54 protein-coding genes and 1 riboswitch (1 of these 55 running past the window's edge) are annotated in these 56,138 nt (G+C 62.8%); of the genes, 31 read left to right on the top strand and 23 right to left on the bottom strand.

All coding sequences use genetic code 11. From position 1 onward, the window contains the following. Nucleotides 1-663 (bottom strand): YihY/virulence factor BrkB family protein (locus tag AC0L2A_RS22240; protein ID WP_473610675.1); only part of this gene is annotated, 663 nt, incomplete at its 3' end. 57 nt (nt 664-720) lie between these two features. Here AC0L2A_RS22240 and AC0L2A_RS22245 point away from each other — a divergent pair. From AC0L2A_RS22245 to AC0L2A_RS22300, 12 genes are all read left to right on the top strand, one after another. Continuing rightward, a complete protein-coding gene (locus AC0L2A_RS22245; RefSeq protein ID WP_473610676.1) occupies nt 721-1,587 on the top strand; it encodes an SDR family oxidoreductase in 867 nt (288 codons plus the stop codon). A 24-nt stretch (nt 1,588-1,611) separates the two neighbouring features. Then, the gene (locus AC0L2A_RS22250; RefSeq protein ID WP_023797244.1) at nt 1,612-1,803 is read left to right on the top strand and encodes a twin transmembrane helix small protein; all 192 of its coding nucleotides are present in this window, start codon (nt 1,612-1,614) and stop codon (nt 1,801-1,803) included. A gap of 28 nt (nt 1,804-1,831) precedes the next feature. Beyond that, the gene (locus AC0L2A_RS22255; protein WP_091600130.1) at nt 1,832-2,413 is read left to right on the top strand and encodes a cob(I)yrinic acid a,c-diamide adenosyltransferase; all 582 of its coding nucleotides are present in this window, start codon (nt 1,832-1,834) and stop codon (nt 2,411-2,413) included. A 23-nt stretch (nt 2,414-2,436) separates the two neighbouring features. Further along, entirely contained in the window at nt 2,437-3,240 is an 804-nt protein-coding gene (locus AC0L2A_RS22260; protein WP_473610678.1) for a rhomboid family intramembrane serine protease, read from the top strand. A 334-nt stretch (nt 3,241-3,574) separates the two neighbouring features. Continuing rightward, the gene (locus AC0L2A_RS22265; protein WP_473610679.1) at nt 3,575-4,324 is read left to right on the top strand and encodes an electron transfer flavoprotein subunit beta/FixA family protein; all 750 of its coding nucleotides are present in this window, start codon (nt 3,575-3,577) and stop codon (nt 4,322-4,324) included. A gap of 20 nt (nt 4,325-4,344) precedes the next feature. After that, nucleotides 4,345-5,274 (top strand): electron transfer flavoprotein subunit alpha/FixB family protein, encoded by a 930-nt coding sequence (locus tag AC0L2A_RS22270; RefSeq protein ID WP_473610680.1) that lies wholly within the window; start codon nt 4,345-4,347, stop codon nt 5,272-5,274. Nucleotides 5,275-5,391: 117 nt separating this feature from the next. Beyond that, nucleotides 5,392-6,270 carry a 3-hydroxybutyryl-CoA dehydrogenase gene (locus tag AC0L2A_RS22275; protein WP_023797239.1) on the top strand — a complete coding sequence of 293 codons (879 nt, stop codon included), beginning with the start codon at nt 5,392-5,394 and terminating at the stop codon, nt 6,268-6,270. Nucleotides 6,271-7,080: 810 nt separating this feature from the next. Continuing rightward, entirely contained in the window at nt 7,081-10,242 is a 3,162-nt protein-coding gene (locus AC0L2A_RS22280) for an ATP-binding protein (RefSeq protein WP_473610682.1), read from the top strand. 30 nt (nt 10,243-10,272) lie between these two features. Further along, a complete protein-coding gene (locus AC0L2A_RS22285) occupies nt 10,273-11,430 on the top strand; it encodes a YcaO-like family protein (protein WP_473610683.1) in 1,158 nt (385 codons plus the stop codon). Between the two features lie 4 nt (nt 11,431-11,434). Then, nucleotides 11,435-12,163 (top strand): TfuA-like protein, encoded by a 729-nt coding sequence (locus AC0L2A_RS22290; RefSeq protein WP_473610684.1) that lies wholly within the window; start codon nt 11,435-11,437, stop codon nt 12,161-12,163. A 64-nt stretch (nt 12,164-12,227) separates the two neighbouring features. Next, on the top strand, nt 12,228-13,427 hold the full coding sequence (locus AC0L2A_RS22295; RefSeq protein ID WP_473610686.1) for a gluzincin family metallopeptidase: 1,200 nt from the start codon (nt 12,228-12,230) through the stop codon (nt 13,425-13,427). 29 nt (nt 13,428-13,456) lie between these two features. Continuing rightward, on the top strand, nt 13,457-14,152 hold the full coding sequence (locus AC0L2A_RS22300) for a hypothetical protein (RefSeq protein ID WP_473610687.1): 696 nt from the start codon (nt 13,457-13,459) through the stop codon (nt 14,150-14,152). Between the two features lie 549 nt (nt 14,153-14,701). Here the strand turns inward: AC0L2A_RS22300 and AC0L2A_RS22305 are convergent. Both AC0L2A_RS22305 and AC0L2A_RS22310 read right to left on the bottom strand, forming a co-directional pair. Further along, nucleotides 14,702-15,340 carry an NrsF family protein gene (locus tag AC0L2A_RS22305; RefSeq protein WP_473610689.1) on the bottom strand — a complete coding sequence of 213 codons (639 nt, stop codon included), beginning with the start codon at nt 15,338-15,340 and terminating at the stop codon, nt 14,702-14,704. A 1-nt stretch (nt 15,341) separates the two neighbouring features. Continuing rightward, a complete protein-coding gene (locus AC0L2A_RS22310) occupies nt 15,342-15,893 on the bottom strand; it encodes a sigma-70 family RNA polymerase sigma factor (protein ID WP_091593047.1) in 552 nt (183 codons plus the stop codon). A 205-nt stretch (nt 15,894-16,098) separates the two neighbouring features. On the opposite strand from AC0L2A_RS22310, the gene AC0L2A_RS22315 reads away from it, so the two are divergent. The 3 genes from AC0L2A_RS22315 (at nt 16,099) to AC0L2A_RS22325 (ending at nt 19,947) form a co-directional block, all read left to right on the top strand. After that, complete coding sequence (locus AC0L2A_RS22315; RefSeq protein ID WP_473610690.1) at nt 16,099-17,106, top strand: iron ABC transporter substrate-binding protein; 1,008 nt, start codon at nt 16,099-16,101, stop codon at nt 17,104-17,106. Nucleotides 17,107-17,281: 175 nt separating this feature from the next. Then, nucleotides 17,282-18,868, top strand: coding sequence for an ABC transporter permease (locus AC0L2A_RS22320; protein ID WP_473610692.1), 1,587 nt, complete (start codon nt 17,282-17,284; stop codon nt 18,866-18,868). Continuing rightward, nucleotides 18,865-19,947, top strand: coding sequence for an ABC transporter ATP-binding protein (locus AC0L2A_RS22325; RefSeq protein WP_473610693.1), 1,083 nt, complete (start codon nt 18,865-18,867; stop codon nt 19,945-19,947). Before AC0L2A_RS22320 ends, AC0L2A_RS22325 begins: the two co-directional genes overlap by 4 nt. 39 nt (nt 19,948-19,986) lie before the next feature. Here AC0L2A_RS22325 and AC0L2A_RS22330 read toward each other — a convergent pair whose 3' ends face one another. The 5 genes from AC0L2A_RS22330 to tlpA all read right to left on the bottom strand — a co-directional run bounded on the left by AC0L2A_RS22330 (nt 19,987) and on the right by tlpA (nt 25,115). Next, nucleotides 19,987-21,054, bottom strand: coding sequence for a sn-glycerol-3-phosphate import ATP-binding protein UgpC (locus AC0L2A_RS22330; protein WP_473610694.1), 1,068 nt, complete (start codon nt 21,052-21,054; stop codon nt 19,987-19,989). Between the two features lie 7 nt (nt 21,055-21,061). Next, nucleotides 21,062-21,910, bottom strand: coding sequence for a sn-glycerol-3-phosphate ABC transporter permease UgpE (gene ugpE / locus AC0L2A_RS22335; protein ID WP_023797226.1), 849 nt, complete (start codon nt 21,908-21,910; stop codon nt 21,062-21,064). Between the two features lie 8 nt (nt 21,911-21,918). Then, nucleotides 21,919-22,803 carry a sn-glycerol-3-phosphate ABC transporter permease UgpA gene (gene ugpA / locus AC0L2A_RS22340; RefSeq protein WP_473610739.1) on the bottom strand — a complete coding sequence of 295 codons (885 nt, stop codon included), beginning with the start codon at nt 22,801-22,803 and terminating at the stop codon, nt 21,919-21,921. 83 nt (nt 22,804-22,886) lie between these two features. Next, on the bottom strand, nt 22,887-24,197 hold the full coding sequence (ugpB, locus tag AC0L2A_RS22345; protein WP_027153376.1) for a sn-glycerol-3-phosphate ABC transporter substrate-binding protein UgpB: 1,311 nt from the start codon (nt 24,195-24,197) through the stop codon (nt 22,887-22,889). A 231-nt stretch (nt 24,198-24,428) separates the two neighbouring features. Beyond that, complete coding sequence (tlpA, locus tag AC0L2A_RS22350; RefSeq protein ID WP_287212883.1) at nt 24,429-25,115, bottom strand: thiol:disulfide interchange protein TlpA; 687 nt, start codon at nt 25,113-25,115, stop codon at nt 24,429-24,431. A 34-nt stretch (nt 25,116-25,149) separates the two neighbouring features. On the opposite strand from tlpA, the gene argH reads away from it, so the two are divergent. The 3 genes from argH (at nt 25,150) to lysA (ending at nt 28,306) form a co-directional block, all read left to right on the top strand. Continuing rightward, nucleotides 25,150-26,550, top strand: a complete 1,401-nt coding sequence (gene argH, locus AC0L2A_RS22355; RefSeq protein WP_473610695.1) for an argininosuccinate lyase — start codon at nt 25,150-25,152, stop codon at nt 26,548-26,550. A 229-nt stretch (nt 26,551-26,779) separates the two neighbouring features. Next, nucleotides 26,780-26,986, top strand: a complete 207-nt coding sequence (locus AC0L2A_RS22360) for a hypothetical protein (protein ID WP_023797221.1) — start codon at nt 26,780-26,782, stop codon at nt 26,984-26,986. Between the two features lie 51 nt (nt 26,987-27,037). Then, on the top strand, nt 27,038-28,306 hold the full coding sequence (gene lysA / locus AC0L2A_RS22365; RefSeq protein ID WP_473610697.1) for a diaminopimelate decarboxylase: 1,269 nt from the start codon (nt 27,038-27,040) through the stop codon (nt 28,304-28,306). Between the two features lie 68 nt (nt 28,307-28,374). Here lysA and AC0L2A_RS22370 read toward each other — a convergent pair whose 3' ends face one another. Next, entirely contained in the window at nt 28,375-28,677 is a 303-nt protein-coding gene (locus AC0L2A_RS22370) for an ArsR/SmtB family transcription factor (RefSeq protein WP_287054036.1), read from the bottom strand. A gap of 50 nt (nt 28,678-28,727) precedes the next feature. Here AC0L2A_RS22370 and AC0L2A_RS22375 point away from each other — a divergent pair, with 50 nt between their 5' ends. Together AC0L2A_RS22375 and AC0L2A_RS22380 are read left to right on the top strand one after the other, a co-directional pair. Then, a complete protein-coding gene (locus AC0L2A_RS22375; protein WP_473610698.1) occupies nt 28,728-29,669 on the top strand; it encodes a threonine/serine dehydratase in 942 nt (313 codons plus the stop codon). A 192-nt stretch (nt 29,670-29,861) separates the two neighbouring features. Continuing rightward, the gene (locus tag AC0L2A_RS22380; RefSeq protein ID WP_473610700.1) at nt 29,862-32,510 is read left to right on the top strand and encodes a TIGR02302 family protein; all 2,649 of its coding nucleotides are present in this window, start codon (nt 29,862-29,864) and stop codon (nt 32,508-32,510) included. 12 nt (nt 32,511-32,522) lie between these two features. Here the strand turns inward: AC0L2A_RS22380 and AC0L2A_RS22385 are convergent, their stop codons facing one another. After that, nucleotides 32,523-33,380 (bottom strand): LysR family transcriptional regulator, encoded by an 858-nt coding sequence (locus AC0L2A_RS22385; protein ID WP_287296395.1) that lies wholly within the window; start codon nt 33,378-33,380, stop codon nt 32,523-32,525. 313 nt (nt 33,381-33,693) lie between these two features. Between AC0L2A_RS22385 and AC0L2A_RS22390 the strand changes: the two genes are divergently transcribed. Beyond that, nucleotides 33,694-34,644 carry a DMT family transporter gene (locus AC0L2A_RS22390; protein WP_473610701.1) on the top strand — a complete coding sequence of 317 codons (951 nt, stop codon included), beginning with the start codon at nt 33,694-33,696 and terminating at the stop codon, nt 34,642-34,644. Between the two features lie 12 nt (nt 34,645-34,656). Here AC0L2A_RS22390 and AC0L2A_RS22395 read toward each other — a convergent pair whose 3' ends face one another. From AC0L2A_RS22395 to AC0L2A_RS22405, 3 genes are all read right to left on the bottom strand, one after another. Next, nucleotides 34,657-35,028: a response regulator gene (locus tag AC0L2A_RS22395; RefSeq protein ID WP_027153386.1), complete on the bottom strand. Its 372-nt coding sequence runs from the start codon at nt 35,026-35,028 to the stop codon at nt 34,657-34,659. A 61-nt stretch (nt 35,029-35,089) separates the two neighbouring features. Further along, on the bottom strand, nt 35,090-35,632 hold the full coding sequence (hpt, locus tag AC0L2A_RS22400; RefSeq protein ID WP_473610702.1) for a hypoxanthine phosphoribosyltransferase: 543 nt from the start codon (nt 35,630-35,632) through the stop codon (nt 35,090-35,092). Nucleotides 35,633-35,659: 27 nt separating this feature from the next. Continuing rightward, a complete protein-coding gene (locus tag AC0L2A_RS22405) occupies nt 35,660-36,307 on the bottom strand; it encodes a hypothetical protein (protein ID WP_473610704.1) in 648 nt (215 codons plus the stop codon). A 194-nt stretch (nt 36,308-36,501) separates the two neighbouring features. Here AC0L2A_RS22405 and ftsE point away from each other — a divergent pair, with 194 nt between their 5' ends. The 3 genes from ftsE (at nt 36,502) to AC0L2A_RS22420 (ending at nt 38,941) form a co-directional block, all read left to right on the top strand. Next, the gene (gene ftsE, locus AC0L2A_RS22410) at nt 36,502-37,161 is read left to right on the top strand and encodes a cell division ATP-binding protein FtsE (RefSeq protein WP_023797212.1); all 660 of its coding nucleotides are present in this window, start codon (nt 36,502-36,504) and stop codon (nt 37,159-37,161) included. Then, complete coding sequence (locus AC0L2A_RS22415) at nt 37,154-38,140, top strand: cell division protein FtsX (RefSeq protein WP_473610705.1); 987 nt, start codon at nt 37,154-37,156, stop codon at nt 38,138-38,140. The genes ftsE and AC0L2A_RS22415 overlap by 8 nt, the downstream gene beginning before the upstream one ends. Nucleotides 38,141-38,221: 81 nt before the next feature. Further along, the gene (locus AC0L2A_RS22420) at nt 38,222-38,941 is read left to right on the top strand and encodes a YdcF family protein (protein ID WP_473610707.1); all 720 of its coding nucleotides are present in this window, start codon (nt 38,222-38,224) and stop codon (nt 38,939-38,941) included. A gap of 24 nt (nt 38,942-38,965) precedes the next feature. Here the strand turns inward: AC0L2A_RS22420 and AC0L2A_RS22425 are convergent, their stop codons facing one another. Next, the gene (locus tag AC0L2A_RS22425) at nt 38,966-39,598 is read right to left on the bottom strand and encodes a pyridoxamine 5'-phosphate oxidase family protein (RefSeq protein WP_473610708.1); all 633 of its coding nucleotides are present in this window, start codon (nt 39,596-39,598) and stop codon (nt 38,966-38,968) included. A gap of 116 nt (nt 39,599-39,714) precedes the next feature. Between AC0L2A_RS22425 and AC0L2A_RS22430 the strand changes: the two genes are divergently transcribed. Continuing rightward, nucleotides 39,715-40,626 (top strand): LysR family transcriptional regulator, encoded by a 912-nt coding sequence (locus AC0L2A_RS22430; protein WP_473610709.1) that lies wholly within the window; start codon nt 39,715-39,717, stop codon nt 40,624-40,626. Nucleotides 40,627-40,705: 79 nt separating this feature from the next. After that, the gene (locus tag AC0L2A_RS22435; protein WP_473585308.1) at nt 40,706-41,500 is read left to right on the top strand and encodes a lysophospholipid acyltransferase family protein; all 795 of its coding nucleotides are present in this window, start codon (nt 40,706-40,708) and stop codon (nt 41,498-41,500) included. Nucleotides 41,501-41,526: 26 nt separating this feature from the next. Here the strand turns inward: AC0L2A_RS22435 and AC0L2A_RS22440 are convergent, their stop codons facing one another. The 3 genes from AC0L2A_RS22440 to AC0L2A_RS22450 all read right to left on the bottom strand — a co-directional run bounded on the left by AC0L2A_RS22440 (nt 41,527) and on the right by AC0L2A_RS22450 (nt 44,373). Next, nucleotides 41,527-42,144, bottom strand: coding sequence for a LysE family translocator (locus AC0L2A_RS22440; protein WP_473610711.1), 618 nt, complete (start codon nt 42,142-42,144; stop codon nt 41,527-41,529). A 146-nt stretch (nt 42,145-42,290) separates the two neighbouring features. Continuing rightward, nucleotides 42,291-43,238 carry an aldo/keto reductase gene (locus AC0L2A_RS22445; RefSeq protein WP_473610712.1) on the bottom strand — a complete coding sequence of 316 codons (948 nt, stop codon included), beginning with the start codon at nt 43,236-43,238 and terminating at the stop codon, nt 42,291-42,293. Between the two features lie 166 nt (nt 43,239-43,404). Beyond that, nucleotides 43,405-44,373: a GlxA family transcriptional regulator gene (locus AC0L2A_RS22450; RefSeq protein WP_473515398.1), complete on the bottom strand. Its 969-nt coding sequence runs from the start codon at nt 44,371-44,373 to the stop codon at nt 43,405-43,407. A gap of 170 nt (nt 44,374-44,543) precedes the next feature. On the opposite strand from AC0L2A_RS22450, the gene AC0L2A_RS22455 reads away from it, so the two are divergent. Further along, entirely contained in the window at nt 44,544-45,524 is a 981-nt protein-coding gene (locus AC0L2A_RS22455; protein WP_473610713.1) for a quinone oxidoreductase family protein, read from the top strand. An 85-nt stretch (nt 45,525-45,609) separates the two neighbouring features. Here AC0L2A_RS22455 and AC0L2A_RS22460 read toward each other — a convergent pair whose 3' ends face one another. Continuing rightward, complete coding sequence (locus tag AC0L2A_RS22460; RefSeq protein ID WP_473610715.1) at nt 45,610-46,185, bottom strand: gamma-glutamylcyclotransferase; 576 nt, start codon at nt 46,183-46,185, stop codon at nt 45,610-45,612. A 117-nt stretch (nt 46,186-46,302) separates the two neighbouring features. On the opposite strand from AC0L2A_RS22460, the gene AC0L2A_RS22465 reads away from it, so the two are divergent. Continuing rightward, nucleotides 46,303-47,301 (top strand): DUF2125 domain-containing protein, encoded by a 999-nt coding sequence (locus AC0L2A_RS22465; RefSeq protein ID WP_473610716.1) that lies wholly within the window; start codon nt 46,303-46,305, stop codon nt 47,299-47,301. 53 nt (nt 47,302-47,354) lie between these two features. Then, the gene (locus AC0L2A_RS22470) at nt 47,355-48,278 is read left to right on the top strand and encodes a sugar kinase (RefSeq protein WP_473610718.1); all 924 of its coding nucleotides are present in this window, start codon (nt 47,355-47,357) and stop codon (nt 48,276-48,278) included. Between the two features lie 91 nt (nt 48,279-48,369). Here the strand turns inward: AC0L2A_RS22470 and AC0L2A_RS22475 are convergent, their stop codons facing one another. Together AC0L2A_RS22475 and hisC are read right to left on the bottom strand one after the other, a co-directional pair. Beyond that, a complete protein-coding gene (locus tag AC0L2A_RS22475; RefSeq protein WP_473610719.1) occupies nt 48,370-49,305 on the bottom strand; it encodes a prephenate/arogenate dehydrogenase family protein in 936 nt (311 codons plus the stop codon). A gap of 6 nt (nt 49,306-49,311) precedes the next feature. Beyond that, nucleotides 49,312-50,421, bottom strand: coding sequence for a histidinol-phosphate transaminase (gene hisC, locus AC0L2A_RS22480; RefSeq protein ID WP_473610720.1), 1,110 nt, complete (start codon nt 50,419-50,421; stop codon nt 49,312-49,314). Between the two features lie 172 nt (nt 50,422-50,593). Next, nucleotides 50,594-50,671, top strand: a riboswitch (SAM riboswitch). A gap of 120 nt (nt 50,672-50,791) precedes the next feature. On the opposite strand from hisC, the gene metX reads away from it, so the two are divergent. Continuing rightward, complete coding sequence (metX, locus tag AC0L2A_RS22485) at nt 50,792-51,961, top strand: homoserine O-acetyltransferase MetX (protein ID WP_473610722.1); 1,170 nt, start codon at nt 50,792-50,794, stop codon at nt 51,959-51,961. 115 nt (nt 51,962-52,076) lie between these two features. Beyond that, complete coding sequence (gene metW, locus AC0L2A_RS22490; RefSeq protein ID WP_023797197.1) at nt 52,077-52,691, top strand: methionine biosynthesis protein MetW; 615 nt, start codon at nt 52,077-52,079, stop codon at nt 52,689-52,691. A gap of 71 nt (nt 52,692-52,762) precedes the next feature. Here the strand turns inward: metW and AC0L2A_RS22495 are convergent, their stop codons facing one another. The 3 genes from AC0L2A_RS22495 to AC0L2A_RS22505 form a co-directional block, all read right to left on the bottom strand. After that, nucleotides 52,763-53,533 carry a DUF1194 domain-containing protein gene (locus AC0L2A_RS22495; protein WP_245277581.1) on the bottom strand — a complete coding sequence of 257 codons (771 nt, stop codon included), beginning with the start codon at nt 53,531-53,533 and terminating at the stop codon, nt 52,763-52,765. Nucleotides 53,534-53,727: 194 nt separating this feature from the next. After that, complete coding sequence (locus tag AC0L2A_RS22500) at nt 53,728-55,554, bottom strand: ABC transporter ATP-binding protein/permease (protein WP_473610723.1); 1,827 nt, start codon at nt 55,552-55,554, stop codon at nt 53,728-53,730. A 118-nt stretch (nt 55,555-55,672) separates the two neighbouring features. Next, nucleotides 55,673-56,138: the 3' portion of a class I SAM-dependent methyltransferase gene (locus AC0L2A_RS22505; protein WP_036262328.1), read on the bottom strand. The gene runs 308 nt beyond the window's last position; only the last 466 of its 774 coding nucleotides appear in the window; its start codon lies off the right edge, out of view; its stop codon occupies nt 55,673-55,675.

Genomic DNA, 56,138 nt, shown 5'->3' on the forward strand with positions numbered 1-56,138 from the left:
CCAGGCAATCAGCGTGAAGATGATGCCCGGTATGATCGAGACGAAGCGGCGCTTGCCCGCAGGCAGCCAGTAATGCACCGCGAACAGCCCGCCGACGATGACGACCGAGGCGATGATGTAACGCCACAGCGTGATCGTTCCCATATAGGGTTTTACCCATTCGAAATTGGCCTCGGCCAGCCGCGCCAGCAACGGCGCAAACACCAGAAGCACGCTGATCGCCAGAAAACCTGCCGTGGCGATCAGCACGAAGGCGATGCTCTGTACCCGGCGGTATATGATGCCGCGCGTTTCGGAAACGCGGTAGGCGCGGTTGAGCGAGGTGCGCAGCGCCTCGATGCCGTTCGAGGCGAAGAAGGCGGCAAGCAGCACACCATAGGTCAACAGGTCGGTGCGCTGCACGGTGAGCACGTTGAGCACCTCGCGCGCGATCGGCTCGGCGATCTGCTCGGGCCAGGTGTCGAAGACGATATGCACGGCGGTGTCGGCAAAAGCCTGTGCGCCGAGGAAGCTGGCCAGCGTCGTGGCGAAAATCAGAAAAGGGAACAGCGCCATCAGCGCCGTGATCGCCAGATGACTGGCCATCGCCCAGCCATCGTCTGCATCGAAATGGCCGAACGCGTCATAGAGCACGCGCTTGAGGGCTACGATCTTCCGCAACAAGAACCGCGTTCCCTTCGATTGTCTCGACGCCGCGAATATGGGAAGGGATTGCGGCAAATGGCAAGCCTAGGTCAAAGCACGCTTCCTCCTGGAGAAGAGTTGCGCACCATCATCGTCACCGGAGCTTCTTCCGGGATAGGCGCCTATTGCACCCGGGCGCTGAAGGCGGAAGGCTGGCGGGTGTTCGCGACGGCACGCAAGCCGGAGGACATCGCCGCCCTCGAGGCCGACGGCATCGAGGCTTTCTATCTGGATTATTGCGAACCGGAATCCATCGAGACGCTGGTGGCGTCGGTGCTGGAGCGGACCGGCGGACGGCTCGATGCCCTGTTCAACAACGGCGCCTACGCCCAGCCCGGCGCCGTCGAGGACCTGCCGGTCGCAGCGCTCAGGGAGCAATTCGAGGCGAATGTCTTCGGCTGGCATGACCTCACCCGCCGTGTCGTGCCGGTGATGCGGCGCCAGGGCCATGGCCGCCTTGTCCACTGCTCCTCGATCCTCGGCCTGGCGCCGCTGCCCTTTCGCGGCGCCTATTCGGCGTCGAAGCACGCGATCGAAGGGCTGATGCTGTGCATGCATCAGGAACTCCAGGGCAGCGGCATCCATGTCTCGCTGATCGAGCCGGGGCCGGTGACATCGAAGATCGCCAGCAACGGCCTTGTGTGGTTTCTCAGGAATATCGACCGTGAGAATTCCGTGCACCGCCTCGCTTACGAGGCGCAGCTGCAACGGCTGCAGGCCGGCGGCAGCACGTCACGGCTGAAGCCCGGGCCGGAGGTGGTTCATGCGGCCTTGCGCCATGCGCTTCTGTCGCGGCGCCCGCGTCCGCATTATGTGGTAACGGTGCCGGCCAGGATCGGCGTTGTCCTCAAACGCATCCTGCCGGCACCAATGCTCTACCGCCTGCTTGCCAAACGCGCCTGAACGCAATCGACTGGAAAACACACTATGGCAACCGTCTTCAACATCCTCGCTGTTCTCGTCATGGTCGCCGTGGTGATCGTGCTGATCCGCGGCCTCATCAACATGATGCGCGGCGGCTCCGGCATGACCTCCAACAAGCTGATGCAGACGCGCGTGCTGCTGCAGTTCGTGGCATTGGTGCTGATCATGCTGGCGGTGTATTTCACCCGCAAGTGACGCGGATGGCGATTTCGGGAGGCAGAGCGTGGTCAAGCTCAACAAGATCTACACGCGTACCGGCGACGACGGCACCACCGGCCTCGGCACCGGTGAGCGGCGGCTGAAATCCGATCTGCGCATCGACGCCTATGGCACGATCGACGAAGCCAATGCCTGCATCGGCATGGCCCGCATCCACACCGCGGCAACATATCCGGCGATCGACGCTATGCTCGGCCGCATCCAGAACGACCTTTTCGACCTCGGCGCCGATCTGGCGGTGCCGGATGACGGCAAGCCGCTCGGCTATGAGCCGCTGCGCATCACCGCTGTGCAGACCGACCGTGTCGAAAAGGATATCGACCTGCTCAACAAGGATCTGCAGCCGCTCAAATCCTTCGTGCTCAACGGCGGCACGCCGGCGGCGGCGGCCCTTCACCTTGCCCGCACCGTGGCGCGGCGGGCCGAGCGCATCATGGTGGCTTTGACGCAAAACCCAGGCGAGCATCTCAACCGCGAGGCGATAAGATACATCAACCGCGTATCGGACTTTCTGTTCGTCGCCGCACGCGCGGTCAATGACAATGGAAACGCCGACGTGCTATGGATTCCCGGCAAGAACCGCTGAATCTGCCGAGGCGGAGGGGTCCGATGTTCATCCCGCTTTATGACACCAACCGGCTGCGCCACATCAAGCAGCAATATGTCACGATCGGCCTGATCGCGTTCAACACGCTCATCTACTTCGCCACCGCGCTTGGCGGCGAGCAGTTCACCAACGCGGCTGTGCTGGGGCTCGGCTTCATCCCGTCGGTCGTCCACGACAGCGTCGAACTGGCTCCGCAGTTTGTCGTGATCCCGGAGAGCCTGAGCTACGTCACCTATTCCTTCCTGCATGCCGATATTTTCCATCTCGGCGGCAACATGCTGTTCCTGTGGGTGTTCGGCGACAATGTCGAGGACGCGCTCGGTCATATCCGCTTTCTCGCCTTCTACCTGCTGTGCGCCATCGCCGGCGCCTTCTTCCAGGGCCTGATCGCGTGGGACTCGCAAGTTCCGCTGATCGGCGCCTCAGGCGCCATTGCCGGCGTGGTCGCCGCCTATCTGATCCTCTATCCCAGGGTGAAGGTATGGGTGCTGGCCTTCGCCCGCATTCCGCTGCGCATCCCGGCCTTCATCCCGCTCATCCTGTGGATCCTGTTCCAGATCGTGATGTTCGCCGCCGGTGGCGAGGATCAGATTTCCTGGGCCTGCCATGTCGGCGGCATCATCGCCGGGGCCGTGCTGGTGCTCGTCTTGCGCAATCGCGCCGTACCGCTGCTTGCCGGTGCGGACGAAGAGGCAGTGGTGGTCGCCGGCCAAATGCCTGTTGCCGCAGAGCCGGCGCCAGGCGAGCCGCTGCCGGCGCAGCCGGCGCCGCGCTGGGGACGGGCAAGCGCCTCCAGTCCGGACTGACCCGATTTTCCGGACTGAACCGATTTGAGTGCGGCGCGGATGATTTGGGCGCGCCCCGGATATTGACGTGCGGGGTCGCCGCAACTACGGAAGCGTTCCCACACCAATGCATGTCGCGCAAAACTGTGCAGCGGTTTTGCGATAACGGCATGCATGGAACACACAACCTGAAGCGCGTCGCGTGAGGTCGGCCAAATGCGACGCGCTTTAGACGGTCGGAGACCAGAATTCCGTCCGGAATGTCGGCTTTCGACAACTCTGAAGAGGCGCACACTGCTATAGCGCGCCCGACAATCTTGAAAGAGGTGGCTATCGTGAAAGAGGTGACAGGCAAATGAAGATCCTTGTGCCCGTGAAGCGGGTTGTGGATGCGAATGTGAAGGTTCGTGTGAAGGCTGACGGTTCGGCGGTGGAACTCGCCAGCGTCAAGATGGCGATGAACCCGTTCGACGAGATCGCGGTCGAAGAGGCGATCCGGCTGAAGGAGGCCGGCAAGGCGGAGGAGATCATCGTTGTCTCGATCGGGCCGCAGCAGGCGCAGGAGACCTTGCGCACCGCGCTCGCCATGGGCGCCGACCGCGCCATCCTGGTCAAGACCGACGAGCAGACGGAGCCGCTGGGTGTCGCCAAGGTGCTGAAGGGCGTGGTCGAGGCGGAAAAGCCCGGTCTCGTCATTCTCGGCAAGCAGGCGATCGACGACGATTCGAACCAGACCGGCCAGATGCTGGCCGCACTTCTGGGCTGGGCGCAAGGCACTTTTGCCTCCAAGGTCGTTATCGATGGCGACAAGGCCAAAGTGACGCGCGAGGTCGATGGCGGCCTGCAGACGGTGGAGCTGAAGATGCCGGCGATTGTCACCGCGGATCTTCGCCTCAACCAGCCGCGCTATGCCTCGCTGCCCAACATCATGAAGGCCAAGAAGAAGCCGCTCGACGAGAAATCTCCCGCCGATTACGGCGCCGACGTCAAGCCGCGGCTGAAGGTGATCAAGACCGAGGAGCCGGGCGGCCGCAAGGCGGGCGTCAAGGTCAAGAGCGTCGCCGAACTGGTCGACAAGCTCAAGAACGAAGCCGGCGTCCTGTAGGGCTGGGAAGGGACAAAAAGATGACAATTCTTCTGATTGCCGAACACGACAATGCGACGCTTTCCGACCAGACCGCCAAGGCGCTTTCGGCGGCACTGCAGATCGGCTCCGACGTGCATGTGCTGGTCGCCGGCAACGGCGCCAAGCCGGCAGCGGACGCCGCCGCCAAGCTCAAGGGCGTGAGCAAGGTGCTGCTTGCCGAAGCCGACGAGCTCACCGAGCGTCTCGCCGAACCGCTGGCGGCGCTCGTCGTCGGCATCGCCGATGCCTATGACACGATCGTCGCGCCAGCGACCTCCTCGGGCAAGAATGTCGCGCCGCGCGTGGCAGCCCTGCTCGATGTCGCGCAGGTGTCGGAGATCATCGAGATTGTCTCGCCCGACACCTTCAAGCGGCCGATCTATGCCGGCAACGCCATCCAGACGGTGCAGTCGAGCGACGCCAAGAAGGTGATCACCGTGCGCACCGCCTCCTTCCAGGCTGCACCCGAGGGCGGTTCAGCCCCGGTCGAGACGGTTCAGGCAGCAGTCAATCCCGGCCTGTCGAGCTTCGTCGAGAACAGGCTTTCCGAGACCGATCGTCCGGAGCTGACTTCGGCCAGGATCATCATCTCGGGCGGCCGCGCGCTGGGCTCCTCGGAGAAGTTCCAGGAAGTCATCCTGCCGATCGCCGACAAGCTCGGCGCCGCCGTCGGCGCCTCTCGTGCCGCAGTCGATGCCGGCTATGCGCCGAACGACTGGCAGGTCGGCCAGACCGGCAAGGTGGTCGCACCCGATCTCTACATCGCCGTCGGCATCTCCGGCGCCATCCAGCATCTTGCCGGCATGAAGGATTCGAAGGTCATCGTCGCCATCAACAAGGACGAGGAGGCGCCGATCTTCCAGGTCGCCGACTACGGCCTCGTCGGCGACCTTTTCGTCATTCTGCCGGAACTGCAAAAGGCGCTTTGACGCCTTCTGCCAAAGCGTATTAAATTGTGAAGGGCGGGGTAGACGAAGTCGCCCCGCCCTTTTAGTTTGCACCGCACAAAAAGCAGGCCGCAAAGGCCATTTGACGGGATCGGTGTAATGAACAAGATCGAGACGATCGGCATCATCGGGGCGGGCCAGATGGGCGGCGGCATCGCCCATGTGTCCGCGCTGGCGGGCTACAAGGTGCTGGTTTACGACATCTCGCCCGAGCGCATCGAAAAGGGCATCGCCACGATCAGCGGCAACATGGCCCGCCAGGTCGGCTCCGGCAAACTCGAGGAAAAGCTGCGCAACGAGGCGATGGCGCGCATTTCGTCAGCACCGACCATGGCCGACCTTGCCGGTGCCGATCTGGTGATCGAGGCAGCGACCGAGGACGAGACGGTCAAGCGCAAGATCTACGCCCAGCTCTGCCCGCAGCTCAATCCGGAAGCCATCCTGGCGACGAACACCTCATCGATCTCGATCACGCGTCTCGCCGCGCAGACCGACAGGCCGGAGCGTTTCATCGGCATCCATTTCATGAATCCGGTTCCAGTCATGAAGCTGGTCGAACTGGTGCGCGGCATTGCCACCGAGGACCAGACCTTCGAAGCGGCAAAGGCCTATGTGAACCATCTCGAGAAGACGATCACCGTCTCGGAGGATTTTCCAGCCTTCATCGTCAACCGCATCCTGCTGCCGATGATCAACGAGGCGATCTACACGCTCTATGAAGGGGTCGGCTCGGTCGACGCGATCGACACCGCCATGCGGCTCGGCGCCAACCATCCGATGGGACCGCTGCAGCTTGCCGATTTCATCGGCCTCGACACCTGCCTGTCGATCATGCAGGTGCTGCATGACGGCCTGTCGGATTCGAAATACCGGCCCTGCCCGCTGCTGGTGAAATATGTCGAGGCCGGCTGGCTCGGCCGCAAGACCGGACGCGGCTTCTACGACTATCGCGGCGAGCATCCGGTTCCGACGCGCTGACCGGCGATACGAGGCGACGGACGTCGCGCGCGGCCGCGCTGAGTGAAGACCATGCGGCTGTTCCGTCGACAGCTTCGTGGCCGCGGATCTAACTAACTAACTAAGACCGCATCAGGCCGATCCTTGCCCGTTTGCTCGCCGACCGCCGAAGCCTGATAGATTTGGCTCAAACCAGCCCGGCAGGGCGTTTCACGTCGAGCATTCTGCAGCCTCGGAACCCACTTGGCTGCGCACAAATGCGGGCTAAAACAAAGAGATAAAGCCCGGTTCAATCCAAACGCATTGCGCTTTAGGGTCAAGACTCAATCAGCGGATGCCGCCAATGGCCGAGATGGGTGGTTCTCTACCGTCCGTCTCGCCGATCGGAACGAACAGTTAGCGCCACGAGCAGTCATTGGTCAGCTACCGGCCGACGGTCTCGGTCCGCCTCCTTAGTGGACAGTCGAGTCTACTTTTTCGTCGCCGAGCGCCACTTCGAACAGCCTCGCTTCCTGCAAATCGGTTCAAAATCACCAATGTGTCGTCCACTTCCGAGATAGCGAATAGCGCTCGCGTCAAGCCGCTAACTATCGGCTAGAATCGCGCGCTGCTCGGCAATTTAGGATTCGGACAGGCAGCACGTGGCTGAGCTGGCCGAACTGCGAGAGATTCATCCTCCTTTCGGCAATCTCATGAGATTAGGAGGCAGGGAGCGTGACGCACATCGTCGGAACTATCGCTTATGATGAGATGAGGGTCGTCCGAGCGCTCTGGTGAATATTAGCGCATTTGATAGTATCGCTCCCACTCCGCCAGCCAAGGCACTGTAGCATGTCGGAAAAGCGTCGAGTAGAGCCTCCAATCGTGGCCTTTGCCAAGGGCGTTCTGAGCAAGGACGACAATAGTGTGTCCGACGTTCGCAGCGAGCGGCGCGTCATGACAGCTCTCTGTTATGATCTGGTCGGATCAACCGACCTGCTCGCAGTTCTGGATATCGAGGACTATGAAGAACTGATGTCGGCCTTTCGGCGTGCGGCAAGACAGGCAATCTCATCGTACTCGGGCGTTGTCGTGAGCGAGGCCGGCGACGGCGGTGTCGCACTTTTTCCAGCAGGGATGGAGGCGAAGGACGCGGCTTCGCAAGCGATCCGGGCAGGACTCGAAATCATTGAAGCGTGCAAGCGGGTCGGGCTGGAGAAAGACCATACGGACCTACATGTTCGGGTCGGGATTGCTACATCCATGACCCTCGTTCACGGGGACGGCGGTGACCCGGCGCATGCCAGCGTCACGGGCCCTGCTTTGGCCATGGCTACGCGGCTCCAGGCTATGGCTCAGCCGGATGCAATATTGGTGTCCGATGAGACCCGAAATCTGGCGCGGCGGTCTCACGTTTTCAGCTTTCGTGGCATTCACGTAATTAAGGGTTTCGCGGAGCCGGAGCGGACTTGGTGTGCCATCAGCCACAAGCGGGACGTTGGCCGCTTCTTCGCCTTCGGGCGCTTGAACAATACGTTTATAGGCCGTGGGGACGAACTGGCCACCATCGCCGCATGTTGGCATGATGCGGTCGCCGGCAAGGGCGGCGTCATTCTAGTTCAGGGTGAGGCCGGTATCGGCAAGTCTCGACTGCTTTATGAAGTCCGCAAGAGGACACGCTTTCAGCAGGCAAAATTGCTGCTTTTTCAATGTCAGCCCGGCGGCTCCCACTCGGCCCTTTATCCTCTGCTGCAAAATGTTCGGAGTGACCTGGCGGGCAAAGAGGGTCGGCTGGAGACTTCAGACGTAGCGGAGGTCTTCGCAAATCAGAGCGTTCACGATGACGAAGTGGTCGACATTTTCTCGTTTCTACTTGGGGCTGAAGGATCGAATCCCGCTCTGAAGGAGGCTGATCTCAAGGTCATTCGGGAGAAAGCCGCCTGGGCAGTTCGCAGAAGCATTGAAGCCATTTGCGAACGCGGACCACTCATCCTGGTGGTCGAAGACATACATTGGATCGACCTCACGTCGAGGCAATTGCTGGCGGAACTTGTACTCTTCATTCATCGGGTGCCCGTGCTTCTCATAATGACTGCGCGACCTGGATCTGAGACTTATTCAGGGTTCCGGGACTTGCCGCATATTACTCTAAAGCCGCTCGATCGCGAGGAAACGCGACAGGCAATCATGGCCATGCGGCCGGAAATCGGGTCAGCCGCGCATTCGGAACTCATTAGCATGGTGGAGGAGGTAACCGGGGGCGTGCCTCTTTTCATCGAGGAAATCTGCCAATGGATCGCCGAGAATGCAGCCTCCATAACGGATCGCCTTGCGCCAGCCGGATCATCAAGCCAAATATCGGTGTTTGAAGGCATCCTTCAAGCCAGGCTGGAAGCCTTGGGCCCAGCAAAGGATGTGGCACGAGCGGCCGCTGTCGCCGGCAATCGTTTCAATCTGGAATTGCTCCAGAAGCTGTTGCCGGAATACGGTGACGAGACAATCGGGAATGCACTGGACACCCTCATCGAGGCGGGATTCCTGATCCGGGTCAGGCCTTCGGGCGAGCCCGACTATGGATTTCGTCATGCCCTGATCCGGGAGACAATCTACAATGCATTGCTGCGGAGGAGACGGCAGGCGCTCCATCAGTCGCTTTTCTCCGCTGTCGGCCGCGACCGAAATCTAGCCCCGTGGCTGGGTACGGCTGAACTGGCAGAACATGCTGAACGCGCTGGCCTCATCGAGGAAGCGATCGATCAGTTTATCGCAGCCGGCCGGGAAAGTTACGTCCGCTCTGCAATGGCCGAGGCGAGACAGATTCTCGACCATGCCATGACCCTTTGCCAGCGAGTGAGAAGGCCGGACAAGCAGGATGTTTTGCGCCTCGCCGCGATGATGCCGCTCGGGCCGATACTTACAGCCACGGAAGGTCCAAACTCGCTGCCGGCCCGCAAACTTTACGAGGACGGGGTAGAGATCGCCAGGCGGCGGCCACTCGCCGAGCGTGCGAAGTGGTTTCCGATCTACTGGGGTTGGTGGTTCACCGGCCCCACCATCGACGGGGAACGCGCACGGACCGTCCTCACCGACCTGAGGGATGTCGACGACCCCGAAGTGCAGTTTCAGGCCAGACACTGCGTTTGGGCAATCGAATTCAATCTTGGGCATCACAAGGACTGCATCGCGGCGGTCGACGAAGGACTTGCGCTCTATGGGACGGGCCAAAGGGCAGGGAATACCACTCTGTTCGGCGGCCACGACGCCAGGGTCTGCGGCCTGTCGCATAGGGGCCTCTCTCAATGGTTTACCGGCAGGGCCGCAAGCGCAGTTCGGTCGTTGGCTGAAGCTAGGCGCTGGGCAATGCAAACAGCGCATGTTGGTAGTATCGCCCATGTCTACATCAACGAAGCGATGCTTGATTGCTATCGCCGCGATTTCTCGGCGCTGCGAGGCGTCATCGCCGATATCCGCGAATTGACGAAGCGCCACCATCTGCCCTCCCTTGTCGCCCTGGCGCAAATTCTCGAAGGCTGGTGCGAAGGAAATGCTGCTCGGGTAGAGCAAGGCAGGGACCAGATCAAGGAGGGTCTCGCGATCCACGGCGAACTCCAAACGCCGGAAGACTATCCTGTCTACTACGGCATGCTGGCGGAGCTTCTGGCCCGGACAGGCGAGACTGACGAGGCCCTTGCGCTTGTTTCTTCCGCGGCTGCGGAAGCCGAAGCAGGTGGCAGTCTTTCTTGGCTCGCCGAACTCTATCGGCGAAAGGCCCATCTCCTTCTACTTAGAGGTTCCTCAGGCATGGATGTTGTTGCCGCGCTCTCCAAAAGCCTAGCTACCGCCGATGAGCAAAACGCTGTGCCGATCCTGCTCAATGCATACGAGATGCTCAGGACATGGGGCGTATCAGAGGAACTATCCCGGCAGTACCGCAGTCGCGTCGACCTGGCGAAATCAGGCATCGAGCAAGGCGCGGCGTTGTTCGTCAATCTAGAACCGAGCCTACGCCACTAGCCCGCGCGGCTGCGAGATCAGGAAGCCTCCATGCTGGAACGATACGAGCGCTCGGGTCCTCCGCCGCGCGAAGTACTCATGCGGCTAATGACGATGCGCGAGCTTTTGGGCATCACACGGATTGCAGACATCACAGGTCTCGACGTGCTCAATATACCCGTGGTTCAGGCGGTCAGGCCTTTCTCCCTTTTGAATTCCGTTTCGCAAGGCAAGGGGCCGACCAGAACCGAAGCTGCGGTATCGGCTATTCTCGAGGCCGCAGAGTCCTACTTTGCCGAGCGCTTGGCGCACTACGACCCCATCGAGGCATCCGCAGACTCCCTGAATATTCCTCCTGAAAGATTCGAAGCCCATCTCCAGCCTGGTGTCGACCCGGGCTGGCGCAGCAGGGAGATAGCTTGGATTCATGCCGAGAATATCCTCAAGGGTGGTCTGCAGGATTGGGTCCCATTCGAGCTTGTACACACTGCCTACGTGTTCCCGCCGCGGCCCCACGAGGAAATCTTCGCTTCATCGACGTCCGGCCTGGCGGCCTCCTTCGAGGAAACGGACTCTATCCTGCATGGGATAATGGAATGCATCGAGCGCGACGCACTCACGCGGGCGGAGCGAATCCATGGCTTTTTCCAGCGCCGTCGAATTGACCCAAGAACGATCGACGATCCGACAGTTGCGAGCCTTCTCGAAAGCCTGGAAGCCAAAGGCCTGCTGGTGGGGCTTTGGCACGCCCCCTCACCGCTGGGACTGCCGGTGATCTGGTGCCATCTCATGGAGGATCGGCCGCCGGAAACTGCAATTCTTCACCATCCGGCAGAGGGCTCGGCTGCAGGTTTCGACGCCGCGTCCGCGATCGTTCACGCAATCTACGAGGCGGCGCAGTCGCGACTGACGGCGATCTCCGGCGCCCGTGATGACCTGACGCGCGCGTCCTATCCAACATATCCCGATTGGCAAAAAATTGCGGCGCACCGACGCCTCCTGTCCGACGGCCCTCGCGACGTACATTTCCATGCGATTGCCGGGCAGAATTACACCAGAGGGGGAAATAGGATGTCCGCTCTTCTCGCACAGATAGAGGGCGCAGGAATCGATACCGTGTACATGATTCAGCTCGACACGAAACCGCTCTGCGAGTTGTCGGTCGTCAGGATCGTCATACCGGCCTTAGCGCCGCTGTTGCATGGCTAGGCAAATGCGTCCAAAGCTGGTCTTTGCCGGTCCCACGCTGTCACAGGGCGAAGTGCTGGAAGTGGTGGAGGCGATCTGCCTTCCGCCGGCTGTGCAGGGTTCGATCATTGCGGCTGTGCAACATTTTGATCCGAGTGCGATAGTCATCATCGACGGCGGCTTTCAGTCGGAGCCGGCGGTCAGGCACAAGGAAATCCTTTGGGCAATAGCGAAAGGTGTTCCGGTAATAGGTGCGGCGAGCATGGGGGCTCTTCGCGCTGCGGAACTCTTTCCATACATGCAGGGAGTGGGGCTCATCTACCGGTGGTATCGTCGTTTTGCGTTTGCGCCTGACGATGCAGTGGCCGTGCTGCACGGACTATGGGAGGTAAACTCCGCGCCCATAACCCACGCGCTGATCGATCTTCGCATGACGGTTCGCAGGGCCTGCCGTCGAGGCTTCATTTCGGCTGAATACAGAACCAGCCTGGAGCGCGCCGCGCAAGCTCTCAATTTTCGCGAGCGCACGCTCGCCCGCATGGTCGGTGACGCCTTGTCATGCGAAGGTGATCTCGTTGTCGAGAAATATCAGGAGATCCTCGCCGCAGCTTTCGTTCAGCAAAAGAAGCAGGATGCACGTGATGCACTCCGGCTATTGGATCACGGTTTGTTCAAGGAGCCCGCACCCCTGCCAGATTTCCAATTGACGGCGGCTTTCTTTAAGGATGTCGACGAAGCCGGGTTAGAGATTTGAAAGCATCAGGGCGAGAATTCTCAATCTCAATTTACAATAAGTGACATTTTGCTAATGTACTAAAATGAGAGGGGCTGAGCTACTAGGAACGCTCGATCGATCCAACGACCAGAGTCGCTCCGTCGGTACGCGCTTCCTGCTATTTCCGCAGGTGCCTCACCTTGCCGATTACGGCATACCCGAGACCGTCTGGATATCGACCCCGCCGGGCCGGTTACGCCCCGGTCCGGAGGACCATCGCATCTATGTCCGCGATCCGCTCCTCGACAAGGAACCTTACGAGTATCCCTATCTGCCGCCCTTCGTTGGCGAGGTCTTCCCGTCGGCGGAAGCCGCCTACGACGGTCACTTCGACCAGATTTCATTGAATTCACGACAGTTCCTGGCGGCACACGCCTTCGGGGCAGTCAGCCGGGTCCTGGACATCTGGGAAAGCTACCTTGGGCGGCCGATTACCTGGTACTTCGCCGAAACCTATGAGCGGCTGGAGATCATTCCGTGGGTCGACTGGAACAACGCCCAGTCTGGCTACGGTTATCTGGAACTCGGCGTGGACAGGGCGCCCGACGGTCGAAATTATCCCTATGCCCTCAACTTCGATACGATTGCGCATGAGGTTGGCCATGCGATTCTGTTTTCCCTTTTTGGGGTGCCGGTAAATGGCTTGAAGACCGGCGACTTCGCGTCGTTCCATGAGGCGAGCGCCGACATAACGTCGCTTCTGTCCTTCCTCCATTTCGACAGCGGTCTCGACCGGCTGCTGCGCCACTGCAACGGCAACCTCCTCGTCCTGAACGAGCTCAACCGCATTGCCGAACTGATCGGCGACCGGCAGATTCGCCTCGCCAGCAATTCGCGCCGCATGTCTGAAGTCTCCGACGAAATCCATGACAGGTCTCGGCCTTTCACGGGGGCGGTATTCGATACGATCGTAGACACCTACCACGCGAATCTCGTGGGTGATGGACTAGCCGACGAGCGGCTTCTCGATATCGACATCAGGGATATCGACGAGGCCGCCATGCACCGCATCTCGGATTTCACGGCGCTGGCCTTCCGTGCCAGGCCGTTCCTGTTCAAGAGCGCGCTTACCCGGGCGCGTGACGATGTGGCGCTGACCCTCGCCCGGACCTGGTCCAGCCTCGAAGCCGACGATCTGACATTTGAAAATGCCGCGATTGCCGTAACCGAAGCTGGCGGTCGCATCGCGCCGGCGCTGGGCGCTAAGTTCGAGGAAAACTTCAGGTGGCGGGAAATTTCATGAACTGAATTATCAAAGCGAGGAGGAGCATCATGAGCGACGACTATCACCGTCCGACACTGACCTTTCCCGAGGGGGCATACAATGCAACACAGGTCAGGCTCTATGGTATCGAGGCAGAAATCGGCATTTCTATTCCTGGACAGGCCAGCGAGATCTCCGGCACCAACATTTATGTTGAGACAGAAGATGGTTTTCACGCTGACGCGGAAGACATCAAGAAAGCGAAGGCTATACTTAAGACAGCCAAGTTGAACAAGGATCGCCGCGCCATAATTCTCAATGATGGCCTCATTCCCTTTCCCATTCCAATCAGAGTTAGTTTTACCATCAAATTAGATATAAAGGACTTTGGAACAGCCGTTGTTACAGCAAGTACTGATACGTACCTTCTGGGGAGCAAGCCAGCGAAGGAGCTTTCCTGCGGACTAATCGTTGGATACGCATATGAAGGTCATACATATGACCTTCCAAAGCCTAAGATAATGCTAGTCCCAAAATTTCCAGAGCGGGAAATTCCAAAAGATGATTCTGACTATAAATTGAAAGAAGATCTTGGATACGTGGTTTGGATTGTCGACAAACTTGACCAATGCGTTGAGTTCGAGACGAACCAGGGCTTTGTCGAACAGCTTGTTCTGGAGGCTAACCTTCCCGGCAAACGCTCGCCGACCATGTATGCGGCCAGGCAGGCGCTTGGGCACCGCAGTGGCAGGCTGACTGAGTAGTGATAGATTCCTGCTACTCCGTCGAGGGGTTGTGTCAGCCGGCCCGAGTTTGGTGCAGTCGGAAACGATAACCTCATGGAGCTTGGGGCGTCGAGTTGGCTGCGGCGCTGCCCAATCGGTCCGGGTCGCTTCGCTGCAATTGTAGGAGGCGACGGGTCCGTTTTCGGCAGATGAAACCGGCAAAATACGTCGGAGGCGAGATTCCAAAGCCCGTGCCGAAAGCCGCCCGGCAGTGTGCGCACAACCATCGGAAGATCGCCAGCACCGTCGCTGGAGCACTACACGTCACGGACATTATCGCGCCTCGGTGCCCATGACGGTTCCACGACCGCCATCGTGTTCCTCCTTTGCCGCGAGCCGTCGGTTCCAACCCGGAGAGCGACGTGCTTTGCGGGTCAACCGGACGTTCATTCCGGCGGCAAGCAAAGTCCGCAACGGGTCAAGGGCGTGAATTCCGCACGGGCGAACGAACTTCCGTAACGGGTCGAACCAGATCGTTCAGAAATGTTTTGACGCTAGAACCTCACGCTCTCCCATCGCGGGCAGTCGCTACCAGCGCACGAAAAGCCGCCCGCCGAGCGCTCCGAGCGCGGCGAGGATGGCAATGGCGATCGTATACCAGGTGGCAACGAAGAGCGGCGAGTCGTCGAAGCAATGTGCGGCATAGAAAGTTGCCGCCAGCCCGCCGGCGAGCAGGCCCGCCACGGCTCCGGCAAGCACCGGCTGCGTCGGCGCGCCATAGCGCAGCACCGCCAGGAAGACGGCAAGCGGACCGATGCCGATCAGCGGAATGAAGCTCAGGCAAATAACCATGTTGCTGCCGACCAGCCGCCTGCCCCAGTCGGCCGCAGGCACCGAAAGGAGTTCCAAACCCACCGCTACGGCCACCAGCAGCGGTGCGGCAATCATCCAGGCCGCCACCCTGCCCGTCGCTGCACCGGGTGTCGACAGGGCGCGGATCAAGGCGAAGGCGCTGACCGCCAGAGCCATCGTGAACACAAACTTGGCAACGAAACGCGTCGTATACATGGCGGTGGCGATGTCGGTGCGTGGGCCGATCGCCAGCCAGAAAACCACCGCCGCGATCAGCGTAGCAGCACCTGCGCCTATCCACCAGGCCGAGCCAAGCGGCATCGCCGTGCTGCGGACATCGGCGTCGAGCGCCTTGATGAGATCGTCGGTCCTCATGTTATTCCCGCTTGAATTGTTTGGCCCCGAACCGTTTGGCAATGGCGGCGAGACCGCGATGCAGCGACACGCGCACCGCCGTCTCGCTGATACCGAATTTCGCTGCCGTTTCACCAATGGAACGGCCTTCGACCGACACCGACGAAACCACCGAACGCTGCGCCGGCGGCAGGCCGTCCAACGCCCGGTTGATGTCACGCCCGCTGACCGTTTCGGCCTCCGGTTCGGCGAAGGTCTCGGCGATCTCGTCGATCTCGATCTCGATGCGCCGCCCGCGCCGTCGAAAGGCATCTATCAGCTTGAAGCGCGCGATGGCGTAGACCCAGGGCAGCACAGGCAAATCCTGGCGCCAGGTATGCCGCTTCACATGAATGGCCAGCAAGGTTTCCTGCACGACATCCTCGGGATCGACCCCGCCCTGAACGATCTTGCGCCTGATGAAGCCGCGAACCAGAGCAGCCGTCCGGCGCAGAAAGTCGGCGTAAGCCCTTTCATCTCCCGCGATCGCGGCCCGCATCAGCCGGGAAAGCTCGGCCTCGTCCTTGCCGGTCACAAGAGTTCACTCCCCGATAATTCGCGCCTCGGCGCTGTTTTGTTACGTGGCCGGCGAAATAATGTCCAAGCCAAAGTAAGGAATATCACGAAGGTTTCACCTCCGGCGCCGATTACGCAGCTCACCAATGTTGACTACACAGATCAGGAATTGATAGTGCAGCCATGCTAAGCCAAAACCATCGCGATCGAGCGGGATGACGTCCATGAAACATGCTCTTTCCGTCCTTGCCGGAGCCACAGCACTTGCAATCAGCCTGGTCGCCAGCCCGGTTATGGCCCAGGACAGCGGCATCGTCGTCTACAATGCCCAGCATGAGAGCCTGACCAATGCCTGGGTGGAAGGTTTCACCAAGGAAACCGGCATCGAGGTCACCGTTCGCCACGGCGGCGACAGCGATTTTTCCAACCAGATCGTTGCCGAAGGCGCCGCCTCGCCGGCCGACGTGTTCCTGACGGAAAACTCGCCCGCGATGGTGCTGGTAGAATCAGCCGGCCTGTTCGCGCCAGTCGACGCCGACACGCTGGCGCAGATTCCCAAGGAGTACCAGCCGGCCAGCGGCAAGTGGGTGGGCATCGCCGCGCGCAGCACCGTCTTTGCTTACAACAAGACCAGGCTGACCGCCGAGCAGTTGCCCAAGTCGCTGCTTGAACTCGCCGATCCGAGCTGGAAGGGACGCTGGGCCGCTTCGCCGTCCGGCGCCGATTTCCAGGCGATCGTCAGCGCGCTTTTGCAGCTTAGGGGTGAGACCGCAACGGCCGACTGGCTGAAGGCGATGAAGGAGAATTTTACCGCCTACAAAGGCAACAGCACGGTGATGAAGGCGGTCAATGCCGGCGAGGTCGATGGCGGCGTGATCTATCACTATTATTACTACGGCGACCAGGCCAAGACCGGCGAGAACAGCAGCAATGTCGGGCTGCACTATTTCAAGAACCAGGACCCGGGCGCCTTCGTCTCGGTTTCCGGAGGGGGCGTGCTGGCCTCCAGCAAGCACCCGAAGGAAGCCCAGGCCTTCCTGAAATGGGTGACCGGCAAGGGTGGTCAGGACGTGCTGAAGACCGGCAATTCCTTTGAATACGCGGTTGGCAAGGGTGCGGAGTCCAATCCGGCGCTGGTGCCGCTGGCCGATCTGCAGGCGCCGAAGGTCGACGCGACGACGCTGAACTCCAAAGAGGTGACCGACCTGATGACGGCAGCCGGCTTGCTTTAGTTCGCGTTCGTCCTAAAACGGCAGCCGACTGCGCTCCTGCGGGAATTCGCTTCCGCAGGAGCGCTCTGTTTTTCGAGGTGGCATTCGTCCATGACGACAAGCTGCATTTTTGGCCGTGTTTGCGGCTCTGCGATCGTTTCCGCCACCGGGCGGCAACGGCTCGGCGTCTGAGCTGATGCTGCCTGCGGCCGACCTTGCACGTTCAGGCTTGCCGACCGGCATGGTGGCTGTGCATTGGAGGCGCCGGCGGCCGATATCCTGGATTTCGCTCGCCGCCATCCTGGTCTCACTGTTCTCGCTGCTGCCGCTCGCCTTCATCATCTGGATTGCCGTGCAGACTGGCTGGGACACCGTATCGGCACTGGTCTTCCGGCCACGTGTCGGCGAGCTGCTGGTCAACACCCTGCTTTTGGTGGTGCTGGCGGTGCCGATCTGCATCCTGCTCTCGGTGGCGCTGGCCTGGCTGACCGAACGCAGCAGCCTTCCCGGTGCCCGGCTGTGGGCCTGGCTGTCGGTGGCGCCGCTCGCCATCCCCGCCTTCGTCCACAGCTACGCCTGGATTGCCCTGGTGCCGGGACTGCACGGGCTGTGGGCCGGCGTACTGGTTTCCGTCGTCGCCTATTTCCCGTTCCTCTATCTGCCGGTGGCGGCAGCCTTGCGCCGGCTCGATCCTGCTCTCGAAGATGCCGCGGCAGCCGTCGGCCTCGGGCCATGGCGCGTGTTCCGGCGGGTCGTGCTGCCGCAGCTCAGGCTCGCCATCTGCGGCGGCTCACTGCTGGTCGGCCTGCATCTCCTGGCCGAATACGGCCTCTACGTGTTCATCCGCTTCGATACCTTTACCACGGCGATCGTCGACCAGTTCCAGTCGACCTTCAACGGCCCCGCCGCCAACATGCTGGCTGCGGTGCTGGTGACATGCTGTTTCGTGCTGCTCGGGATCGAAGTGCTGATGCGCGGCGAAGAGCGCTATGCCCGCGTCGGCTCGGGCGCCGCGCGGCAGCAGCAACGCACAAGGCTCGGCCGCGCCACCATCCCGTGCTTGGCTCTGCCCGTCGTCACCACGCTGCTGGCGCTCGGCGTGCCGTTCGTCACCATCGGCCGCTGGCTTGTGGCCGGCGGCGCCGATGTCTGGCGCCTCGATGAGATCGGCCTGGCGCTCGGCCAGACCCTGTTCCTGGCGCTCGCCGGCGCCCTGCTCGCCACGGTTGCCGCCATGCCGATGGCGTGGATCTCGATCCGCGCGCCCGGACCGCTGCAGCGGCTTCTGGAGGGCTGCAACTACATCGTCGGCTCGCTGCCCGGCGTCGTCGTGGCGCTGGCGCTGGTCACCATCACGGTGCGCATCGCCCTGCCGCTCTATCAGACCCTGTTCACGATCCTCGTAGCCTATGCGCTGATGTTTCTGCCGCGCGCCCTGATCAGCCTGCGAGCGTCGATCGCGCAGGCGCCGGTCGAGCTCGAGCGCGCCGCCGCCAGTCTCGGCCGGTCACCGCTCAGGGCGCTGTGGTCGACGACGATCCGCCTGTCGGCGCCGGGGGCCGCGGCGGGCATGGCGCTGGTGGCGCTCGGCATCATGAACGAATTGACCGCCACCCAGATGCTGGCGCCCAACGGCACCCGCACGCTGGCGATGGCCTTCTGGGCCCACAGCGGCGAGATCGACTATGCGTCCGCCGCACCCTACGCGCTCATCATGGTGGCGATGTCGCTGCCGCTGACCTGGCTGCTCTACATTCAGTCGAAGCGGATGGCCGGACGATGAGCTTCCTCGAACTCACCGATGTGCACAAGCACTACGGCCCGGTGGCCGCACTGGCCGGCGTCGACCTCAGCGTGGCCAGCGGCAGCCGCACGGCGATCGTCGGGCCGTCCGGCTGCGGCAAGACGACCTTGCTGCGGTTGATCGCCGGCTTCGAAGCGCCGGACCAGGGTCGCATCGTGCTCGACGGCGAGGTGCTGGCCAATGGCGGCGCTGCCGTGCCGGCATATCGGCGCGGCATCGGCGTGGTGGCGCAGGACGGCGCCCTGTTCCCGCATCTGAGCATCGCCGCCAATATCGGTTTCGGCATGCGGCATCACCAGGACAAGCGCAGCGAGCGTATCGCCGAGCTCGCCTATATCGTCGGGCTCGACAAGGCGATCCTGAAACGGCGGCCGCACGAGCTCTCAGGCGGCCAGCAGCAGCGTGTGGCGCTGGCCCGCGCCATGGCCATGAAGCCGCGGCTGATGCTGCTCGACGAACCGTTCTCGGCGCTCGACACCGGCCTGCGCGCCTCGATGCGCAAGGCTGTGGCCGAGCTTCTGGAGGCCGCCGGCATCACCACGATCCTGGTCACGCACGACCAGGCCGAGGCGCTGTCCTTTGCCAGCCAGGTCGCGGTGATGCGCGAAGGCAAATTCTCGCAGGTCGGCACGCCGCGCGAGCTTTATCTCAAGCCGAAGGACCGGATGGTCGCCGAATTCCTCGGCGACGCCATCATCCTGCCGGCCAAGATCGCGGACGGCTTCGCCAGCTCGCCGCTCGGCCGCATCGCCGTCGACAGCACCGAGCGGCGCGATCTCGCCCGCATCATGCTGCGGCCGGAACAGGTGCTGTTGAAACGAACATCGCGCGAAGGCATGTCGGGCACGCCGGACATGCTGTTCGGCGAGGTGACGGAATCCGAATTCGCCGGCTCGATGTGCACCATCGCGGTGCGGCTCTTGAACAGTCCCGATCCGCCGGACGCAGCCGCGATCGGCAACACGCCACTGGTCCTGCGCAAGCCAGGCATGGACACACCGGTGGTTGGCGAGATCGTCCGACTGACGGTGTCGGGCAAGGCGCATGTGTTTGCCTGAACGCTCGGGTAGCGCGCCGATCAGGCCGACAGGCCGGCTTCAATCGACCCGCTTGCCGGCCTGATCGAACCAGTGCAGCTTTTCGGCAATGGCCACGACACGCAACTGGTCGCCGGGCTTTGCGGTGGCGCGCCCTGAGACGCGCACGATGATACGGCTGCCGGCTGCGGCGCAGTGAAGAAAGCTTTCGGCCCCGACCGGCTCGACGGCTTCGACTGTCGCCGGCAGGACGAGCGCACCGGGCAGCGCCTCCGCATTGAAGGTGACGTCGGCATCTTCAGGGCGAAACCCCAGCGTCACGGCTTGTGTTCCGGGAGCCGCAAAGCCGATTGCGGTTCCGTCAGCCAGCATCGGGCCTGAGGAACTTCCGGTCAGCGCCAGAAGATTCATCGGCGGCGCGCCGATGAAGGAAGCGACGAAGATCGACGCCGGCTTTTCGTAGATGTCGAGCGGCGCGCCCGTTTGCTCGACCAGCCCGGCGTTCATGACAACAAGGATGTCGGCCAGCGTCATCGCCTCGAGCTGGTCGTGAGTAACATAGACCGAGGTGACGCCGAGCGTGCGCTGCAGGTTCTTGATCTCGACCCGCATCTGCCCGCGCAATTTGGCATCGAGATTGCTGAGCGGCTCGTCGAACAGGAAGACTTTCGGATTGCGCACGATGGCGCGGCCCATGGCGACACGCTGGCGCTGGCCGCCGGAAAGTTCGCGCGGCCGCCGGTCGAGCAGCGCCGAAAGCTCCAGCACCTTGGCGGTCGAACGCACCCTGCTGTCGATCTCGTCCTTCGGCGTGCCGCGATTGCGCAGGCCATAGGCCATGTTGTCATAGACTTTCATATGCGGGTAAAGCGCGTAGTTCTGGAACACCATGGCGATGTCGCGCTCGGTCGGGCCGATGGCGTTGACCACCTTGCCGTCGATGGCGACTGTGCCGGCGGAAATGGTCTCCAAACCGGCGATCATCCTCAGCAGCGTGGACTTGCCGCAGCCGGATGGGCCGACCAGCACGCAAAGCTCCTTGTCGGGAATGGCGATGGAGACGCCCTTCACGGCTTCGACGCCGCTCGGATAGACCTTCTTCACGTCCTTCAGATCGACGGTCGCCATCAGCTTCTCACTTTTCGGATTCGACCAGGCCGCGCACGAACCAGCGTTGCATCAGCACCACCACCAGGATCGGCGGCACGATGGCCAGCATCGCGGTGACCATGACCAGGTGCCATTCGGTATCGGCATCGGCAAAGGAAACCATCTTTCTCAACGCGATGACGATGGTGTTCATGTCGTTGCTGTTGGTGACCAGCAGCGGCCAAAGATACTGCGTCCAGCCATAGATGAAGAGGATCACGAACAGCGCCGCAATATTGGTGCGCGACAATGGCAACAGGATATCGAAGAAGAAGCGCCATGGCCCGGCGCCGTCGACGCGCGCCGCCTCGACCAATTCGCCCGGTATGGTCATGAAGAACTGGCGGAACAGCAGCGTCGCGGTGGCCGAGGCGATCAGCGGGATGATCAGGCCGGCATAAGTGTCGATCATGCCGAGATCGACCATCACCTTGTAGGTCGGCAGGATGCGCACTTCCACCGGAAGCATCAAGGTGATGAAGATCAGCCAGAAGAAGGTCATGCGCAGGGGAAAGCGGAAGAACACGATCGCATAGGCCGACAGGATCGAGATGCAGATCTTTCCCACCGCAACGCCGAGCGCCATGATCGTGGTGTTGAGGAGCAGTTGGCCGACGCTGACACCGCCGATGCGGCCAATGCCGCCGAACAGCGCCTCGCTGTAGTTGTTCCAGAGCTGGCCGCCGGGCAAGAGCGGCAGCGGCGGCCTGAGGATGGTTTGCAGCGTGTGCGTCGAGGCAACGAACGTGTAGTAGATCGGGAAAGCCACGATCAATATGCCGAGGATAAGCACGGCATGGGCGATGAAAGTGCGGAGCGGGGACTGGCCGATCATCGCTGCCCTCAGCCGTAGTGGACTTTGCGTTCCACGTAGCGGAACTGGATGGCGGTGAGCGCAATGACGATCGCCATCAGGATGACCGACTGCGCCGCCGAGTCGCCCAGGATCAGATTGACGAAGCCGTCATTGTAGACCTTGTAGACCAGCGTCTCGGTCGCCTTGCCCGGCCCGCCGCCGGTGACGGCATGAACGATGCCGAACGTGTCGAACAGGGCATAGACGGTGTTGACGACCAGCAGGAAAAAGGTGGTCGGCGCGAGCAGCGGGAAGACGATGGTCCAGAAGCGCTTGGTCTCGCCGGCGCCGTCCATGGCCGCCGCCTCGATCAGCGTTTTCGGCACTGCCTGCAGACCGGCGACGAAGAACAGGAAATTGTAGCTGATCTGCTTCCAGGCAGCCGCCGACACCAGCAGGATCATGGCGTGGGCGCCGTTGAGCAGCGGATCCCATGCGATGCCGAGGCTTCTCAGCAAATAGGCCAACGAGCCGATCGAAGGATTGAACAGAAACAGCCACAGCATGCCGGCAATCGCCGGCGCCACGGCATAAGGCCATATCAACAGCGTGCGGTAGAGGCCTTTGCCGCGCACCGCCTTCTCGGCCATGACCGCAAGCAAAAGGGCCACGCACATCGCGACGATCGCGGTCGCAAGCGAGAACACCACGGTGACCTTGATCGAATTGAGGTAGGCCGGATCGGCCAGCACCTTGCGGAAATTGGCAAACCAGACAAACCTGGTCCTCAGCCCGAACGGATCCTGTCTGAGCATCGACTGGTAAAGCGCCTGACCGGCCGGCCAGTAGAAGAAAACCAGTGTTATGGCGAGTTGTGGCGCCACCAGCAGGTAGGGCAGGATCTTGTTGGGAAAGACGACGCGGGGAGACAGGCTGATTTCCTTCGCTATCTCGGGGACGCCCACGCGAACTCGCGTGGGCGATATTCAAACAGACACCAACCGAGATAAACTCGTCAGTTCTCCAGCGCTTCCTTGATTGCGGCGTTGCCGCGCGTAACCGCGTTGTCAAGCGCCTGCTGAGCGGTTTGCTGGCCGGCCAGCATCTTCTCGAACTCCTCGTTCTGGATATCGCGCACCTGCGGCAGGTTCGGCAGGCGCACGCCCTTCGAGTTGTCGGTCGGCGCCTTGCCAGTCATTTGCAGGATGGGTGTCTCACGGCCGGGGTTCTTGTCATAGAAGCCCGATTTCTTGGTCGCCTCGTAGGCAGCAAGCGTCACCGGCAGGTATCCTGACTTCTGGTGCAGATATTCCTGCACATCGGTCTTGGACAAATAGGCGAAGAACGCCGCAACGCCCTTGTATTGCTCGTCCGACTTGGCGCCGAACACCCACAGGCTGGCGCCGCCCGGCGTGGTGTTCTGCGGTGCGCCCTTGGCGTCGCTGTCGTAGGGAAGCTGGCCGATGCCGTAGTTCATGCCGGACTTGACGATGTCGCCGAGGCCGCCCGACGATTCGGTGAAGATGCCGCATTCGCCGGCGAGGAAGATCTGCTTGGCTTCGGAGGTGCGCCCGCCATATTTGAAGGTGCCGTCCTTGGCGAGATCCGCGAGCGCCTGGAAGTGGTTGACAAAAATCGGCGCGTTGATCTTGAGTTCGACATCGCCGCCGGCCAGGCCGTTCTGCTGGGTCGCCCACGACACATCGTTCCACGCCGCGAAATTCTCCAGATGGATCCAGGTCAGCCAGGTCGAGGTATAGCCACAAGGGGCGGCGCCGCTCGTCTTGATCTTCTTGGCGGCTTCCCACACCTCGTTCCAGGTCTTCGGCGGGTTGTTCACGTCGAGGCCGGCCTTCTGGAAGATATCCTTGTTGTAGTAAAGGATCGGCGAGGAGGAGTTGTAGGGGAAGGACAGCATGGTGCCGTCCGGCTTCGAATAATAGCCGACGATACCGGGCAGATACTGGCTCTTGTCGAAGGTCATCCCGGCACCGGTCATCACCTCGGCAACCGGCTTGATCGCACCCTCGGCCGCCATCATCACGCCGGTGCCGACGTCGAACACCTGGAGGATGTCGGGCGCCTGGCCAGCGCGGAAAGCGGCGATGCCGGCGTTCAGCGTCTCCGGATAGGTGCCCTTGAACACCGGAACCAGTTCATAGTCGCTCTGGCTGGCGTTGAAATCCTTGGAGATCTTGCCGACGACCTCGGCGTTGGCGCCGGTCATGGCGTGCCACCAGCTGATCTGCGTGACGGCGAAGGCGGAGGTGGTGGAAAGCAGGGTCAAGGTGGCGGCGACACCGGCCGCGAAGCCGAAGAACTTCATGTTTCATCTCCCGTTTGTCATTGGCGAAAGGGGCACTCTCGCAAAGCCAATATGTGCCGCCCATGACAATTGGACAACGGTTTTGTTGCGGACCGATGAACTTGATTTCCATTTAAAGTAGCGCACGCTTCCGAATAGGAGCCGGTGGAAAGGAATTGCCAAGCCGGCTTACGAACAAACCGGCAATAGTCGCCGGCGCCTAAAAGCGCGTCGCACTTTGCGCGACATGCATTAGTCCGACTTGCCGAGGGCCGTCTCGACCAGCCGCCTGGCGTCGGGGCTCGACCATTCGGCCGGGCCGTTCATGTGGGCAATCAGGCAGCCTTCCGAGTCGATCAGCATGGTGACCGGCAGGCCGAGCGCCAGGCCGCGTGTCTTGAGATCGTTGAACAGCGCCATCGTCGAATCACGGTAGTAGCCGAGCGCCTTAACGCCGGTCTCCTCGAGGAACTTCTTCGGTTTGGCGTCGTCGCCGGCATCGACATTGACGGCGACGACCTCGAAGGCGTCGCTGCCCATTTCGTTCTGCAGCGCGTCGAGCGCCGGCATTTCGGCGCGGCAAGGCGCGCACCATGTCGCCCACAGATTGAGCAGCACCGTCTTGCCGGCATGGTCGGCGAGCGTCATCGGCTTGCCGTCGGGGCTGTTGAAGGCAAGGCCCTTCAGCGATTGCGGCGGATCGGCCGGCAAAAGTGCTGCAACCTGGCCGGTGGCAGCCGCCGCGACAGTCTTGGCGCGGTCGGCCTTGGCGGCGCAGGCGACATCGTCCTTGCTGTCGCCAACCGCGACTTGAGCGGGGGCGTTGTTGCCAGAACCGCTTTCGCTGACATATACCGCGACCGCGCCGGCCAGCACGCCTGCCACCAAAGCGGCGAGGATGAGGCGCGGGGCCGGGAAAAATCGATTGCCGTCTGCCATTTTTTAAAACTGCTCCGGAGCACGGGTTATAGCGATGAGCGACAAGAAGGCCAGCAACCAGATGTGGGGCGGACGTTTTGCCTCGGGTCCGGCCGCGATCATGGAAGCGATCAACGCGTCGATCTCGTTCGACCGCAAACTCTACGCGCAGGATATCAGAGGCTCGATCGCCCACAGCGAGATGCTGGCGCAAACCGGCATTATTTCGGCGGCCGACCAAGAAAAAATCGCTCACGGGCTGAACACGATCCTGGCAGAAATCGAAGCCGGCACGTTCGAGTTCTCGACCAGGCTGGAAGACATCCACATGAATGTCGAGGCCCGCCTTGCCGAGCTGATCGGCCCGGCTGCCGGCCGCCTGCATACCGCCCGTTCGCGCAACGACCAGGTGGCGGTCGATCTCAGGCTATGGGTCAAGGACGAGTGCTTTCGCGTCGCCGAGGCGCTGAAGGGCCTGATCACGGCGTTCCTGGAGCGGGCCGAGGAGCATGCGGCAACGGTAATGCCGGGCTTCACCCACATGCAGGCGGCGCAGCCGGTGACCTTCGGCCATCACTGCATGGCATATGTCGAGATGTTCTCGCGCGACCTGTCGCGTGTTCGCGACGCGATCGAACGGATGGACGAAAGCCCGCTCGGTGCGGCCGCGCTTGCCGGCACCAGCTTTCCGATCGACCGGCACCAGACGGCCAGGGCGCTCGGCTTCCGTGAGCCGATGCGCAATTCCCTCGACAGCGTTTCGGACCGCGATTTCGCGCTCGAGTTTTTGGGGCTGGCGGCGATCTGCGCGACGCATCTGTCGCGGCTGGCCGAAGAAATCATCATCTGGTCGACGCCGCAATTCGGCTTCGTCAGGCTGTCGGACTCATTCTCCACCGGCTCCTCGATCATGCCGCAGAAGAAGAACCCCGACGCCGCCGAACTGGTGCGCGGCAAGACCGGCCGCGTCACCGGCCATCTGGTCGGCCTGCTGACTGTCATGAAGGGCATGCCGCTGACCTACGGCAAGGACATGCAGGAAGACAAGGAATCCGTGTTCGACGCCGCCGAGACGCTCGACCTGATGCTGGCGGCGATGACCGGCATGGTGCGCGACATGATGGTGAATGCCGCTGCCATGAAGAAGGCCGCCGGGTCAGGCTATGCGACCGCGACCGATCTCGCCGACTGGCTGGTGCGCAGCCTTGGCTTGCCGTTCCGCGAGGCGCACCACGTCACCGGCCGCGCTGTGGCGCTGGCCGAAGCAAGGAAGATCGGGCTCGACAGGCTGCCGCTGGAAGACTTGCAGTCCATTCACCCCGGCATCACGGCGGACGTGTTTTCGGTGCTTGCCGTGCAGAACTCGGTGAAGAGCCGCACTAGCTTCGGCGGCACCGCGCCGTCGGAAGTGAGGAAGCAGATTCGCTACTGGAAAAAGCACATTGCGAGGGCGTGATGCTCGTGCGGTGAATCCGAAATTCGCATCACGTTGGAGCAGCGCGGCGAGCGAATTTCGGATTCAAAAGCCGCACGAGTAATTCTATGAATTCTAGTGTGGTTTTTGGATTTGAAGTTCCTCAACGCGAATGCCGTCAATGCCAGGAACTTCAAATCCACCACACTAGGTGCATTGCCGGAAAAACTCGGCTAAAAGCGGCGGGCAAAAGTTTCGGACGGATGGATCGATGACCGCAAGCAGGATTTTGGTGACGCTGACGCTGCTGGCGGCGCTGGCAACCGTAACGGCCTGCGGCAGGAAAGCCGGGCTCGACACGCCCTATGAGGCGGCCGTGCAGGCGCGCAAGGACGCACAAAAGGCCGAGCAGCCCGTGCCGCCGGAGCCGGAAAAACCTGTCGAGGACAAGAAGTTCATTCTCGATCCGTTGATCTAGAGCCGATGAGACGGCCGATCTCGTCGTGCTCCAACTTCCGGAACCACTCTCGTGAACCATTTCGACTACCGCGACGGCCTGCTGCATGCCGAGGACGTGGCGATATCAGAGATCGCCGCAAGCGTCGGCACGCCGTTCTATTGCTATTCGACGGCGACGCTGACCAGGCATTTCCGCGTGTTTGCGCAGGCCTTTGCCGGGCTCGACGCGCTGGTCTGCTACGCCATGAAGGCGAATTCCAACCAGGCTGTGCTAAAAATCCTGGCAAAACTCGGCGCCGGCGCCGACGTGGTCTCGGAAGGCGAATTGCGCCGCGCGCTGGCCGCCGGCATTCCGGCCAGCACGATCCTGTTTTCCGGCGTCGGCAAGACCGCGCGCGAAATGGATCTTGCACTCTCGGCCGGCATTTTGTGCTTCAACGTCGAATCCGAGCCGGAACTGGAATTGCTGTCAGCCCGCGCCGCGGCGCTGGGCAAGGTGGCGCCGATCTCGCTGCGCATCAATCCGGATGTCGACGCCAAGACCCACAAGAAGATCTCCACCGGCAGGGCCGAGAACAAGTTCGGCATTCCCTGGCAGAAGGCGCGAAAGGTCTATGCCCGCGCAGCCGAGCTGCCTGGCATCAAGGTCACCGGCATCGACACTCATATCGGCAGCCAGATCACCGAATTGCAGCCCTTCGACGACGCCTTTGCGCTGCTGGTGGAGTTGGTCGGCGTGCTGCGCGCCGACGGGCACGCCATCGAGCATATCGACCTCGGCGGCGGCCTCGGCATTCCCTACCGCGTCGACAACAGCCCGCCTCCCCTGCCGGACGCTTATGCTCAGATCGTCAAGAAGCACGTCGCCAGGCTCGGGCTGAAGGTGATGTTCGAGCCGGGCCGGCTTATCGTCGGCAATGCCGGCATCCTGGTCTCCCAGGTGATCTTCGTGAAGGAGGGCGACGCCAAGAATTTCCTGGTCGTCGACGCCGCGATGAACGATCTGATCCGGCCGACGCTCTATGATGCCTTCCATGACATCAAGCCGGTGGTGCAGCAGCCGGCCGCGGCGCCGCGCATGACGGTCGACGTGGTTGGCCCGGTCTGCGAGACCGGCGATTATCTCGGCCTCGACCGCGATCTGCCGCGGCTGAAGGCCGGCGACCTGATCGCCGTCGCCACCGCCGGCGCCTATGGCGCGGTGCAGGCCGGCACCTACAACACCAGGCCGCTGGTGCCTGAAGTGCTGGTCGACGGCGACCGTTTCCATGTCGTGCGCCGGCGCCAGACCTATGACGAGCTGATCGGCCTGGATTCCCTACCTGATTGGCTGGAATAGACCCATGATCCCGAAAAACGGCGGTTTCGGAAAAGATCATGGTCAACAAGAATGGATCGTCTGCAGTGCTACAGCCGGTGCTGAATCAGCGCCCTGGTCTCGGCGATCCTGCCCTCGTCGCGGCGATAGAACGTCCACTGCTTGATACGCTTGCTGCGCAGAAGGCCGGCCTGGGTCAGCACCCGCATATGCTCGCTGAGCGTCGCCTGGGTGATGCCAAGCTTTTCCGCGATCAGCAGCGCGCAGACGCCGTCCTCGACCAGATCGCCATCGGTCTGCGGCGGAAAATGCGCGCGCGGATCCTTCAGCCAATCGAGGATTTGCAGCCTGCGCTCGTTGGCGATCGCCTTGAAGACATCAATCTCTTGCATTTAGCCATTTTGCTAAGTTACTAAGTGATGTCAACCCTTGGGAGCAGACCATGCTGAACGGCAATAGCATCACCCGCGAACGCATCGCCGCAATGGAGCCGCGCATCCGGCCCTTCGTGCGCCACACGCCGGTGCTGCGCGTCGACATGGCCGATTTCGGCCGCCCGCCTCTTGGCGTCGACCTGAAGCTCGAATGCCTGCAGCATTCCGGCTCGTTCAAGGCGCGCGGCGCCTTCACCAATCTTCTCGAGCGGCCGGTTCCCGAGGCTGGCGTCGTCGCGGCATCGGGCGGCAATCATGGTGCCGCGGTCGCCTACGCCGCCATGCGGCTTGGCCACAAGGCAACCATCTTCGTTCCCGAAGTCAGCCCGCCGGCCAAGCTGGAACGCATCCGCGGCTATGGCGCCGAGCTGGTCGTCGGTGGCGCACGCTATGCCGAAGCGCTGGCCGCCAGCGAAGACTTTGCCGAAAGGTCCGGCGCGCTGCAGATCCATGCGTTCAACCAGGAGGAAACGCTGATCGGGCAAGGCACGCTCGGCCTTGAGATCGAGACCGACCTGCCTGAACTCGACACGCTGCTGGTCGCCGTAGGCGGCGGCGGCCTGATCGGCGGCATCGCCGCCTGGTTTGCCGGCCGCATCAGGATCATCGCCGTCGAGCCGGAGGGCGCGCCGACGCTTCATCGCGCCTTCGAGGCCGGCCGGCCCGTCGATGCGCCGACTGAGGGCATCGCCGCCGATTCGCTGGCGCCGAAGCGCGTCGGCGAAATGATGTTTCCGATCGCCGAGGCCTTCGTCGAGCGTTCCATACTGGTCAGCGACGACGAGATCATCGCCGCGCAGACGGCGCTTTGGGACCGGGTGCGAATCATCTCCGAGCCGGGCGGCGCCGCGGCCTTCGCGGCGCTCCTGTCGGGCCGCTACGCGGCGGCTGCGGGCGAGCGTGTCGCCGTGCTGGTCTGCGGTGCAAACGCCGATCCGGCTAGATTCTGACGATAGCGGGGGGCAGTCCTGTTCACGTTTTAGGGAACTGCCTCGCCTTCGCCGTGTTTCTTGGTATGTTTGGAGCGACGTGCATCTAAGACTTTGAGTCCTTCGCATCCGATTTTCGGGGCGCATCCGATTTTCGGGCCGGTGCGATAGATTTGTGAGGTTCGGGTTATCCCGCCCGAACAGGAAGGGCCGATGACGCAACGACCCACCTTAACCAGCGATCGCAGCCTGGCCGGGCGCCTTGCCGTGAGCCGGCTGGCGACGCGGGTCTCGATGACTGTCGAGCGCGGCTGGCCGTTGCTGCTGCCGCTCGTCATCGTCGCCAGCCTGTTCCTCAGCGTCTCGTGGCTCGGCCTCTTCCTTTTGCTGCCCGACATGGCGCGCATCGGTGTTGTGGCTGTGTTCGCCATCGCAGCCCTTGTCGCGCTCTATCCCCTGCGTTTCTTCCGGGTGCCGTCCAGTGCCGAGATCGATCGACGCATCGAGGCGGCCAACTTATTGCTGCACAGCCCGGTGCTGGTGCAGACGGACCGGCCGAGCGGCAGGGAGAGCATTTTTTCGCAAGCGCTGTGGCGCGAGCACCAGAAACGCATGGCCGAAAAACTTGGCAACCTCGGTGGCGACCTGCCACGCACCCGGGTGCCGGAGCGCGACCCGTGGGGGCTGCGCGCCGTGGCGGCGCTTGTGTTGGTCACGGCTTTCGCCTTCTCGTTCGGACCGTCGGGCGGCCGCATCGCGGACGGGTTCAGTGCCCACGCGGCGCGCGACGCCGTGCCGCCGCGCATCGACGCCTGGGTGACACCGCCGGCCTACACCGGCAGGGCACCGGTCTTCCTCACTTCCCCAGCCCTCGCCAACCCGGCCCTTGCCAGCAATGCCAATCAGGCTGCGTCCACCTTCACCGTTCCGGAGGGCAGCGATGTGTCGCTGCGCGTCACCGGCGGCTCGGGCGAGGAAACGCTGAGCTATGCCGACGCCGACGGCAACGACCGCACCATCGAGCCGGCCGGGCAGCAGGCCGACGCGGCCAAGCCGGCGGCGGCAACGCCCTCCACGGCAACGCCCTCCACGGTGCGCCAGTTCACCGGAAAGCTGACGGCCAACGGCACGCTGACGCTGAACTCGGGCGGCGACGAACTCGGCAGCTGGGCCTTCGCGGTGATCCCGGACAAGCCGCCACAAATCAGTTTCGTCGGCGAGCCTAAACGCGCCGTCAACGGCTCCTTCGAACTCAACTACCAGATCGACGACGACTATGGCGCGGCCTCCGCCAAGGCGGATTTCGTATTGGCCGACCCACCGGCGCCCAATGCGCATCCGCTCTATGGCCCGCCCGAAATGCCGCTGACACTGCCGCGCCGCGGCGTCAAGGGGAATGCCGCCAAGACCACGAAGGACCTGACCGAGCATGTCTGGGCCGGCGGCGACATCAAGCTCAGGCTTGTCGCCACCGACGATGCCGGCCATACCGCAACCAGCGAAACCAGGACCCTGGTGATGCCGGAGCGGCCATTCTCCAATCCGCTGGCCAGGGCCGTGATCGAGCAGCGCCGCGCGCTGGCGCTCGACGCCAACGCCAAGAGCCGCGTGCTCGACCTGATGGATGCGATCACGCTCAGGCCCGAAGACACGTTCGATAATATGGCGCACTACGTCGCCATCATGAGCGCCCGCACCCGGCTGAAGATGGCCGACAGCGACGACAAATTGCGCGACGAGGTCGCCTATCTCTGGGAGATCGCGCTCGGCATCGAGGAAGGCAATCTTTCGGACGCCGAGCGGCGGCTGCGCCAGGCGCAGCAGGCGTTGCAGGACGCGATCAAGAACGGCGCCAGCGACGAGGAAATCGACAAGGCGATGAAGGAACTGCGCGAGGCGATGAACCAGTTCCTGCAGGAATTCGCCCAGCGTGCGCAGCAGAATCCGAACGCGCCGCAGATGCAGCAGAACGGTCAGGAGCTGCGCCAGAGTGATATCGAACGGATGATGGACCAGATCGAGAATCTGGCGAAGTCCGGCGATCGCGACAGCGCGCAGCAATTGCTTTCGCAACTGCAGGACATGATGAACAACCTGCAGGCCGGACGTCAGCAGCAGGGCGGCCAGCAGAACAGCGAAATGCGCCAGCAGATGGACAAGCTCGGCGAGATCATGCGGCGCCAGCAGGAGATGATGAACGAAACCTTCCGCATGGACCAGATGCAGCGCGGCCAACAACAGCGTGGGCAGAACCGAGACGAGCAGCTCGGCGAGAACGGCGAGCAGGGCCAAATGGGCGAACAGGGCGAGCAGCCCGGCCCAGGCGAAGACCGCGATCCGCTCGGCCGGCCGAAGCCGATGACGCCGGAGGAATTCGCCGACGCGCTGAAGCAGTTGCAGGAAGGCCAGGGCAAACTGCAAAGTGAGCTCGACCAGTTGAGAAAGGGTCTGGAAGGCATGGGGCTCGAGCCCAATGAGGGATTTGGCGAGGCCGGCAAATCCATGGGCGATGCCGAACAGGCGCTTGGCGACAGCGATGGCGATCAGGCGGTCGGTCACCAGGGCCGCGCGCTGGAAGCGTTGCGCAAGGGCGCCAAGGACATGATGAAGCAATTGCAGGCCATGCAGGGCGACGAGGGCGAAGGCCAGCGCGGCGGCCGCCAGCAGAATGCCGACCGCGATCCGCTCGGCCGGCCACGCGCCACCGAGGGTCCAGATTTCGGCGATTCGGTGAAGGTGCCGGACGAGATCGACGTGCAGCGCGCCCGCCAGATCCTCGACGCGATCCGCAAGCGGCTCGGCAACGCGCTCAGCCCCGACATCGAGCGCAGCTATCTGGAGCGGCTGCTGGAGCTGAAGTAAAGCCGGCCTGCTCTAACGGTTGGTGAACGCCTCGCGGATCGCCTCTTCCATGCTGGCGATGGCCTCGCCGGAAGCATTCGGATTGCGCCGCAGCACCACGTTCGAGGAATCGATGTCGCCGAATCCGTCGGCGGCGGTAAGCTCGCGGCAGCCGGCGGGGATGTTGCTGCGCGAGATCGGCGCAATCGCCAGCCCGGAGGTGACGGCAAGCCGCAGGCCGCCATTGGTATCGCTGGTATAGGCGACACGATAGGCGAGACCACGCTGTTCCAGCGACTTGATCGCAAAATCCTTGCACCAGCCGGCGCGGTTGTAGAGCGCGATCGGCACCGGCCGCTCCTCATGCATGTGATGCAGCTCCGACGTCACCCACACGGTCGGATCATGCATCAGCACTTCACCGCCGGAGAGGTCCTGCCATTCGAACACCACCGCCAGATCGAGCTCGCCGGCGGCGAGCGCCGCGATCTGCGCACCGGAATGGGCGTAGCGGACGGTGATGTCGACCTGAGGATGGCGCTTGGCAAAGGCGCCGAGAGCGCGCGACAGGATCGCGTGGCCATATTCCTCCGGAATGCCGATGCGCACCGGTCCGCCAAGCGGCGCCGCGACCATCGATGCCGCCGTCTCGTCCAGCAGCGACACGATGCGGCGGGCGTTGACGATGAGTTCGCCGCCGCGGCGCGTCAGCGCCACACCCCGCGAGCCGCGCTCGAACAGGCTGTCGCCGACCATATCTTCGAGCTTCTTCATCTGCATCGAAACCGCCGACTGGGTACGGCCGGCCTGCACCGCAGCCTTGGTGAAATTGCCGGCGTCGGCGACCGCGACGAAGGTGCGCAGCAGATCGCTGTCGAGCGTGGGCTTCATTTGTCCGCCATAAGAAAATCTGATTGCTGGCATCATTCCAATTCGTTTGCAACATGTCAAACGGCGGATAATAGTCGCTTCACCCATTGGATATGCGGCTGCGAAATCGGCTGCGGACCAAAAAAGTCCTCACTCGTACCCGCTGCCCGAAATGGTGGCGGGTTCTTTTTGATGCGGGTCGCCCAAAAGCATCTCCTCGGGCCTGACCCTGGGCCTGACCCCGAGGGTGCGAAGCGGTTTTGGGCGATATGCATAAAACAAAGTTACGCGGGCCCGGCTCTCGGGCCGCGCACGCAAGGAGCCGTCGAACGACATGCAGAACCGGATCGTCCTCGGCATGGCAAGCCTTTGCCTCGGCGTTCTGGTGTTCTCGCTCCAGGATCCGCTGATCAAGGCCGTATCGGGCACCTATCCGGTGACCGAGGTGATGGCGATCCGCTCGATCGTCGCCCTGCCCATTCTTCTCGTGCTGGTTCATGCCGATGTCGGGCTCAGGGCGATCTTTTCGAAGCGGTTTCGCATGCTGACGACGCGCGCCTTGATCCTGTTCACCTCCTACACGCTCTACTACCTGGCGATCGCCGCCCTGCCGCTTGCCGACGCGGTGGCGCTCTATTTCATGGCACCGCTGTTCATCATTGCGCTTGCCGGCCCCTATCTCGGCGAACGGGTAGCGGGGCAGACGCTGGTCACCGTCATGGTCGGCATGCTCGGCGTGCTGGTGATGCTGCGACCCGGTGCCGGGCTGTTGGACTGGGCGGCGCTGCTGTCGCTGGCCTCGGCGGTGCTGTACGGTTTTTCGCAGTTGATGGTCCGCAAGCTCGGCGACACCGAATCGTCCACGGTCATGGCGTTCTATCAAAACGGCGTCTATCTCCTGGGCGCTGCAGCGGTCGCCGGGCTGTTCTGGCTGGCAGGAATAGCTCATGCCACGCATCCGAGCCTCGAATTCCTGGTCAGGCCATGGATCTGGCCGACGTCAATCGACTTCCTGACGATGGCCGCCTGCGGCGTCGTGGCTTCGGCCGGGATGATCCTGTTGTCGCAGGCCTACCGGCTGGCGCCGGCCAACGGCGTCGCCACCTTCGAATACACCGGCATCATCTGGTCGCCGCTGTGGGGCTTCCTGTTCTTTGCCGAAGTGCCGCGATCGACCACCGTCATCGGCGCCGCCCTCATCATAGGCGCCGGTCTGTTCGCGCTCAACGCCAGCCGGCGCCGGAACAGCGCGCCGGCAATCGCAGCGACCTGCGATCCGGCCTGACTGCGCGGAATCTTAAGCGAAACAGGCGAGCGCCTGTTCGACGCGCGCGCGGATTTCGGCCAGCGTGAACGGCTTCTGCACGACGTCCACAATGACGCCGTTCAATTCCTCGGCGCGCTCGCGCTGGTCGGCATAGCCGGTCATCAGCAAGATCTTCATCGCCGGGAAAAGCGATGCAGCCGCCTTGGCCATTTGGATGCCGTCCATCTCCGGCATCCGGATATCCGAGACGACAAGGTCGTAGCCGCCACGTGCAGCGCGGATCAGGGCAAGCCCCTGCGCGCCGTCGGCGGCGATGTCGATCATATGCCCGGCGCGTTCGAGCGCGCGAGCGGCGAGGGTGCGGACGGATTCATCGTCCTCAACGATCAGGAGCTTTGCCATAGCCGAATGTTGGCGTGGAAAAGTTGACTTTTCCTGAACCGCAACCGCATCGAAGATGAATCTAGGCGTCGCCCTTTACGACGCCCACAAACGGCAGTTCGCGAAAGGCGTGGGCCACATCCATGCCGTAGCCGACGACGAAATAGTCGGGGCAGTCGAAGCCGACATAGTCGGCGTTGAGCGTGGTCTGGCGGCGCATGCGCTTGTCGAGCAGCACGGCGATGGCGCAGCTTTTGGCGCCGCGCGACAGCATCAGGTCGCGGGTGAAGGACAGCGTCTTGCCGGATTCGAGGATGTCGTCGATCAACAGCACGTCTCGGCCGGCGACCTCATTGTCGATGTCGCGCAGCACCCTCACCTCGCCGCTGGTGGTGCCGGCGCCGTAGCTGGAGATGAAGATGAACTCGACCTCCGGCGACAGGCCGACATCGTGCATGGCGCGGATGAGGTCGGCGGCGAAGATGAACGATCCCTTCAGCACCGAAATCACCAGAAGGTCGTGATAGTCGTGCCCGGCGATCTCCTTGGCGAGCTCCAGATTGCGGCGGGCGATCGCCGACGCCGAAAACAGGACCTCGATATTCTTGCCGCGCACGATTGGCATTGGCTGCCCTTGCAGAAATGATCGCCGCTAATTGGCGAAGCTGACCGAGACGGTCTTGACCCCGTTTCTAGGCACGTCGAGCCGGCTGGAAAAGCCAAATCTTTCGCCGGGCGCCAGCGAACGGTTAAATGTCGCCAGCCTATAACGGGTTGTGCGCCTGTCATTGCCGGTGACCCGGACTTCCAGCGGTGGCAATGGCGACGGGCTGGCGCCGTCATTCGCGGCCTCGCCACCGACGAACAGGACAGGTTGCGGCCCGGACGCATCGATACGCGACGTAACGCCTGAAATGGTCAGGGCAGCGCCCGCTTGTCGCGCCGCCAGAAGAAGCGGCGTCTGGCTCACCAGTGCGTGCCCGCCCGAGATCCAGAAGGCTGCAAACGCGGCACTGAGGCCGGCGATCCAGAAGATCGGCCCGCCGCGCGACGCCCGCAGCCGTTCCATCGCCGCTACCGGCTTGCGCAGCATGTCCATGCCTTTGATCGATGGCGTGGTGATCACGCGCAAAAGCGGCGGTGAAACGCCCGTGCTGGCGGGTAAACGCGGCAGCACCTCGTAGTCGGCGTCGACGATGTCACCAGGCGGATCACGCATGATGCGTTCCGGCGCAGGATTTGCGGCCGTATCGGTCATGATTTCGCCGGAAACCGGGCGCGCGGTTCGATCGTCAGCCATCGCGGCCCCAGCGCTTCGCACTTGTTTGCTCTTCGTTTCTTATGCGTAAACGGAAATGGTTAACGTTTCCCCCGGAAACCCCTTGTGACACGCCCAAAAAACCCCAAAATTAACCGCCGGTTAACCATGCCGGCCGATGGTCTTTTCCCAGAGAAGGCTGCCTCGTCGCCGCCGCAAGTTTCAGGTCGTCGAACGTGATCCGCTTCGAAAATGTCGGCCTCCGATATGGCATGGGTCCGGAAATCCTCCGCGACATTTCCTTGCACATACCGGAGCGCTCCTTCCAGTTCCTGAGCGGCCCTTCGGGCGCCGGCAAGACGACGCTGCTGCGGCTTTTGTTCATGTCGCTCAAGCCGACGCGTGGGCTGATCACCATCTTCGGCAAAGACCGCTCGCGCATCTCGCGCGCCGAGCTGCCGCATCTGCGGCGGCGCATCGGCGTGGTGTTCCAGGACTTTCGCCTGCTCGACCACATGACGACCTATGAGAATGTGGCCTTGCCGTTGCGCGTGCGCGGGCGCGAGGAGGCCAGCTACCGCACCGATGTGACCGAGCTCTTGAAATGGGTCGGCCTTGGCGAGCGCATGCATGTGCTGCCGCCGGTGCTGTCGGGTGGCGAGAAGCAGCGCGCCGCAATCGCCAGGGCGCTGATCGAGCAGCCCGAAATCCTGCTCGCCGATGAGCCGACCGGCAATGTCGATCCGCCGCTGGCGCGACGCCTGTTGCGGCTGTTCATCGAACTCAACCGGCTGGGCACCGCCGTGGTGATCGCAACGCACGACCTCGGCCTGATGGAACAGGTCGACGCACGCCGCATGATCCTGTCCGGCGGAAGGCTGGATATCTATGACTGATCTTTCCGCTCGCCATGTCGAAGACCAACACGCTGATAGGGCTGGGACGCAGCGCGTTCAGCGCAAGATGGCGCCGATCGTGCCGGCCCAGAACATCGCCGGCCGGGCGCTGGTCCTGGTGATCGCCATCATGACGTTCCTCTCCTGCCTGACCTTCGGCGCGGTGACGCTGGTGCGCGACACCGCCTCGGTCTGGGAGAACCAGATCTCACGCGAGGCGACGATCCAGATCAAGCCGATGGACGGCCTCGACATCGAGGCAGCCCTTGCCCAGGCCTCGCAGATCGCCGGCGAATTTCCTGGCGTGAAGAGCGCCAGGATCGTCGACCGCGATGCCACGGCGCGGCTTTTGGAACCCTGGCTGGGTTCGGGTCTCAACATCGACGAGCTGCCGGTGCCGCGTCTGATCATCGTCACCATAGACGAGACCAACCCGCCCGATTTCGCCGCAATGCGCGCCGCGATCACGCCGAAACTGCCCAGTGCCTCGCTTGACGACCATCGCACCTGGGTCGACCGGCTGGTCGCCATGGCCCGCACCACCGTGACCATCGGCATCGCCGTGTTGGCGCTGATGCTGGCGGCAACCGTGCTGACCGTGGTGTTCGCGACGCGCGGCGCCATGGCCGGCAACGGCCACATCATCGAGGTGCTGCATTTCGTCGGCGCCGAAGCGCGCTTTATCGCGCGCGAATTCCGCCACCACTTTCTCGTCACCGGCATGAAGGGCGCCGCCGCCGGGGGTGCGGCGGCGGTGTTCGTCTTCATCGTCTTCTCGTGGTGGTCGTCGCGAAACATGGCGACGCCGCAGGCCGATCAGGCGACCGCCCTGTTCGGCAATTTCGCCATCGGTTCGGCGGGCTATCTCGGCGTTGTTCTCATGGTGCTGGTCATCGGTGCGCTGACGGCGGCAACCTCCCATGTCACCGTCGTCACCTATCTCAGCGACATCGATGTCCGCCAGCCGGACGCAGTGTGATCACGGATAGAGAATTAGCGTAACGAAATTTGTGCTTTCCGACCTACTAAACGCCGTATTTCGGAGTTAACGATAAGGACGATGGACGCGCGCGACTCGACCGGAATGGCTGGACAGTTGCCCTTGGTGATCACGCGTTCAAGCGAGCGCGTCAAGCCCGGCCGATTGGCGAGCGCGCTGCGCATCTCAGTTTTCTTTCTGCTCGTGCTGGCAACGTTGTTTGCCGGCGGCTTTGGCTGGTTCGCCAGCACCGTCAGCCGTCTCGCGACGCCCGCCAATCCGGCAAGGGCCGATGCCATCATCGTGCTGACCGGCGGCCATTCGCGTCTCGACGCGGCCATGGGCCTGCTGGCGTCCGGCAAGGGCGAGCGGCTGCTGATCAGTGGCGTGCATCCTTCCGCCAGCCGCCGCCAGCTTCAGGTCGCGACCCGCGGCGACAAGGAATTGTTTTCCTGCTGCGTCGACATCGACCGTGCCGCGCTCGACACGATCGGCAATGCCGAGGAAAGTGCCAAGTGGGTGGAAGACCACGCCTATGGCACCGTGATCCTCGTCACCAACAACTATCACATGCCGCGCAGCCTGCTGGAAATGGGCCGGCTGCTGCACAAGGCCAAGCTCGAGCCCTATCCGGTGGTCAACAGCAATCTTGGCAATGGCGGCTGGCTGACCAAGCCGAGAGCCTTGCGCGTGCTGTTCACCGAATACAACAAATATCTGCTGGCGCTGGCGCGCGGCATCGTGCCGGTCAAGCCAACGCCAACCGGCATCGCGCTGGCCGAGGCTGTTGCGCCGAACTGAGCCGATCTGGAACCGGCAGCGCTATCATTCCTTGAGCGTGGCGCTTGAGATGCTGCGCAGCCGCGCGATCTCGTGTTCGAGACGTTCGATACGCTTGTCCCGCTCGGCCAGCGCCGCCGCCACATCGGCTGCTTCGAAACGCTGTGGGATGTGCTGCGGGCAATTGGAATCCCAGGCCGAAACCGTGAACAGGATGATCTGCTCCGGGCGCGCCTTGTAGCCTTCCGGCATCAGCTTCGCCATCAGTTCGGCGTCCTGCTCGACGACCCGCGCGCTGCCCCAGATCTTGATGCGCTGCCGATGCGCATATTCGATCAGGAACAGGAAAGCGCGCGGGTTGTCGTCCAGATTGCCCTGGGTGATGAATTGCCTGTTGCCGGAGAAATCGACGAAGCCGATCGTCCGCTCGTCAAGCACCTTGAGGAAGCCGGGCGGCCCGCCGCGATGCTGGATGTAGGGCTGGCCCTCACCATTGGCCGTCGACAGGAAGACGCTGGTCTGCGCCTCGATGAAGGCGGCGAGATCGGGCGTGATATCAGCTTGCCAGCTGCCGCGCTGTTCGACGCGGGCATAGGCCTCGCGTGAGCCTTTGCGGGCCTGGATCGCCTTGACGGTTGGCGTAAAGGCGACATCGCTGGTGAAGACGTGAGCATTCATGGAAGGCCTCCTTTGAAGCAGAACTGCGAACCAGAGCCAGCGAAGAGATAATTCCTTCCATCTTCCGGATGCAGATGGCATTAATGCAAACAAACCTTCCAATTTCCGGGAGAAGTATGGATCGCCTCGGGGCCATGTCACTTTTCGTTGCCGCGGTGGAGGCCGGCAGCCTTTCGGCCGCCGGGCGCCGTTTCGGCATCCCGCTTGCAACGGTCAGCCGCAAGGTCTCCGACCTGGAGCGGCATCTGAAGACGCGTCTTCTGAACCGCTCGACGCGGCAGCTGACGCTGACCGACGCAGGTCACGCCTACCTCGCTGCCTGCCATCGCATTCTCGACGAGGTCGGCGAGGCCGAGCGGACCGCCGCCGGCGAATACAGCGCGCCGACGGGTGAACTGATCATCACCGCACCGATCGTCTTTGGCCGCCTGCATGTGCTGCCGGTCGTCACCGGCTTTCTCGCTGCCTACCCCGACGTGGCTATTCGGCTGATGCTTGCGGACCGGATAACCCAGTTGACCGAGGAGCACATCGATCTCGCCATCCGCATCGGCCAGCTTCCCGACTCCAGCCTGGTGGCCATCCGCATCGGCTCGATTCGGCGCGTTGTTTGCGCGAGCCCGGCCTATCTGGCCAAGCACGGCACGCCGCGGACGCCGAAAGACCTCGCGGCACACGACTGCGTCACCTTCGAGGGACTCACCGCTCCCGCCGCATGGACTTTTGCCACGGGCAAGACCGAACTCACCGTTCCGATCCGCTCACGGCTTCGGGTCAACACCGCGGAAGCGGCGATCGATGCCGCGATTGCCGGCATCGGGTTGACGAGGGTGCTTTCCTACCAGATCGCAGCTGCAGTGCGGTCGGGCACCCTCCGCACCGTGCTGGAGGCATTCGAGCCGCAGCCATGGCCGGTCAGCCTCGTGCATGCCGGCCAGGGTCTGCTGCCGGTGAAACTGCGTGCGTTCCTCGATTTCGCCGCCCCACGCCTGAAGAAACGGCTGCTGCAAGAGACGTGGCAGGCCTGATGAACGGGCCATCGCACCGTTTCCTTTTTGCCCGCGCTTGGTGTAACCAACGCACACCTCCTCATCGGGCTCTTCCTGCATGCTTTATGTCCGCTCGCTGGCGTTCAACTTCGTCTTCTACGTCAATCTGATCGTCCAGATGATCCTCTGGACCCCGTACTATTTCCTGTCGCCGCGCCACCGTGCCTGGTTCGTGCCGAAATTCTGGTCACACACCAGCATGTGGCTCTATGACAAGATCGCCGGCACCAAAAGTGAGATCACCGGCCAGGAAAACCTGCCCGAGGGTTCCTTCATCCTGGCGCCGAAGCACCAGTCCTTCTGGGACGCGATCGCCTTTTTCCCGTTCCTGCAGGATCCGATCTACATCCTCAAGCGGGAACTGACCTGGATCCCGTTCTTCGGCTGGTACATCCTGAAAATGCGGATGATCCCGGTCGACCGCGGCAGCCGCTCGAAGGCGCTGAAAGCGGTGGTCGCCGCGACCAGGCAGGAACTGGCGCGCAATCCCCGCCAGCTGATCATCTATCCCGAGGGCACGCGCCGGGCGCCGGGCGACGAGCCGGCCTATAAATACGGCATCGTCGAGCTCTATATCCAGCTTGGCATTCCGGTGGTGCCGGTCGCCCATGTCGCCGGCCTCTACTGGCCGCGGCGCAAATTCCTGCGCTATCCCGGCACGATCAAGGCCCGCTTCCTGCCGCCGATCCCGGCGGGTTTGGGCAAGGAAGAATTCATGGAACGGCTGATCGGCGAGACGGAAGCCGCCTGCGACCAGCTGCTCATCGAGGCGTCCCAGGCGCCAAACCCGCCGCCAATGCCGCCGACGGCGGTAAAGCGGCTGGGGGAACTTGGCTCCGATACCCCGACCTGAACCATCTAAGCTTGCGGCACTGTCCCCTAGGGAATCACAGCCAGCGCCGTGGTCAACACCAGTGTTGCCGCGAACGTCAGATTGATGATCCGCGAGGCCAGCGGCTTGCGCAGGAAGCGCGCAAACGCTGCCCCGGCAAGAAGCCGCAGGACATGGATGGCGACGATCATCGAAGCGAGGACCGCCAGCCTGAGCCCTGCATCGAGCTCACCGGCGGACGACGTGCCATCAAATACGGCGGCAATCGCCACATAGGCTTGCGGGTTGGCGACGGCCAAAAGAAACCCGCCGAGGAATGTGGGACGCGCCGCCCCGCCGCTACGCGCGGCCAGAGGCGGGGCCGTTGCTATCTTGAAGGCGAGGTAGAGGATGTAGGCTGCGGATGCCACCGCCAGGAGCGGTGTGAGCGTCGGCACAGAGGCGAGCATGGTCGTAATGCCCGTCGCCACGACCAAAAGCACGGCGACCGTACCAAGAATGATGCCCGAGGCATAGCGGAGCGAATCGCGCAGGCCGAAGGCGGCGCCGACGGCGGTGACGCTTATCGTCGCCGGCCCCGGACTGCCCATCACGACCGCCGATGCCAGCACAAGCGCGAGCAATTGCTGCCATAGTTCCGGATGGGAAAAGACCTGTTCGGCCATCTGTATACCAGTATCCAGGCGCGATGCCGGCAATGGTATGGCAGGGCACAGCAGGCGTCTTGAACGCTCGTGCAGGGAGCGTTCCGGCGCGGGCCGCGCCCGGTTCTTGGCTGCTGTTTGATCAAGCCACCGCTTCGCGCTGGCGTCTAAGCAGTCGCGCTGTCGAGCTCGACGATATCGTCCGGACCGAACTCCAATGATGCGGCGCGGACGAGGCTGTCTACCTGATCCAATGTCGTGGCGCTGGCGATCGGCGCGGTGACGCCGGGCCGCGCAATCACCCAGGCGAGCGCCACTTCCGCCGGCTTAGCCGCGTGACGTGCCGACACGGCGTCGAGTGCCGCCAGGATGCGCATGCCGCGCGTGTTGAGATAGTTCTTCACGTCGTCGCCACGCGCGCTTTTGCCGAGATCGGCCTGGCTGCGGTACTTGCCGCTCAAAAACCCCTTGGCGAGGCTGAAATAGGTGATGACGCCGATATCCTCGGCCATGCACAGATCGCGCAGCGGCCCATCGAAGGAGGCGCGATCGTAGAGATTGTATTCCGGCTGCAGCACCGAATAGCGCGGCAGGCCCCGCAAGCTTGCCACGTCGAGCGCGGCGCGCAACTGGCCAGCATCGAGATTGGAGGCGCCGACGTGGCGGATCTTGCCCTTGTCGAGCAGCTTCTGGTAGGCGCCGAGCGTTTCCTCGTAGGGGGTGGTCGGGTCCGGCCAGTGCGACAGATAGAGATCGACGACATCGGTCTGCAGCCGCTTCAGCGACGCATCGATGGCCTTTTCGATATAGGCCGCGGAGAGGTCTTTCCTGCCCTGCCCCATGTCCGACCCGACCTTGGTGATCACCACAACCTTGTCGCGATTGCCGCGGCTTTTCATCCATTTGCCGATGATCGTTTCGGATTCGCCGCCCTTGTTGCCGGGAACCCAGCGCGAATAGGCATCGGCGGTGTCGATGGCGTTGAGGCCGGCGCCGACGAACCGGTCGAGCAGGTCGAAAGAGGTTTTCTCGTCGGCGGTCCAGCCGAAGACGTTGCCACCCAGAACCAGCGGCGCGATGGACAGGTCGGTTTGACCGAGACGACGTTTCTGCAAGACTGATCTCCGTGAGGATGGGAAGGATCGGGGCGAAAAGCCCTCGCTTACCTAGGTCTCACTCGCGCCGAGGTCAAAGGCCTGGCCGTTCTTTCCGACGGACCAGTGCTTCACAAGGGCGCGATCCAGGGGCGCGATCCGCCGCGCTCCACATTCCAGCCGATGCCTACTGGCTCTGGCGCCGGTATTCACCAGGCGGCAGTCCGACCACGCGGTTGAAAAGCCGGCTGAATGACGCCGTATCCCGGTATCCGACCTGGTAACATATTTCCGAGATACCGAGCTTGGTGCTTTCAAGAAGCGCCTTCGCGGCCTCAAGGCGCCGGTCCTGGATCCATCGGCCGGGAGTGGTGTGCAATTCATCGGAAAACCGGCGCGCAAGCGTTCGCGGCGACAGACCGAGCTGCGCACCAAGGAAGGCAAGGTCGAGCGCTCCGAGCTGTTTTCTGGACAACGTTTCGAGCCGGTCGCGGAACGGCTCTTGCGAAGGCAGCAGATCGGTGAGCGGGAACTCGTAGGGTGTCTGGATCTGCCGCGACGGCGGCAGCACCAGCAACTTGCGAACCAGGCCCTCCTCCCTGGCGAAGCCAAGATCCCGCAGAAGCGCCTTGCCGAGCTCCAGGCCTGAAAAACCGCCGCCGCAAGTATAAATCCGTCCGTCCCCGATCAGCACACGTGAAGCGTCCCAACGCACCTTCGGAAAGCGGCGCTGGGCATCGGTCTTCAGCCACCAGGAGATCGTCGCGCGCTTTCGGTCAAGAAGACCGGCGTCTGCCAAGAAGTAACCGGCCCCGCAATGCGCGGCGATAATGGCGCCGTCGCGTTGCGCCCTTGCGATAAGCGGCGCGGCGTGGCGGCTCTCTTCCTCCAGCGCGGCAACAAGCTCCGGGACTTGCATGCCGGGCATGGCCAGCAGAATCAGCAGGTCCATGCGCTGCGAGGGTTCGCGTCTGGTGTGAAAGGAGATTCCACGCGTCGTCGTGGCGTCGGCCTGCCGTGCCACGAATTCGAAGGAAATCGCCGGCGCGCCGCGAATGGTGTTCACCAGCTCGAACATTTCGACAAGCGTCGCGGCGACAGCCGAATAGAACGTCGACGGCAGCCAGATCACGGCGTGAACGGGACGATTGTCCAAGATGGCTCCTTTGAACAGCTATGGCAAGTTTAGCACATAGATTGTCAAATCTGCCAATTCCGATTTTTTGCCAGCAGCCTTAGGTTCCGCGACGCCGATGCAAACACCGGTGCCTGCGATCTGGCCGCGTCCAGGTTGCATGGCCAGATCGCCCTTTATTGGAGACCACCATGAAAGCAGTTGTATTTGACGCAATCGGCTCGCCGCAGGACGTGCTCTATCTCGGCGAGGTGCCCATGCCGCGAATCGGCGACGGTCGGGTGCTGCTCAGGATGGTCTCCGCCTCGATCAACCCTGGCGACTTTCTGTTCATCCAGAACCTCTATCCGGAACCGAAGAAGCCGCATTTCCCCCGCCAGATCGCCGGAAACCATGGCGCCGGCATTGTCGAGGCCGTGGGTGCGAACGTCGCCTTGAAACCGGGCACGCTTGTCGCATTCAGCTACTACAACAGCTGGGCCGAATATGCGGCCGTTCCGGCCGAATGGCTGATCCCGCTGCCCGCCGGCTATCCGGTCGAACGCGCCGGGCAGATGGTGAACCCCATCACCGCCTGGGACCTGCTGGCGGATTCCCGTGTGCAGCCTGGACAGTGGCTGGCCGTCACGGCCGGCTATTCATCGGTTTCGACGATTGTGATGCAGTTCGCCCAACGGCGCGGCATCAACGTGATTGCGCTCGTGCGACGATCTCGCGACAGGCTGGACCTGAAGCGGCTTGGTGCCACCGCCATCCTCGATCTGTCGGGTTTGAAGGTCGGCATCAGGGAAGCGGTCATGGACATGACCGACGGCGCCGGGCTGAACGGGATCATCGACAATGTCGGCGGACCCGTCAGTGGCGAGTTGATCCGCACCCTCGCGATGGGCGGACAGATGATCATCAATGGCGGCATGAGCACCGAGCGTTTCGAACTGCACAATTTCGACGTGCTGCTGAGCGGCGTCGAGATCAGGGCAAATATCTACCGCTACTTCTTTTCGCCGCCTGTCGAAGCCGACCGGCCAGTGTTGCGTGAGATTGTCGACACCTTCGGCCAACCCGATTTCCATGTCCCTGTCGGCGGCATCCATCCGCTGGCGGAGTTCGAGCTCGCCGTGACATCCAGCCTGGATCGCGCCGATCTCGGAAAGCAGATTTTCAGGATGTAACCCGGACCATGATCCCGAACCGAAGGTTCAGCGACGCAAAAGTTGGAACCGGTTTTCGAGATCATGGTCAAACAACGAAAGAAGATCACGACCCAATCCGTTTCGCCACCTCCTCCAGCCAATGGTCGCGGATCCCCAGCGCCTCGAGGTGCTCCAGCGTGCTGGACACGTAGTCCTCATTCTTTCCCGACTGGCCGACGGCGCCGCGAACGACGCTCGCCGCATCGGCCGCATCGAGCGCACCGGCATATTGCTCGTGGGTACGGTCGACGACATAGGCGACAGCCTCGACCGTCTCGCCTCCGTCCGTCTCGCCGCCATTCTCGCCCCAACCCTTGTCGGCCTCACGCGTGCCCCCCTTGTCAAGGCGAATGCTAAGCATGCGCTCGAGATAGACATTGGTGACCAGTTCGCGCTCGCGCAGATAGGTGATGACCTCGTTGCGCAGATCGCCGGGGACGCGGAAAGCCAGCCCGATGCAGGAGCCGCCACGGTCGAGGCCGAGCACCAGGCCGGGCCGTTCGCGCGTGCCGCGATGCACGAAGGAGTAGACGCACAGCGAGCGGCGATAGCCATGGAGGCGGGCGCGCCGCGTCTCGACATGCGCAAATCCCGGCCGCCAGATCAGCGAGCCGTAGCCAAAAACCCAAAAATCGCCCATATCGCCAAGCCTGGTTGCAGCACCGCACTGGAATCGGTGTTTTTTTCAATCCGTCTCCGTCTACCCGATCTTGCCGGAAACGACACCTCTGCAACACGCGCCAACGAGAGCCGCAGCATGACGTCAAATGACGAACGCCCGCCGAATTTTCTCCGCCGGCTGTTCTGGCTCGGCGTTTTCATCGTCGTGCTGTTTGGCCTCTACAGCGCCGGCTGGTTCTACCTGGCAGACAAGGTCAAGAGCGAAGCCGGCAAAGCGGTGGCCGAGTTCAACGGCAATGGCATCGAGGCGGACTGCGTCAATCTCACGGTCAGCGGCTACCCCTTAAGCTTCGCCGTTACCTGCGACAGCCTGGCTTATCAGGACGACAGCAGGAACGTCGCCGCCTCGCTCGGCAGCCTCAAAGCAGTCACGCACATCACCCAGATCCTGTCCCCTGGCGCCGACCTGCAGGGGCCGCTCAGGACCTCCGTGCCGGGGATGGCGCCGCTGTGGATCGACTGGGATAATCTGCGAGCGAACGTCAAACTGTCCTGGCCCCTGCCCCGGCGCGTTTCACTGGAGGCAGAGGCTCTGTCAGCCCAGACCGATCCCGCCGATGGCACAGACCCGGTCGAGCTGTTCAGCGCTGGGACAGCGGTCGGAGAATTGCGTCCGAACGGCCAGGACATCGACTATGCCGGGAGTTTTACCGATCTCGAAATCGATCCGGGCGCGATCGACGGCCGCGTGCTGCCGCCGCTCGACGGCAGCGGCGACGTGACGCTGAAGAACGGCGTGGCGCTGATCAAGACACAAACAGAGAGCCTGCGCGGCCAGGCGGTGGATATCGGCAAGCTCGACCTGTCGTCGGGGAGCGCGCGCGTCACCGTTTCCGGGCCGGTTTCGGTCGATGCCGACGGACTGATCGACGCCGATTTGATGATCAGGCTCAGCGATCCGAAGGCGGTGGCGGAAATCCTCGGCAAAGCCATTCCCGAGCAGAAGAGCCAGATCAAAACCGGCTTTGCCGGGCTGGCGCTGCTTGGCAACGAACCGTCGATGCCGCTCAAGATCGTCAAGGGCAAGGCCTCGCTCGGTTTTATCCCTCTGGGCAGCATCAAGCCGGTCGATTAGGCGATGATTGCGAACCTCCAGTTCGGAAAGACCATGGCCAAACAGGAAGATAGATGAACCGCGCGGTGAAGCTCCTGAGTGTTGGCGCGCTGACGCTCGATACGATCCTTCGCGTCGACACGCTTCCGGCGCGTCAGGGCAAGTTCATCGCGTCCGACGGCGTCCAGATCGCCTCGGGCATGGCTTCGAGCGCGGCCTGCGCCGCACGCCGCCTCGGCGCGGAGGTATCGCTGTGGGCGAGCGCGGGAGACGACCTCGTCGGCGATCAGCTGGTCGCAGGCATTGAGGCCGAAGGCGTCGATTGCAGCTTTGTCCGGCGCGTCGCCGGCGCGCGGTCGGCACTGTCGGCCATCCTGGTCGACACCAATGGCGAGCGCATTATTGTTCCATTCTATGACAAGCTCGCGCAGGCCGACCCCGAAGCGCTCCCCATTCAGGATCTCACCGCATTCGACGCCGTCCTGGTCGACGTGCGCTGGCCGGGCGCGGCAGCTCTGGCCCTGACGGCGGCGCGCGCAAACGGCCGTCCAGCCATACTCGATGCCGACACCGCGCCACGGGCCGTGCTGGAACGGCTGTTTCCGCTCGCCTCCCACATCGTCGCGTCGGAGCCGGCGGCGTTCATCCTCTGCGGCGAGGAGCGAGGCCCGCAGGAGGCCTGTGAAGCGCTGGCCAGACGCACCGATGCATTCGTAGCGGTGACCGGCGGCGCAGCGGGAAGCTGGTGGTTCGACCGTTCGGTGGCGTCGGTGCGCCACGTCGCCGCGCCAAGGATCAAGGCAGTGGATACGCTTGCCGCCGGCGACGTGTTTCATGGCGCCTTTGCCGTCGGGCTGGCCGAGGCCATGCCGATCGAACGGACATTGCGCTTTGCCAGCGCCGCCGCCGCGCTCAAATGCCTGCGCTTCGGCGGCAGGCTGGGCGCGCCGGACAGGGCCGAGACACTGGCGATGATGGCGGCTCACTGGCCGGATTGAGCGCGCGGCGGCCTTCAAATCGGATGGTACCGCCGCTCTATCTTTTGCTTGAGCATCGGATTTCACCTAAAACCGGTACGGGTCCGATGCTCTATCCCTTGGCCGGATGCTCGACTGCCTGCCGGCCAAAGTCCGGCACGTCGATGTCCTGGCCGGCCTCGATGATCGAGCGGCGCACGGCGCGGGTGCGGGTGAACAGGTCGAACAGCTTTTCGCCGTCGCCCCAGCGGATCGCCCGCTGCAGCGAGGCCAGATCCTCCGAGAACCGCGCCAGCATTTCGAGGATGGCATCCTTGTTGTGCAGGCAGACGTCCCGCCACATCGTCGGGTCGGACGCGGCAAGGCGCGTGAAGTCGCGAAAGCCGGAGGCCGAATATTTTATGACCTCGGACTTGGTCACCGACTCCAGATCGTCGGCGGTGCCGACGATGTTATAGGCGATGATGTGCGGCAGGTGCGAGACGATAGCCAATGTCATGTCGTGATGCTGGGGATCCATCGTGTCGATGTTGGAGCCGCAGCGGCGCCAGAATTCCGAGAGCCTTTCCAGCGCCTCGGGATCGGTGCCGGGTAGCGGCGTGAAGATGCACCAGCGGTTTTCGAACAATTCGGCAAAGCCGGCGTCCGGACCCGATTTTTCAGTGCCGGCCAGTGGATGGCCGGGAATGAAATGCACGCCGGCAGGCACATGCGGCAGCATCTGCGCGATGACCGACGCCTTGGTCGAGCCGACATCGGTGAGGATGGCGCCCTGCTTCAGCGCCGGTGCGATTTCCTCGGCGACCTCGCCCGAAGAACCGACCGGCACCGAAACGATGACCAGGTCGGCATCGCCGACCGCCTCTTTCGCATCCGACGTGTAGAAGGAGCCGAGGCCGAGTTGTTTCGCCCGCGCCAGCGTCGTTTCGCTGCGCGTCGAGATGGCGACATGACCGGCAAGGCCTTCGCGATGGATTACGCGGGCCAGCGACGAGCCGATCAGGCCGATGCCGACCAGCGCGATCTTTTCGAACATCGGTGATGTCATGGTGTTCTAGCTTTTCAGAAATGTCGCCAGCGACGCGACAACGCCGCGATTGGCCTCTTCGGTGCCGATGCTCATGCGCAGCGCATTCGGGAAGCCGTAGCCGGAAACGCGCCGCAATATGTAGCCGCGCGCACAGAGGTAATCGTCCGCGGCTGCCGCCGAATGTTTTTTGTCTTCGGGAAAGTGGATGAGGACGAAATTGCCGACGCTCGGCGTCACCCGCAGTCCGAGCCTGGTCAACTCCTCGCTCACCCAGGTCAGCCAGGTCTCGTTATGCGCCACGCTTCGCTCGACATGGGCACGGTCGCGGATCGCGGCAATGCCGGCCTCGATCGCCGTCGCGTTGACGTTGAAGGGACCCCGCACCCGGTTGATCGCATCGATGACATGCAACGGTGCATACATCCAGCCGATCCGCGCGCCGCCGAGGCCGAGCTTGGAGAAGGTGCGGGTCATGACCACGTTTTCCGCGCCAGCCACCAGTTCGACGCCGGCTTCATAGTCGTTGCGGCGGACATATTCGGCATAGGCTGCATCAAGCACCAGAAGCACGTTTCGAGGCAGGCTGGCATGCAGGCGGCGCACCTCCTGGAACGGCAAATAGGTGCCGGTCGGGTTGTTGGGATTGGCGAGGAAAATGATCCTGGTACGCGCCGTCACCGCAGCGAGGATCGCGTCGACGTCGGCGCGCTCATTGGTTTCCTTGACCGAGACCGGGACAGCACCTGCCGACTGGATATAGATCTTGTAGACCATGAAGCCGTGTTCGGTGATCACAGCCTCGTCGCCGGGTGCGAGATAGGTCTGCGCAAGCAGGCCCAGAATCTCGTCGGAACCGTTGGAACAGACGATGTTCGCCGGATTGAGGCCATGCACCTCGGCGATCGCCTCCCGCAGGCGCCTGGCGGTGCCGTCGGGATATATGTCGAGCTTGGCCGCAACGTCGCGCGCGGCTTCTATCGCCTTCGGCGAGGGGCCGAGCGGATTCTCGTTCGACGACAATTTATGGACCTTGGCAACGCCGGCCGGCGCCGTGCTTTTGCCCGGCACATAGGCCTCGATCTCCATGATCCCCGGGCGGGGCGTTGGACGTGCCTGATCCGATGCCTGGTTCATATTGCAAAAATCCGTCGAGAACGCTTCCGCTGCTCCAACGCGATGCGAATTTCGGATCCGCCACACTGGAAGCCGCCGCGGAAATACAAGTCGTGGCCTGGAATGTCGAGAGGCGGCAATGATCGGTGCGTGACTGGCCGTTGACGCCGAGGCGCGCCGGTCCTAAAGAAAGGCGAAATCCCGTGGTGATTTGGCCGGTCGGCTTGCAGCCACGTTAAACAACTCGCTAAAGGGCCGTTTGCATCTTGTAACCGGCTTTGCGAAGGCAATGCCGGTTTTTTTGTTGTCCGCAGCCGGCCGGACAGTCGCATCGACCCGAAAATCGCAATCGACTTTCGGAAAACACGATGGGTTAATGTAAGAGGATGCGATGGTCGCGCTGCGCACGAAAAGGACCAACAACGAGGCCGTCGAGCCGTCGAGCCCGGTGTTGCGTTTCGATGCCGACAAGCCGCTCAAGCTCGATGCCGGCACGCTGCTGTCACCGTTCCAGATCGCCTACAAGACTTACGGCACGCTCAACGACGCCCGCTCCAACGCCATCCTCGTCTGCCATGCACTGACCGGCGACCAGCATGTCGCCAGCACCAATCCAGTGACCGGCAAGCCGGGCTGGTGGGAAGTGCTGATCGGCCCCGGCAAGATCATCGACACCAGCCGCTTCTTCGTCATCTGCTCGAACGTCATCGGCGGCTGCCTCGGCTCGACCGGCCCCGCCTCGACCAATCCAGTCTCCGGCAAGTCCTACGGGCTCGACCTGCCGATCATCACCATCCGCGACATGGTGCGGGCGCAGTTGATGCTGGTCGACCATTTCGGCATCGAAAAACTGTTTTCGGTGCTCGGCGGCTCGATGGGCGGCATGCAGGTGCTGCAATGGGCGTCGAGCTATCCGGAGCGCGTTTTCTCAGCGCTGCCGATCGCCACCGGCGCGCGCCATTCCTCGCAGAACATCGCCTTCCATGAGGTCGGCCGGCAAGCGGTGATGGCCGATCCCGACTGGCATGGCGGCAAGTATTTCGAGCAGGGCAAGCGCCCGGAAAAGGGACTGGCTGTGGCGCGCATGGCCGCTCACATCACCTATCTGTCGGAGGCGGCCCTGCACCGGAAGTTTGGCCGCAACCTGCAGGACCGTGAAGCGCTCACCTTCGGTTTCGACGCCGACTTCCAGATTGAGAGCTATCTGCGCCATCAGGGCATGACCTTCGTAGACCGCTTCGACGCCAACTCCTATCTCTACATGACCCGGGCGATGGACTATTTCGACCTCGCCGCCGATCATGGCGGCCGGCTGGCCGACGCCTTTGCCGGCACCAGGACCCGTTTCTGCCTGGTCTCCTTCACCAGCGACTGGCTGTTCCCGACCGAGGAGAGCCGCTCGGTCGTTCACGCGCTGAACGCGGCCGGCGCCTCGGTGTCCTTCGTCGAGATCGAGACCGATCGCGGCCACGACGCCTTCCTGCTCGACGAGCCGGAGCTGTTCGCCGCCATCAACGGCTTCATCGCGTCGGCGGCCCGCGCTAGGGGGCTCAGCGCATGACCCTGAAAAATTGCAGGCTTTCCGGACCGGCATCTTGCGCCAGGCAGCAGCGCATGACGCCTGAAGTTTGCAGGCTTTTCGGATCAAGGTCATGCGCCAGTCAAAGGCCACGATCATGAGTGTCAACCACGCCCAGCGCGTCGACCTCGAAGTCGTCGCCGATCTCATCCCGCCGCAGTCGCGGGTGCTGGACGTCGGCTCCGGTGATGGCCTGCTGCTCGAATTGCTGCAGGCAACGAAGCAGGTCGACGGCCGTGGGATGGAACTGTCGCAGCGCGGCGTCAACGAATGCGTGGCACGCGGCCTGTCCGTCATCCAGGGCGACGCCGACAAGGACCTCAAATTCTATCCCGACAAGGGTTTTGATTTCGTCGTCCTGTCGCAGACCTTGCAGGCGACCCGCAACCCGAAGCTGGTGCTCGACGAGTTGCTCAGGATCGGCAAGCACGCCATCGTCTCCTTCCCCAATTTCGGCCACTGGCGGGTACGCCTTTCGCTGTTCGTCGAAGGGCGGATGCCGGTGACCAAGGACCTGCCCTATTCCTGGTACGACACGCCCAACATCCATTTCTGCACCATCCGCGACTTCGTCAATCTCTGCGAAGAGCTCGGCGCAACGGTGGAAAAGGCAACCGCGCTCGACGCCAATGGCCAGAAAATCGGCCTGTCGATGCCATGGTGGTTCTGGAATTTCTTTGGCCAGCAGGCGGTGTTCCTGCTGAAGCGATAACGGCGACCCGTCGCTTCGGCCAGCCGGCCCGAGTCCGGAGACATCTGGGACTGATCGCCATTCGTCGAGGTCTAACGATCAAGTTCCGGAAAATACGGATCGGAGAAAAACCGCCGACCGCGCTCGCCTTGCAAACAGTCGACCGGTGCTGCCGCGTCGACCGGGACGGACCCGGGATCGGCCCCGGGACCGGCATTAGGATCGGTAACACCGCTGACCTCGAGGACCAGCTTGCGGCGTATGGCGGTCACGAATTCCGAAGCGGCATAGACCGGCAGCACGAAGGAACCTGGCCCGCCTGTGACGCACTCGGCATAGTATTGGTCGAGATGGCTGAAGCTGGGCGACGGGCTGATCAGGATCGGCAGGCCATTGATGACGATGCCCTTTGCTATCGCGGCGTCGCGTGTCGTGGCGACGGGCATCCCGATATTGTTGGGGCCATCGCCTGAGATGTCGATGACGCTGCGCGTCGCGTCGAAGGCGGCTCCATCCAAAAGCTTGGCGCCGAAGGCGAGCGCACTGGAAATCGAGGTGCCGCGAAAGCTCCTGAACGGGCGCGCCTCGATCTTGCCGGCGAATACCTCGGCGCTCTCGGCATCGTCGATGACCTGCCAGGCAATGACGGCGTCGTCGCGGACGGTGCCTGCCCATTCGAAATAGGCCAGCGCAATGCGGCCGTTCACGCCCGAACGCACCGCATTGATGAAGTCGGGGTGGCGCAGCGCCTTGACATAGCCGGCGCGCTGCAGGGCGAATTCCTTTTCGTCCATCGAGTGCGAGATGTCGACCGCCAGCACCAGTTCGACGTCCACGGCAATGGTGTCGGCAGGCGCGGCCAAAGGTGCTGCCTGGGCACGGGCAAGGCAGGCAAGCAGGCTGACGCAGGTCGCCCAAAAGCGCGCACCGGTTTTGGGGTAACGACAAGCATCGAAGCAAAGACTCAAAGCGTGTCGCATGAATCCAACGCCGCAGGCTTCCGAACGATGCCGGCAATCTTTCGCCGCGATCACGGCAAAATAAAGCTTACGGCCGGCTATGCCTGTTGGTGGGCTTTGGCGACGGCCGGGGGTGGTTCGATCGCGCCGGCCCTGACGCGGACTGGCTTGAGAGCCGGTCGCTCGACGTCTTTCACGATCGCCAATGAGCGCGGGAAGAATTCAATATTCTGCTGGCCACGGCCGATATTGAGGATCGCGGCGTCGGCAAGACGCGCCTCCAGCATCGACAGCACCCGCCGCAGCGTCGCGCCGTCGAACGTGTCCAAAGCCTCATCGATGATCACCCATTTCGGCTGCCGCAAGACCAGCCGGGCAAAGGCAAGCAGGCGCTGCTCGTCATCGCTCAATTCGCGCTCCCAGCGCGCCGACCGGTCGAGCGAGGATGACAGCCGCCCGAGACCGACCTCGGCAAGCACCGCCGAGATCTCGGCGTCGCTGACCGCGGCATCGGCGTGGTCGAGCACCTCGCGCAGCGTGCCGAGCGGGAAATAGGGTTTTCGGGGAACGAAGGCCGGCACCTCTCCGGCCGGCATGCCGATCCGCCCGCTTCCCCACGGCCACAGACCGGCAATGGCGCGGAAGAACAGCGTCTTGCCGGCGCGCGGATCTCCGGTGATCATGACGCGCTCGCCGGCACGGATCTCGACATGGGGCTCGGCGAGCTTGGTGCATCCATCCCGCGACGCAATTTCGAGCTTGTCGAATGTCAGCCTGCCGTCCGGATTTTCGCCGAACTCGATGCGCCTCTCGCTGTGGTGGAGCACATCCGTTTCAGCAAGCGCGATGCGGAAATCGGCGACGCGCATCAGCGTGGCGCGCCAATCGGCGATGCCGCCGATATTGTTGATGAACCAGCGCAACGAGGAATGCACCTGGTTGAAGGCGCCGACAGCCATCATCAGCCCGCCGAAGCTGATGTCACCGGCGAAATAGACCGGCGCGGCGACGAGGATCGGCGCGACGACAGTGATCCAGCCATAGGTGTCGGTCACCCAGGAAAGATTGATCTGGGCGCTGTAGATGCGCCGCATCGCGCCCAGCACCGTGCCGAGGTCGAGCTCAAGCCGCCGTCTCGCGTCGGCCTCGCCGTGCGCAAGCGCGATGGCATCGACATTCTCGTTGACGCGGACCACCGAGGAGCGCAGCTCCGCCTCGCGCGTATAGCGGTCGCTGTTGAAGCGGATCAGCGGCCGTCCGACCAGCCAGCTCAGCCAGGAGGCGGTGCCGGCATAGAGGATTGCGGCCCACACCATGTAGCCCGGAATCGCCAGCGAATAGCCGCCGACATGGAAGACGAAGCCGGAAGACAGCGACCATAGGACGCCGACGAACGAAACAAGCAGAATGAACGACTGCAATAGCCCTATGCCGAGACCTGTAGAAAGATCGGAGAGATGCCCGGCATCCTGCTGCAGGCGCTGGTCGGGGTTGACGCCGATGGCGCCGGCGTTGGCGAGCCGGAAAGCCCGCGCCGGCCGCATCCATTCACCGATCAGATCGACGGTCAACGCCTCACGCAGCTTCAGCCGGATCGTCTGGTCGAGCCAGGTCTGGCCGACATTGAGCACCACAAGCCCGCCGGCGATGGCGGCAAACACCAGAAGCTGGTGCAGGAAACCCTGCATGTCGCGCCGAGCCAGCGCGTCGTAAAAGGGCTCGTTCCAGCGATTGAGCAGAACCTGCCCGATCGAGGTTGCCACAATGACGGCGACGATGCCGAGGCAGGCCCAGAGCAGTTGTTTGCGGATCGGCGACTTCGCCAACGCCAGCCTGATTGTCGCCAGCTGGTCGCGCAGGCTGCTGGCTTCGACCGACGCGGCAGTCGGCTTGGCGCTGGCCTCGAAATCCGGATGATCGGCCATTGATGAAGACCCTTCGCAAGCGGTGCTGAAACCGGTGAGCAAGTCGACTCAATCGGGTAGCAAACCCGCCCACGACAGATAGGTGGGAAAAAGCGTGATTCCGATCACGAAAACGTCATCAGCGGCCCGGCGATGGCGCCTTCCCGGTCGGCGATATCCGGCCGAGCCTTGTGGCGCCATGCGGCGAGAAAACTGGCACGAAGACGCGGCGAGAGGCGCGCTGGACGACCGGCACACCCTGATAGAGCCGCTTCTGCGCCTCGACGACGATGACGCCGGAAAAGATCGGCCAGAACCTGCGGCCGGCGCGCTCCAGCACATTATGGAACCGCATCATGAAGCGTCGCCGCGATGGCGGGAAGAACAGGGCGTCGGACCAGGCCGCGGGCGTGAAATTCGCTTCGCGCAGCAATTCGGTGAGCTGGCCGCGCGAGAAAGGCCGGCCGCTGCCGAACGGCGTATGCTCGAAACGGGCCCAGACACCGCGCCGGTTGGGCACGACGATGACGACGCGGCCTGCGGGCGACAGCACCCGCCAGATTTCGTTCAGCGTCTCGCGCGGGTTCTCGGCATGTTCGAGTGAA

Source organism: Mesorhizobium sp. WSM4844 (assembly GCF_055811775.1).

Bases quoted from the DNA above. Each gene is read 5' to 3' on its own strand.
- AC0L2A_RS22245 (WP_473610676.1), top strand. From the start codon at position 721: ATGGCAAGCCTAGGTCAAAGCACGCTTCCTCCTGGAGAAGAGTTGCGC.
- AC0L2A_RS22250 (WP_023797244.1), top strand. From the start codon at position 1,612: ATGGCAACCGTCTTCAACATCCTCGCTGTTCTCGTCATGGTCGCCGTG.
- AC0L2A_RS22260 (WP_473610678.1), top strand. From the start codon at position 2,437: ATGTTCATCCCGCTTTATGACACCAACCGGCTGCGCCACATCAAGCAG.
- AC0L2A_RS22265 (WP_473610679.1), top strand. From the start codon at position 3,575: ATGAAGATCCTTGTGCCCGTGAAGCGGGTTGTGGATGCGAATGTGAAG.
- AC0L2A_RS22270 (WP_473610680.1), top strand. From the start codon at position 4,345: ATGACAATTCTTCTGATTGCCGAACACGACAATGCGACGCTTTCCGAC.
- AC0L2A_RS22275 (WP_023797239.1), top strand. From the start codon at position 5,392: ATGAACAAGATCGAGACGATCGGCATCATCGGGGCGGGCCAGATGGGC.
- AC0L2A_RS22280 (WP_473610682.1), top strand. From the start codon at position 7,081: ATGTCGGAAAAGCGTCGAGTAGAGCCTCCAATCGTGGCCTTTGCCAAG.
- AC0L2A_RS22285 (WP_473610683.1), top strand. From the start codon at position 10,273: ATGCTGGAACGATACGAGCGCTCGGGTCCTCCGCCGCGCGAAGTACTC.
- AC0L2A_RS22290 (WP_473610684.1), top strand. From the start codon at position 11,435: ATGCGTCCAAAGCTGGTCTTTGCCGGTCCCACGCTGTCACAGGGCGAA.
- AC0L2A_RS22295 (WP_473610686.1), top strand. From the start codon at position 12,228: ATGAGAGGGGCTGAGCTACTAGGAACGCTCGATCGATCCAACGACCAG.
- AC0L2A_RS22300 (WP_473610687.1), top strand. From the start codon at position 13,457: ATGAGCGACGACTATCACCGTCCGACACTGACCTTTCCCGAGGGGGCA.
- AC0L2A_RS22305 (WP_473610689.1), bottom strand. From the start codon at position 15,340: ATGAGGACCGACGATCTCATCAAGGCGCTCGACGCCGATGTCCGCAGC.
- AC0L2A_RS22315 (WP_473610690.1), top strand. From the start codon at position 16,099: ATGAAACATGCTCTTTCCGTCCTTGCCGGAGCCACAGCACTTGCAATC.
- AC0L2A_RS22320 (WP_473610692.1), top strand. From the start codon at position 17,282: ATGCTGCCTGCGGCCGACCTTGCACGTTCAGGCTTGCCGACCGGCATG.
- AC0L2A_RS22325 (WP_473610693.1), top strand. From the start codon at position 18,865: ATGAGCTTCCTCGAACTCACCGATGTGCACAAGCACTACGGCCCGGTG.
- AC0L2A_RS22330 (WP_473610694.1), bottom strand. From the start codon at position 21,054: ATGGCGACCGTCGATCTGAAGGACGTGAAGAAGGTCTATCCGAGCGGC.
- ugpE (WP_023797226.1), bottom strand. From the start codon at position 21,910: ATGATCGGCCAGTCCCCGCTCCGCACTTTCATCGCCCATGCCGTGCTT.
- ugpB (WP_027153376.1), bottom strand. From the start codon at position 24,197: ATGAAGTTCTTCGGCTTCGCGGCCGGTGTCGCCGCCACCTTGACCCTG.
- tlpA (WP_287212883.1), bottom strand. From the start codon at position 25,115: ATGGCAGACGGCAATCGATTTTTCCCGGCCCCGCGCCTCATCCTCGCC.
- argH (WP_473610695.1), top strand. From the start codon at position 25,150: ATGAGCGACAAGAAGGCCAGCAACCAGATGTGGGGCGGACGTTTTGCC.
- AC0L2A_RS22360 (WP_023797221.1), top strand. From the start codon at position 26,780: ATGACCGCAAGCAGGATTTTGGTGACGCTGACGCTGCTGGCGGCGCTG.
- AC0L2A_RS22370 (WP_287054036.1), bottom strand. From the start codon at position 28,677: ATGCAAGAGATTGATGTCTTCAAGGCGATCGCCAACGAGCGCAGGCTG.
- AC0L2A_RS22375 (WP_473610698.1), top strand. From the start codon at position 28,728: ATGCTGAACGGCAATAGCATCACCCGCGAACGCATCGCCGCAATGGAG.
- AC0L2A_RS22380 (WP_473610700.1), top strand. From the start codon at position 29,862: ATGACGCAACGACCCACCTTAACCAGCGATCGCAGCCTGGCCGGGCGC.
- AC0L2A_RS22385 (WP_287296395.1), bottom strand. From the start codon at position 33,380: ATGAAGCCCACGCTCGACAGCGATCTGCTGCGCACCTTCGTCGCGGTC.
- AC0L2A_RS22390 (WP_473610701.1), top strand. From the start codon at position 33,694: ATGCAGAACCGGATCGTCCTCGGCATGGCAAGCCTTTGCCTCGGCGTT.
- AC0L2A_RS22395 (WP_027153386.1), bottom strand. From the start codon at position 35,028: ATGGCAAAGCTCCTGATCGTTGAGGACGATGAATCCGTCCGCACCCTC.
- hpt (WP_473610702.1), bottom strand. From the start codon at position 35,632: ATGCCAATCGTGCGCGGCAAGAATATCGAGGTCCTGTTTTCGGCGTCG.
- AC0L2A_RS22405 (WP_473610704.1), bottom strand. From the start codon at position 36,307: ATGGCTGACGATCGAACCGCGCGCCCGGTTTCCGGCGAAATCATGACC.
- AC0L2A_RS22415 (WP_473610705.1), top strand. From the start codon at position 37,154: ATGACTGATCTTTCCGCTCGCCATGTCGAAGACCAACACGCTGATAGG.
- AC0L2A_RS22420 (WP_473610707.1), top strand. From the start codon at position 38,222: ATGGACGCGCGCGACTCGACCGGAATGGCTGGACAGTTGCCCTTGGTG.
- AC0L2A_RS22425 (WP_473610708.1), bottom strand. From the start codon at position 39,598: ATGAATGCTCACGTCTTCACCAGCGATGTCGCCTTTACGCCAACCGTC.
- AC0L2A_RS22430 (WP_473610709.1), top strand. From the start codon at position 39,715: ATGGATCGCCTCGGGGCCATGTCACTTTTCGTTGCCGCGGTGGAGGCC.
- AC0L2A_RS22435 (WP_473585308.1), top strand. From the start codon at position 40,706: ATGCTTTATGTCCGCTCGCTGGCGTTCAACTTCGTCTTCTACGTCAAT.
- AC0L2A_RS22440 (WP_473610711.1), bottom strand. From the start codon at position 42,144: ATGGCCGAACAGGTCTTTTCCCATCCGGAACTATGGCAGCAATTGCTC.
- AC0L2A_RS22455 (WP_473610713.1), top strand. From the start codon at position 44,544: ATGAAAGCAGTTGTATTTGACGCAATCGGCTCGCCGCAGGACGTGCTC.
- AC0L2A_RS22460 (WP_473610715.1), bottom strand. From the start codon at position 46,185: ATGGGCGATTTTTGGGTTTTTGGCTACGGCTCGCTGATCTGGCGGCCG.
- AC0L2A_RS22465 (WP_473610716.1), top strand. From the start codon at position 46,303: ATGACGTCAAATGACGAACGCCCGCCGAATTTTCTCCGCCGGCTGTTC.
- AC0L2A_RS22470 (WP_473610718.1), top strand. From the start codon at position 47,355: ATGAACCGCGCGGTGAAGCTCCTGAGTGTTGGCGCGCTGACGCTCGAT.
- AC0L2A_RS22475 (WP_473610719.1), bottom strand. From the start codon at position 49,305: ATGACATCACCGATGTTCGAAAAGATCGCGCTGGTCGGCATCGGCCTG.
- hisC (WP_473610720.1), bottom strand. From the start codon at position 50,421: ATGAACCAGGCATCGGATCAGGCACGTCCAACGCCCCGCCCGGGGATC.
- metX (WP_473610722.1), top strand. From the start codon at position 50,792: ATGGTCGCGCTGCGCACGAAAAGGACCAACAACGAGGCCGTCGAGCCG.
- metW (WP_023797197.1), top strand. From the start codon at position 52,077: ATGAGTGTCAACCACGCCCAGCGCGTCGACCTCGAAGTCGTCGCCGAT.
- AC0L2A_RS22500 (WP_473610723.1), bottom strand. From the start codon at position 55,554: ATGGCCGATCATCCGGATTTCGAGGCCAGCGCCAAGCCGACTGCCGCG.